58 protein-coding genes and 4 tRNA genes (2 of these 62 cut by a window edge) are annotated in these 56,114 nt (G+C 61.8%); 6 read left to right on the forward strand and 56 right to left on the reverse strand.

Annotated features, from left to right (window positions below; translation table 11 throughout):
- Window positions 1-1,180, reverse strand: partial view of a metalloprotease PmbA gene (gene pmbA / locus QMG46_RS20875; protein ID WP_281849821.1) — the 5' portion only. It extends 188 nt beyond the left edge of the window; only the first 1,180 of its 1,368 coding nucleotides appear in the window; its start codon is at window positions 1,178-1,180; its stop codon lies off the left edge, out of view.
- Window positions 1,181-1,276: 96 nt separating this feature from the next.
- On the opposite strand from pmbA, the gene QMG46_RS20880 reads away from it, so the two are divergent.
- On the forward strand, window positions 1,277-1,537 hold the full coding sequence (locus QMG46_RS20880; RefSeq protein ID WP_281849822.1) for a DUF1653 domain-containing protein: 261 nt from the start codon (window positions 1,277-1,279) through the stop codon (window positions 1,535-1,537).
- Window positions 1,534-2,097: a ribosome biogenesis factor YjgA gene (gene yjgA / locus QMG46_RS20885; protein WP_281849823.1), complete on the forward strand. Its 564-nt coding sequence runs from the start codon at window positions 1,534-1,536 to the stop codon at window positions 2,095-2,097. The genes QMG46_RS20880 and yjgA overlap by 4 nt, the downstream gene beginning before the upstream one ends.
- A 243-nt stretch (window positions 2,098-2,340) precedes the next feature.
- Here yjgA and QMG46_RS20890 read toward each other — a convergent pair whose 3' ends face one another.
- Complete coding sequence (locus QMG46_RS20890) at window positions 2,341-3,762, reverse strand: YeiH family protein (protein WP_281849824.1); 1,422 nt, start codon at window positions 3,760-3,762, stop codon at window positions 2,341-2,343.
- Between the two features lie 211 nt (window positions 3,763-3,973).
- Window positions 3,974-5,413 (reverse strand): metalloprotease TldD, encoded by a 1,440-nt coding sequence (gene tldD / locus QMG46_RS20895; RefSeq protein ID WP_281849825.1) that lies wholly within the window; start codon window positions 5,411-5,413, stop codon window positions 3,974-3,976.
- A 133-nt stretch (window positions 5,414-5,546) separates the two neighbouring features.
- Here tldD and QMG46_RS20900 point away from each other — a divergent pair, with 133 nt between their 5' ends.
- Window positions 5,547-6,749: a sterol desaturase family protein gene (locus QMG46_RS20900; RefSeq protein ID WP_281849826.1), complete on the forward strand. Its 1,203-nt coding sequence runs from the start codon at window positions 5,547-5,549 to the stop codon at window positions 6,747-6,749.
- 110 nt (window positions 6,750-6,859) lie between these two features.
- On the opposite strand, the gene QMG46_RS20905 is transcribed toward QMG46_RS20900, so the two are convergent.
- From QMG46_RS20905 to QMG46_RS20915, 3 genes are all read right to left on the reverse strand, one after another.
- Window positions 6,860-10,732, reverse strand: a complete 3,873-nt coding sequence (locus QMG46_RS20905; protein WP_281849827.1) for a YhdP family protein — start codon at window positions 10,730-10,732, stop codon at window positions 6,860-6,862.
- Between the two features lie 84 nt (window positions 10,733-10,816).
- Window positions 10,817-12,319: a ribonuclease G gene (gene rng, locus QMG46_RS20910; RefSeq protein ID WP_281849828.1), complete on the reverse strand. Its 1,503-nt coding sequence runs from the start codon at window positions 12,317-12,319 to the stop codon at window positions 10,817-10,819.
- A gap of 59 nt (window positions 12,320-12,378) precedes the next feature.
- On the reverse strand, window positions 12,379-13,521 hold the full coding sequence (locus QMG46_RS20915; protein WP_281849829.1) for a mechanosensitive ion channel family protein: 1,143 nt from the start codon (window positions 13,519-13,521) through the stop codon (window positions 12,379-12,381).
- Window positions 13,522-13,598: 77 nt separating this feature from the next.
- On the opposite strand from QMG46_RS20915, the gene QMG46_RS20920 reads away from it, so the two are divergent.
- A complete protein-coding gene (locus tag QMG46_RS20920) occupies window positions 13,599-14,117 on the forward strand; it encodes a mismatch-specific DNA-glycosylase (protein ID WP_281849830.1) in 519 nt (172 codons plus the stop codon).
- Here QMG46_RS20920 and QMG46_RS20925 read toward each other — a convergent pair whose 3' ends face one another.
- Together QMG46_RS20925 and QMG46_RS20930 are read right to left on the reverse strand one after the other, a co-directional pair.
- Window positions 14,118-15,407, reverse strand: a complete 1,290-nt coding sequence (locus QMG46_RS20925; RefSeq protein WP_281849831.1) for a cytochrome c — start codon at window positions 15,405-15,407, stop codon at window positions 14,118-14,120.
- Window positions 15,404-16,168: a c-type cytochrome gene (locus tag QMG46_RS20930; protein ID WP_281849832.1), complete on the reverse strand. Its 765-nt coding sequence runs from the start codon at window positions 16,166-16,168 to the stop codon at window positions 15,404-15,406. Before QMG46_RS20930 ends, QMG46_RS20925 begins: the two co-directional genes overlap by 4 nt.
- A gap of 210 nt (window positions 16,169-16,378) precedes the next feature.
- Between QMG46_RS20930 and QMG46_RS20935 the strand changes: the two genes are divergently transcribed.
- Entirely contained in the window at window positions 16,379-17,992 is a 1,614-nt protein-coding gene (locus QMG46_RS20935) for an amidase (protein ID WP_281849833.1), read from the forward strand.
- Between the two features lie 380 nt (window positions 17,993-18,372).
- The gene (bla, locus tag QMG46_RS20940) at window positions 18,373-19,272 is read left to right on the forward strand and encodes a subclass B3 metallo-beta-lactamase (RefSeq protein ID WP_281849834.1); all 900 of its coding nucleotides are present in this window, start codon (window positions 18,373-18,375) and stop codon (window positions 19,270-19,272) included.
- A gap of 17 nt (window positions 19,273-19,289) precedes the next feature.
- Here the strand turns inward: bla and QMG46_RS20945 are convergent, their stop codons facing one another.
- The 48 genes from QMG46_RS20945 to metE all read right to left on the reverse strand — a co-directional run.
- Window positions 19,290-20,657 (reverse strand): class II 3-deoxy-7-phosphoheptulonate synthase, encoded by a 1,368-nt coding sequence (locus QMG46_RS20945; protein WP_281849835.1) that lies wholly within the window; start codon window positions 20,655-20,657, stop codon window positions 19,290-19,292.
- Between the two features lie 25 nt (window positions 20,658-20,682).
- Window positions 20,683-21,183: a disulfide bond formation protein B gene (locus tag QMG46_RS20950; protein ID WP_281849836.1), complete on the reverse strand. Its 501-nt coding sequence runs from the start codon at window positions 21,181-21,183 to the stop codon at window positions 20,683-20,685.
- Window positions 21,184-21,596: 413 nt separating this feature from the next.
- Entirely contained in the window at window positions 21,597-21,980 is a 384-nt protein-coding gene (gene rplQ / locus QMG46_RS20955; protein ID WP_281849837.1) for a 50S ribosomal protein L17, read from the reverse strand.
- 192 nt (window positions 21,981-22,172) lie between these two features.
- Window positions 22,173-23,171 (reverse strand): DNA-directed RNA polymerase subunit alpha, encoded by a 999-nt coding sequence (rpoA, locus tag QMG46_RS20960; protein WP_281849838.1) that lies wholly within the window; start codon window positions 23,169-23,171, stop codon window positions 22,173-22,175.
- A gap of 16 nt (window positions 23,172-23,187) precedes the next feature.
- Window positions 23,188-23,814, reverse strand: a complete 627-nt coding sequence (gene rpsD / locus QMG46_RS20965) for a 30S ribosomal protein S4 (RefSeq protein WP_281849839.1) — start codon at window positions 23,812-23,814, stop codon at window positions 23,188-23,190.
- An 11-nt stretch (window positions 23,815-23,825) separates the two neighbouring features.
- Window positions 23,826-24,212, reverse strand: a complete 387-nt coding sequence (gene rpsK, locus QMG46_RS20970) for a 30S ribosomal protein S11 (protein ID WP_007513384.1) — start codon at window positions 24,210-24,212, stop codon at window positions 23,826-23,828.
- A gap of 12 nt (window positions 24,213-24,224) precedes the next feature.
- Complete coding sequence (gene rpsM / locus QMG46_RS20975; protein ID WP_281849842.1) at window positions 24,225-24,581, reverse strand: 30S ribosomal protein S13; 357 nt, start codon at window positions 24,579-24,581, stop codon at window positions 24,225-24,227.
- A 135-nt stretch (window positions 24,582-24,716) separates the two neighbouring features.
- Window positions 24,717-26,042, reverse strand: a complete 1,326-nt coding sequence (gene secY, locus QMG46_RS20980) for a preprotein translocase subunit SecY (protein ID WP_281849843.1) — start codon at window positions 26,040-26,042, stop codon at window positions 24,717-24,719.
- 4 nt (window positions 26,043-26,046) lie between these two features.
- Window positions 26,047-26,478 (reverse strand): 50S ribosomal protein L15, encoded by a 432-nt coding sequence (gene rplO / locus QMG46_RS20985; RefSeq protein ID WP_281849844.1) that lies wholly within the window; start codon window positions 26,476-26,478, stop codon window positions 26,047-26,049.
- 5 nt (window positions 26,479-26,483) lie between these two features.
- A complete protein-coding gene (rpmD, locus tag QMG46_RS20990) occupies window positions 26,484-26,672 on the reverse strand; it encodes a 50S ribosomal protein L30 (RefSeq protein WP_188799882.1) in 189 nt (62 codons plus the stop codon).
- The gene (gene rpsE, locus QMG46_RS20995; protein WP_115477099.1) at window positions 26,665-27,174 is read right to left on the reverse strand and encodes a 30S ribosomal protein S5; all 510 of its coding nucleotides are present in this window, start codon (window positions 27,172-27,174) and stop codon (window positions 26,665-26,667) included. The genes rpmD and rpsE overlap by 8 nt, the downstream gene beginning before the upstream one ends.
- A gap of 121 nt (window positions 27,175-27,295) precedes the next feature.
- Entirely contained in the window at window positions 27,296-27,649 is a 354-nt protein-coding gene (gene rplR / locus QMG46_RS21000) for a 50S ribosomal protein L18 (protein WP_281849845.1), read from the reverse strand.
- A gap of 43 nt (window positions 27,650-27,692) precedes the next feature.
- Complete coding sequence (gene rplF / locus QMG46_RS21005; RefSeq protein ID WP_281849846.1) at window positions 27,693-28,220, reverse strand: 50S ribosomal protein L6; 528 nt, start codon at window positions 28,218-28,220, stop codon at window positions 27,693-27,695.
- A gap of 10 nt (window positions 28,221-28,230) precedes the next feature.
- The gene (rpsH, locus tag QMG46_RS21010; protein WP_281849847.1) at window positions 28,231-28,626 is read right to left on the reverse strand and encodes a 30S ribosomal protein S8; all 396 of its coding nucleotides are present in this window, start codon (window positions 28,624-28,626) and stop codon (window positions 28,231-28,233) included.
- Window positions 28,627-28,838: 212 nt separating this feature from the next.
- The gene (gene rpsN, locus QMG46_RS21015; protein ID WP_281849848.1) at window positions 28,839-29,144 is read right to left on the reverse strand and encodes a 30S ribosomal protein S14; all 306 of its coding nucleotides are present in this window, start codon (window positions 29,142-29,144) and stop codon (window positions 28,839-28,841) included.
- A gap of 15 nt (window positions 29,145-29,159) precedes the next feature.
- Window positions 29,160-29,699: a 50S ribosomal protein L5 gene (gene rplE / locus QMG46_RS21020; protein ID WP_281849849.1), complete on the reverse strand. Its 540-nt coding sequence runs from the start codon at window positions 29,697-29,699 to the stop codon at window positions 29,160-29,162.
- A gap of 12 nt (window positions 29,700-29,711) precedes the next feature.
- Window positions 29,712-30,026, reverse strand: a complete 315-nt coding sequence (rplX, locus tag QMG46_RS21025; RefSeq protein ID WP_281849851.1) for a 50S ribosomal protein L24 — start codon at window positions 30,024-30,026, stop codon at window positions 29,712-29,714.
- Between the two features lie 13 nt (window positions 30,027-30,039).
- Window positions 30,040-30,408: a 50S ribosomal protein L14 gene (rplN, locus tag QMG46_RS21030; protein ID WP_114845475.1), complete on the reverse strand. Its 369-nt coding sequence runs from the start codon at window positions 30,406-30,408 to the stop codon at window positions 30,040-30,042.
- 14 nt (window positions 30,409-30,422) lie between these two features.
- On the reverse strand, window positions 30,423-30,683 hold the full coding sequence (gene rpsQ / locus QMG46_RS21035; protein ID WP_281849852.1) for a 30S ribosomal protein S17: 261 nt from the start codon (window positions 30,681-30,683) through the stop codon (window positions 30,423-30,425).
- Between the two features lie 11 nt (window positions 30,684-30,694).
- Complete coding sequence (rpmC, locus tag QMG46_RS21040; RefSeq protein WP_281849853.1) at window positions 30,695-30,880, reverse strand: 50S ribosomal protein L29; 186 nt, start codon at window positions 30,878-30,880, stop codon at window positions 30,695-30,697.
- A complete protein-coding gene (gene rplP, locus QMG46_RS21045; RefSeq protein WP_266169348.1) occupies window positions 30,880-31,293 on the reverse strand; it encodes a 50S ribosomal protein L16 in 414 nt (137 codons plus the stop codon). The genes rpmC and rplP overlap by 1 nt, the downstream gene beginning before the upstream one ends.
- An 11-nt stretch (window positions 31,294-31,304) precedes the next feature.
- A complete protein-coding gene (rpsC, locus tag QMG46_RS21050; RefSeq protein WP_281849854.1) occupies window positions 31,305-32,060 on the reverse strand; it encodes a 30S ribosomal protein S3 in 756 nt (251 codons plus the stop codon).
- Between the two features lie 12 nt (window positions 32,061-32,072).
- The gene (rplV, locus tag QMG46_RS21055) at window positions 32,073-32,408 is read right to left on the reverse strand and encodes a 50S ribosomal protein L22 (RefSeq protein ID WP_281849855.1); all 336 of its coding nucleotides are present in this window, start codon (window positions 32,406-32,408) and stop codon (window positions 32,073-32,075) included.
- Complete coding sequence (rpsS, locus tag QMG46_RS21060) at window positions 32,408-32,680, reverse strand: 30S ribosomal protein S19 (RefSeq protein ID WP_026635835.1); 273 nt, start codon at window positions 32,678-32,680, stop codon at window positions 32,408-32,410. Before rpsS ends, rplV begins: the two co-directional genes overlap by 1 nt.
- 12 nt (window positions 32,681-32,692) lie before the next feature.
- Window positions 32,693-33,514 (reverse strand): 50S ribosomal protein L2, encoded by an 822-nt coding sequence (gene rplB / locus QMG46_RS21065; protein ID WP_281849856.1) that lies wholly within the window; start codon window positions 33,512-33,514, stop codon window positions 32,693-32,695.
- Window positions 33,515-33,531: 17 nt separating this feature from the next.
- Window positions 33,532-33,825 carry a 50S ribosomal protein L23 gene (gene rplW, locus QMG46_RS21070; RefSeq protein WP_281849857.1) on the reverse strand — a complete coding sequence of 98 codons (294 nt, stop codon included), beginning with the start codon at window positions 33,823-33,825 and terminating at the stop codon, window positions 33,532-33,534.
- On the reverse strand, window positions 33,822-34,424 hold the full coding sequence (rplD, locus tag QMG46_RS21075; protein ID WP_281849858.1) for a 50S ribosomal protein L4: 603 nt from the start codon (window positions 34,422-34,424) through the stop codon (window positions 33,822-33,824). The genes rplW and rplD overlap by 4 nt, the downstream gene beginning before the upstream one ends.
- A gap of 11 nt (window positions 34,425-34,435) precedes the next feature.
- Entirely contained in the window at window positions 34,436-35,077 is a 642-nt protein-coding gene (rplC, locus tag QMG46_RS21080) for a 50S ribosomal protein L3 (protein ID WP_281849859.1), read from the reverse strand.
- A gap of 20 nt (window positions 35,078-35,097) precedes the next feature.
- A complete protein-coding gene (gene rpsJ / locus QMG46_RS21085; protein WP_014402136.1) occupies window positions 35,098-35,409 on the reverse strand; it encodes a 30S ribosomal protein S10 in 312 nt (103 codons plus the stop codon).
- Window positions 35,410-35,864: 455 nt separating this feature from the next.
- Window positions 35,865-37,055, reverse strand: coding sequence for an elongation factor Tu (gene tuf, locus QMG46_RS21090; RefSeq protein WP_281849861.1), 1,191 nt, complete (start codon window positions 37,053-37,055; stop codon window positions 35,865-35,867).
- A 51-nt stretch (window positions 37,056-37,106) separates the two neighbouring features.
- Entirely contained in the window at window positions 37,107-39,236 is a 2,130-nt protein-coding gene (gene fusA, locus QMG46_RS21095; protein ID WP_281849862.1) for an elongation factor G, read from the reverse strand.
- A 24-nt stretch (window positions 39,237-39,260) separates the two neighbouring features.
- A complete protein-coding gene (gene rpsG, locus QMG46_RS21100) occupies window positions 39,261-39,728 on the reverse strand; it encodes a 30S ribosomal protein S7 (RefSeq protein WP_281849863.1) in 468 nt (155 codons plus the stop codon).
- Between the two features lie 18 nt (window positions 39,729-39,746).
- A complete protein-coding gene (gene rpsL / locus QMG46_RS21105) occupies window positions 39,747-40,121 on the reverse strand; it encodes a 30S ribosomal protein S12 (protein WP_281849864.1) in 375 nt (124 codons plus the stop codon).
- Window positions 40,122-40,295: 174 nt separating this feature from the next.
- Complete coding sequence (rpoC, locus tag QMG46_RS21110; RefSeq protein WP_281849865.1) at window positions 40,296-44,507, reverse strand: DNA-directed RNA polymerase subunit beta'; 4,212 nt, start codon at window positions 44,505-44,507, stop codon at window positions 40,296-40,298.
- A gap of 25 nt (window positions 44,508-44,532) precedes the next feature.
- Window positions 44,533-48,693, reverse strand: coding sequence for a DNA-directed RNA polymerase subunit beta (gene rpoB / locus QMG46_RS21115; RefSeq protein WP_281849866.1), 4,161 nt, complete (start codon window positions 48,691-48,693; stop codon window positions 44,533-44,535).
- 309 nt (window positions 48,694-49,002) lie between these two features.
- Window positions 49,003-49,374 (reverse strand): 50S ribosomal protein L7/L12, encoded by a 372-nt coding sequence (gene rplL / locus QMG46_RS21120; protein WP_128899615.1) that lies wholly within the window; start codon window positions 49,372-49,374, stop codon window positions 49,003-49,005.
- A 46-nt stretch (window positions 49,375-49,420) separates the two neighbouring features.
- On the reverse strand, window positions 49,421-49,954 hold the full coding sequence (rplJ, locus tag QMG46_RS21125; protein ID WP_281849867.1) for a 50S ribosomal protein L10: 534 nt from the start codon (window positions 49,952-49,954) through the stop codon (window positions 49,421-49,423).
- Between the two features lie 338 nt (window positions 49,955-50,292).
- Window positions 50,293-51,000, reverse strand: a complete 708-nt coding sequence (gene rplA, locus QMG46_RS21130) for a 50S ribosomal protein L1 (RefSeq protein ID WP_281849868.1) — start codon at window positions 50,998-51,000, stop codon at window positions 50,293-50,295.
- 3 nt (window positions 51,001-51,003) lie between these two features.
- Window positions 51,004-51,432 (reverse strand): 50S ribosomal protein L11, encoded by a 429-nt coding sequence (rplK, locus tag QMG46_RS21135; RefSeq protein ID WP_281849869.1) that lies wholly within the window; start codon window positions 51,430-51,432, stop codon window positions 51,004-51,006.
- Between the two features lie 263 nt (window positions 51,433-51,695).
- Window positions 51,696-52,256, reverse strand: coding sequence for a transcription termination/antitermination protein NusG (gene nusG / locus QMG46_RS21140; RefSeq protein ID WP_281849870.1), 561 nt, complete (start codon window positions 52,254-52,256; stop codon window positions 51,696-51,698).
- A 10-nt stretch (window positions 52,257-52,266) separates the two neighbouring features.
- Complete coding sequence (secE, locus tag QMG46_RS21145; protein ID WP_281849871.1) at window positions 52,267-52,662, reverse strand: preprotein translocase subunit SecE; 396 nt, start codon at window positions 52,660-52,662, stop codon at window positions 52,267-52,269.
- Between the two features lie 74 nt (window positions 52,663-52,736).
- A tRNA-Trp gene (locus QMG46_RS21150) sits at window positions 52,737-52,812 on the reverse strand.
- A gap of 114 nt (window positions 52,813-52,926) precedes the next feature.
- Window positions 52,927-54,117: an elongation factor Tu gene (gene tuf, locus QMG46_RS21155; RefSeq protein ID WP_281849872.1), complete on the reverse strand. Its 1,191-nt coding sequence runs from the start codon at window positions 54,115-54,117 to the stop codon at window positions 52,927-52,929.
- Between the two features lie 72 nt (window positions 54,118-54,189).
- Window positions 54,190-54,265: transfer RNA gene (locus QMG46_RS21160), tRNA-Thr, on the reverse strand.
- A gap of 26 nt (window positions 54,266-54,291) precedes the next feature.
- Window positions 54,292-54,365 (reverse strand) — tRNA-Gly (locus tag QMG46_RS21165).
- Window positions 54,366-54,396: 31 nt separating this feature from the next.
- A tRNA-Tyr gene (locus QMG46_RS21170) sits at window positions 54,397-54,482 on the reverse strand.
- Window positions 54,483-54,586: 104 nt separating this feature from the next.
- Window positions 54,587-55,075 (reverse strand): acyl-CoA thioesterase, encoded by a 489-nt coding sequence (locus QMG46_RS21175; protein WP_281849873.1) that lies wholly within the window; start codon window positions 55,073-55,075, stop codon window positions 54,587-54,589.
- Between the two features lie 140 nt (window positions 55,076-55,215).
- Window positions 55,216-56,114: the final stretch of a 5-methyltetrahydropteroyltriglutamate--homocysteine S-methyltransferase gene (gene metE, locus QMG46_RS21180; protein ID WP_281849874.1), read on the reverse strand. 1,387 nt of this gene lie beyond the right edge of the window; only the last 899 of its 2,286 coding nucleotides appear in the window; its start codon lies off the right edge, out of view; it ends in the stop codon at window positions 55,216-55,218.

Here is a 56,114-nt window from a genome sequence, read left to right on the forward strand (position 1 = left end):
AATAATCGCCGGTAACGGTCGACACGCCCTGCCCCATCACTTCGGTGACCAGCAGGCCGGTGCCCAGACGCTTGAGCATCCCGGCAAAATCGTCGCCCGCACCGCCGGCATGACCCGGCTGCACGATCAGGTTGTGAATGCCGCCAGCATTGCCGGTCGAACTCAGGCCCAGCTTGCGCGCCGAATAGCTGCCCAGCACATAGCGCTGCAGCACGCCGTTCTCGATCAGGCTGCTATCGACGGTGGTCACGCCCTCGGCGTCGAAGGCCGCCGAGCCGTGGCCGCCGCGCAAATGGGGCCGCTCGACGATCGTCATCCAGGACGGCATCACCTGTTTGCCGGCGTGATCGAGCAGGAAGCTGGCCCGGCGATACAGCGAGCCGCCACTGATCGCCGCGATCAAATGACCGATCAGGCCACGCGCCACTTCCGGCGCAAACAGCACCGGGCATTGACGCGTCGACAAACGTTGCGCGTTGAGCCGAGCGAGCGTGCGCTCGGCGGCCATGTCGCCCAACGATTGCGCGCTGGCGAAATGCTTGGCCGAACGCTGAGTGTCGTACCAGTAGTCGCGTTGCATGCCGTCGTCGGTCCCTGCGATCAGGGCCACCGAGAGGGAATGGCGCGTGCCACGCTCGCGTCCGACAAAACCGTGTGAATTGGCGTAGACAGACAGGCTCTGGCCCATCTGCACGCTGGCACCGTCAGAGTTGGTGATGCCGGCATGCGCGCGGCCGGCTGCTTCGATCTCGATGCCTAAGGCAATCGCCTCGGGCGTATCCACGTCCCAGGGATGCCACAGATCCAGCTCGGGGAAGGCATGCGCCATGCGGGAAGCGTCCGCCAGCCCGGCGGCCGGATCTTCCTCGGTGTAGCGCGCGATCGCGCAGGCCTGGTCAAGTGTGGCCTGAATCGAATCCGGGTTCAGGTCGGCGGTGCTGGCCGAGCCTTTGCGCTGGCCGAAATACACGGTGAGGCCAAAACCCCGGTCGCGGGTATGCTCGACCGTCTCCACCTCGCCCAGGCGCACATTCACGCTCAGGCCCACGTCAATATTCGCGGCGACCTCCGCCTGGCTGGCACCGGCCGCCCGCGCCCGCCGGATCACGTCCTCGGCCAGTTCGGCCAGACGGTCCAGTTCCTGGGGGCTGCGGTCCTGCGGATGGGCAAGCTGGGTCACGTGCGGGTTCCTTGAGCGTAAACGGCTAGAATAGGCAACTTAAGCGCCGGTTGTCAGATATGGGGGCAGCCGGCTTCAAAGCAAAGAGCACATTCGATGGCACTCCATCCAGGGATCTACCGCCACTACAAAGGCCAGCACTATCGCGTGCTGGGCGTGGCCAGACATAGCGAAACCCAAGAGGAGCTGGTGGTTTACCAGGCGCTCTACGGCGAGTTCGGATTGTGGGTGCGCCCAGCAGCTATGTTCATCGAGCAGGTGGAAGTCGATGGCCGCAGCCTGCCGCGCTTTGCTTTCGAACGTGCCGAAGCGGCCCCGGCCGCAACGGCACATGACGATGTCCAGGAAACACCGTGAACCGCAATTACACTGAAGACCCCGATCACGATTACGGCCCGAGCCGCACGCAGCAGCGTCGCGATGCGCTGGCCGTGCTTGCGCTCGCCAATCAGCTGATGGAGCTGCCGCCCAGCAAGCTGGCCAGGCTCAACCTGCCCGATGACGTGATGCGCGAGATCGACAACACGCGCCGCATCACCGCGCACATCGCACGCAAACGCCAGTTGGCGTTTCTGGCCAAGGTGATGCGTCGCCATGATGACGAAGCGTTCGCCGATGCACGCGCTGCGCTGGGTGAAAACCGGGAGCGACAGCGGCAGGAAACCGCCGCGATGCATCGCCTCGAAGCCGCGCGCGAGCGTTTATTGAACGATGAGGGCGATACCGCGCTGGGTGAGTTGATCGCGCAGCATCCGAATGTGGATCGCCAGCATCTGCGTTCGTTGATTCGTCAGGCGCGCACCGAGCGTGATAGCAACAAGCCGCCGCGTGCGTTCCGGGAAATCTTTCAGTTGCTGAAGGATCTGGCGGCGCAGGAAGGCGAAGACGACGCACCAGATAACGACGTCGCTCCCTGATCTTGTAGGAGCGACTTCAGTCGCTCCTACAACGTATCGAACTGCCCACAAAAATCATCCGGCGACACCAGGCAATCATGGCGTCGACACAGCCGGCTTTCGCCGATACTCGCGCCAAATGCCGAACTCATGACCGCCAGCCCGGCCACGCTGCGCTCGATCGCTCGCCTGTCGTCCTCACGATATCGACAAGCAGCGCAGCGCGGCACGGGAACTGGCGCCGCGGTTACGACCCCAACCTCGTTACTGCCCCAAGCCATTCCAGTACCCGGCAAATACGTGAGCGGACAGCACATAGCCGATCACGATATTGATCGCGACGCCTGCCGTGAATGCGACAAACGGTTTCCAACCAGTGGCGCTCAGTGAACGCAACCGCGTCGTCAGGCCGATACTGAGGAAGCAGAAGATAAACGCCCAGGTGCGCAATGCGGTGATCGGCGCGACCAGATCCGGCGTGACGACCTTACGGTATTCGGCAAGCGAGTAATGGCTGGCGATCCAGGTGACGAGAGCCGAGGCGATCACGAAGCCGATCACGAATTTCGGGAAGCGCGCCCAGATATCGCGTACATCCGCCTTCGCCTTGACGCCGGTCTCGGCGGTGTCCCAACGCGTCGTCGCCACCCAGGCCAGCGCAAACGCCCAGATACCGATCCAGATATCGCGGCCCACGACTTTCATGAGGGTGAACGCTTGCACCGAAGCATCCGGTGCGCCGGCAATCGCCCCGCCGGCATGCTTGGCGACATCGCCATAGGCTTGTGCGGCGGCAATACCCGCAGCGTCGGCGAACTCCGAAGTGCCGATCCACGCACCCGCCACACCCGTCGATAATCCCAGCGAACGCGAGGCGAACGGCAACACGAAGATCATCACGATGGCCCAGAGGATCACCAGCGTGATCGCCACCGATGCCTGTTCGCGCTTTGCCCGCACCGCACCGGCAATCGCAATCGCGGCCGACACGCCGCACACGGCACCGCCGACGCCAAGCACTGCGGCGAAACGCTTATCGAGCCCCAGCGCCTTGGCGGTAAGAAAGATCGCGAAGAACGTCACCAACGACACGATCGTCGCCTGCCCCACCGCCACTGGGCCGGCCCAGACAAACAGCGTCAGCGGCAAGGTCGCGCCGAGCAGCACGATACCGACCTTGATGTAGAACTCCACGCGCAAGCCAGCCAGAAACCATTCGGGCAGACGCACCGTATTGGACACCACCAGGCCCAATACGAGGGCCACCAGCGGCGGCTCCAGATTGAAATGCGAGGCCTGTGCCCAGGCGCCGACTTCGAAGATCACCACCGCGGTGACAAAAAGAATCAGGAACGACGGCAGGAAATGCACAAGCCGCTGCCCCAACACGGCCAGCCCCGTACCGAACAACAAGGCGAACAGCGCAAACAGCGCAACATAGTTCGGCAGGTGTGCGACCACATCGCTGGCCGCCTGGCCGACCTCGGTCCATTTGGTCGGTGCGGCCGCCAGCCACTTGATGCTGCTGCCGGACGCGAACAACGCCCAGGCCACGATGATCAGCGCCAGGCCCAGCCAAACCGACCACCAGTCTTCGTTGGAGAACAAACCGCCGCGCTGACTGCGCGCCTTGTCCGCCTGCACGGAATGCACCGCCTCAGGCAGGGTTGAAGTCACTTCGCTCATGTCGACGCCTCTGCATGGATTAGCGTCGGCGTAACCATCTGTCCCCCTGACGGGCGGCACGCGGGCCGCCGATAACACGCCGACTCCATCCGACTCTCGGCCAAGCCCTGCGCAAAGCGAAATGACTTTGTGCTCTATCTTTATATCCCAGGCAGCAAAAGGCCCCGCCGATCGCTCGACGAGGCCTTCAGGTAGACGTCTGGACGTCCGTTCAGGACGCCGTGCCGCCCACCGTCATGCTGTCCACGCGAAGGGTCGGCTGGCCGACGCCGACCGGCACGCTCTGGCCGTCCTTGCCGCACACGCCCACGCCTTCGTCCAGTGCCAGATCGTTGCCGATCATCGACACGCGGGTCAGCACGTCCGGACCGCTGCCGACCAGCGTGGCGCCCTTGACCGGGCGGGTGATCTTGCCGTCTTCGATCAGGTAGGCCTCGGAGGCGGAGAACACGAACTTACCGTTGGTGATGTCGACCTGACCACCACCGAAGTTCACCGCATACAGACCCTTCTTGACCGAGCGGATGATTTCCTGCGGATCATGCTGGCCGGCCAACATGTAGGTGTTGGTCATGCGCGGCATCGGTAGCTGCGCGAACGACTCGCGGCGACCGTTGCCGGTAGGCGCCATGCCCATCAGTCGCGCGTTGAGCTTGTCCTGCATATAGCCCTTGAGGATGCCGTCCTCGATCAGCGTGGTGCACTCGGTCGGCGTACCTTCGTCGTCGATGCTGAGCGAGCCACGGCGACCCTGCAGGGTGCCATCGTCGACCACGGTGACGCCCGGCGCGGCGACGCGCTGGCCGATGCGCCCGGCGAAGGCCGAGCTGCCCTTGCGGTTGAAGTCGCCTTCCAGACCATGGCCGATCGCCTCGTGCAGCAGCACGCCCGGCCAACCGGGACCGAGCACGACCGGCATCGAGCCGGCAGGGGCATCGACCGCGTCGAGATTGACCAGGGCCTGGCGCACCGCCTCATCGGCAAAGGCCATGGCGCGGCCGTTCTCGATCAGCTCGCGATAGCCATAGCGCCCGCCGCCGCCGGAGTGACCCTGTTCGCGGCGACCGTTCTGTTCGGCGATCACCTGCACGTTCAGACGCACCAGGGGGCGCACATCGGCAGCCAGCGTGCCATCCGAACCGGCCACCAGGATCGTGTCCATCGATGCGGCGAGGCTGACGATAACCTGCTTGACGCGCGGGTCGCGCGAGCGGGCATAGGCGTCCACTTCGCGCAGCAAGGCGATCTTGTCCGGGTTGGGCAGGCTCTCGATCGGGTCGATCGCCGGATACAGCGCCTTGGCGCCGTGCAGCGCGAGCGGCCGGCCGGCGCCGTTGCCATCCTGCGCGATGGCACGCGCAGCGCGCGAGGCATCCAGGAGCTGCGGCAGCACGATCTCGTCCGAATAGGCAAAGCCGGTCTTTTCACCGCTGATGGCGCGCACGCCAACGCCCTGCTCGATCGAATGTGTGCCGTCCTTGACGATGCCCTCTTCCAGCAGCCACGACTCGTTGCGCGAATGCTGGAAATAAAGGTCCGCCGCGTCGATCGACGGCCCCATCAGCTGCGCGAACACGCGCTCGAGGTCGCCGGTGGCAAGGCCACCCGGGGTCAACAGTCGGCTTGTGGCCTGGGCAATGGGAGAATCCATGTGGCTTGCAGTCGCTCGTATAGGGTTTACGGAATATGGGGCACCGGGGGCCGGCTTTAAAGCCGCCCGGCCGTGCAGTATGCCAGGGCAGGAAACGGCTACCATGCGTGCACAAACCGTGAAGGAACACCGAATGAGCGATTCGTCGAAACGAGATTTCCTGCACCACGTGGTGGACCAGGCCAAGGCGCCGGTCGGGGAAGCTCGGGAACTGTTGAAAAAGGATGGCCACCTGCGTGGCAGCCAGACCGGGGTCAGCACGGTCATTGCGCTGTCGCTGGGTTTTCTGTGCCTGCTGGGCGTGCTGGCGTTTCATTACCCGCAGTACCTGACGACACCGGAACTGCGCCACAAGTATTCCGTCGACCTGCTGCGCCACCTGCTGTTTGGCGGCCTGTTGATCGCCGGCGGTATATCGCTGGGCAATGTGATCCTGAACCGTCGCCGCAATCTGAATCTGATCGCCTTCGCCATGGTGATCGTCGCCACCGCGATGGGCGGCTCGCGCGTGCCGGTGGAGAATTTCCCCGATCACACGCCGTATATCGGGCTGGACTGGTTCATCCTGGATCTGCTCGGTTCGACGCTGATCTTTGTCGCGATCGAGAAGCTGTTTCCGCTCTACAAAGGCCAGGCGGTCTTTCGCAAGGAATGGCAGACCGACCTGAAGCACTTTGCAGTCAATCATTTCATCGTCGGCCTGATCCTGCTGGTGGTCAACTTTCTGCTGCACCATTTGTTCGGCTGGCTGCAGAGCAGCAGCTTCCAGCAGTACGTGCAACATATTCAGTTCGTGCCGCAGTTGCTGCTATGCGTCCTGGTCGCCGACATGGCGCAGTACTGGACACATCGCGCGTATCACGAGGTGCCATTTCTGTGGCGCTTCCACGCAGTGCATCACAGCGTAAAGACGATGGACTGGCTGGCGGGCTCGCGCCAGCACATGCTCGAGCTGGTCTTTACCCGCGTATGCGTGCTGGCGCCGTTGTACATCCTTGGCTTCAGCGAAGCAGTGATGAATGCGTACATCATCGTGGTCGGCTTCCAGGCGGTGTTCAACCACGCCAATGTGCATCTGCCGTGGGGACCGCTGAAGTATGTGATCGTGACGCCGAATTTCCACCACTGGCATCACGCGTCGGACGACGAGGCGATCGACAAGAACTATGCAGCGCATTACGCGTTTCTGGATTACTTCTTCGGCACGGCGGTGAAGTCGACGAAGAAGTTTCCGGAGAAGTACGGCGTGGTCGGCGATTACATGCCCGACGGATTCGTGCGGCAACAGATGTTTCCGTTTAACGGGAGCACGAAGGCGGCGGAGCCTGAGGCTTGAGCTGGTAGCGGTTACGTGGCAATTGGTCGCGACTGAAGTCGCTCCCACAAACTAGCTGGGCAATAGCTAACCTGTAGGAGCGCCCTCAGTCGCGACCGTCCCCTCGCACATCACTGGGAAATGCTGCTCGCCGGCGCAGGCACCGGCGCCTTGTCATCCGCATTAGTCTTGTCCAGCGGCGCAATCACCGGCTTGTCCCAACTACCGCTGATGCGATAACGCTTGCTGGCCGCATGATTCAGGCCGTGGCCCAGAATCCCCTGCACGACGACACCGGCGGCCACGCCGATCGGGCCACCGACCACCGCGCCAACGACCGGCAAGCTGTTGCCGATATGCGGAATGACCAGCACTTGCTGGTCATAGTCCTTCGCGCGCAGACCGGTGCGACCGGTGACCGTGATGGCCGCCGCGGGGCTCAGGATTTTCAGGTTGTCCGTGGTGGCATTGCCATGCGCCAGCATGAAATCGCCGCTGATCGAGTCGAAACCCAAGCCTTTGCCGAACACATCGCCGAAATCGAGCGTGAGCCGGCGCGGCAATTCGAGTATGGACACCAGGCCGAACAAGCGACCGACACCAGGAGCGACCTCGGGAATGCGGCCGCTGCTGACATTGACGCTCAACTTGCCGTCCATGTTTGCCAGATCCATGCCCGAGGGCGAACCCGGCCAGGTCGCATCGAGCTGCGCACTGGTCTTGCCACCGGCGACCAGTCCCTGGTAACCGAACGCCCCCAACATCTCGCCGAGATTCTCGGCGGCGAAGTCGATGCGCAAATGGGTGTGGCTGTTGTTCGGCGTACCGTTCCAGTCGCCGCCCGCATTGATCTGCACGCTATGCGCCTGCGTGCGCAGCTGGTCGATATGCAGCCCCTTGTCGGTCGGCCAGGTTTCCAGGCGCGCCTCGCCGAGTTTCGCGTCGCCAAAACGCAGATCGCCGATCCACAGATGAAGCGGCGGCAAGGCCTTGGGATCGACACCGGTCACCTCGGGATGGGGCGTCGGCAGATTGGCATCGTCCGCTGCCGTGGACGATTCGGCCGGCTCGCCAGTGACATCCTTCTTTGCCGCCGCGGTATTGTCCTTGGGCCAGTACAGACGCTGCAGCCGCGCGGTAAGGCCGCGTCTGCGCAAATCATCGGTCGGCACGTCGAAGTGCCCGGCAAGGCCGGCGCTGTCCGCATCGATGCTCAATGCATTGGGCTGCACGGTCGTCTTGATGCGCATATTGGCAAATAGACGTCCAAATATCGCCGCCTCGTCCGTCGTCATGTCGATGCTTTCGAGGCCCGGGCCGTTGTTGCTGCTGCCAGCAACGCTGTTCTGCACCCAACCGCTGACATCGAGCTTGCTGGCAAAACCGCGCACGCGCATACCCTTATCAGGTAGCGCATCGGGCGTGCGCGTACCGAACATGATGCTCGCCGCAAGCGGCTTGGCCTCACCATCGGGCAGTCGAAAACGCGCACGCGCGACCTGCCCGAGCGACAGCTGCAAATCACCACCGTTGACCGGCAAACCTAGTGTCAGGTGCAACGGCAAGGTCGCATTGGCGTCTTTCTTCAGCGGCATCGGAAAGTTGAGCGCCGTGCCGAGCAGCGGCGAGTCGATGCTCAAGTTCTGTGACGATTCGCCTGCCTTGGCCACGGTGGAGATATCGAAGCCGATAGTGTAGTCGCTGCGACCGCTGGCAATATCGTTGAGCCATTGCAGCTGCAAATAACCCTGAATCAACTCGCCGACGCTGTAGCGCCCGTTCAAGCGCGCCGAAAATACGGTATCGGGTTGGCCGGTGGCACCGGCGATAGCCAGATCGAGCTTGGCCGGCTGGCCGTGAAACCCCGCATCGAGCGGGCCGGCATGAAAGCCATGGCCGTCGAAAGTCGCCGGACCGCTCACCTTGTCGAGCTTGAGATTCCAGTCCGCCGCATTGACGTCGATATCCTTGAGCTGCGCATTGCCATCGAGCGTGAAATCCTTGGCATCTTTCACCGGCAGGACGAGGTGAAAACCGAACGTGCCGCCGCCGGTCAGATTCAGCTTGGACAGCACATCGGCCTGCCGACTGCCGATCGGACTGTTGCGCACGAAGTCGATCATGTTCGGACCGCTGCCCGAACCGCTGACGGTCAGGTCCAACGTGGTATTGGCAAAGTCGGGAATCGACGCAACCGCCTTGTCGACTTTGTTGCCCAGCGATTGCCCTGCACTGGCTTCGACCGACATGCCGTTGTTGATGAAGTTGGCGACGGCCACAACGCCATCGGCGCGCGGCCAGTTCTTGCCATACTCGAACACCAGGTTGCTGATCTGCGCACGCGCCTCGAAGCGACCTTCGTTATGGCGGAACGGCCAGTCGCGCAGATCGCCGCGCACCAGCACCGCTCCGGTATCCACCTGACCGTCGACCAGCGCGCGATCGAGCCATTCGACTGCCGCCGGCGACATCGAGTCGATCGGCCAGAACAACTTGGCCGCCTCGACACTCGCATGGTTCACCGAAGCGTAAAGATCGAGGAAGGGGCGCCCGCCGGCATCGGGCAAGGCCGCCTGGCCCCGCGCCTGGCCGCTGAATCCCTGACCTTCGAAATCGAGCTGCTCGGTGCCGATATGGAAGGCATCGTCTTCATGCCAGAACGCGATCTCACCGGCCAGATTGGCCATCACGAAGGGCTTGCGAAACGTGTGCGGGAAATTGATCGTGCTGGCCTGGGCGGGCAGGGTCAGCGACATGGCCTCTTCGTCGCCACGGAATTCGCCGGACAGCGTGCTCAAGCCGGGCAGCTTGCCGACCGGGTCGATCCCCAGGCCGTCGAAGCGTACGTCCAGATAGGTCAGCCCCTGGCTGCGGCTGAAGCGCATGCCGGCGCTGACCACCGTGCCACGCGGCTTGCCTTGCCCCAGCCATTGGGCGAGTGCCGGCGAGGTATGCGGCTTGAGCGCCAGCCAGGGCAGCAGCGGGGCCAGTTGCAGATTGCTGGCGGCAGCATCGATGCGTGCCTGGTCGGTATCGATCTGATGGGTTTGCAGCGCCAGCGCACCACCGTCATCGCTCAGCCAGCGCACGTCGAAACCGTCCTCAATGCGTTTGAGCTCGACCAGCCCATGCAGGGCCGCCGCGCTGGCCTGGCCGCCATCGGGCGACGTGACGCCGAGACTATCCAGATCGAAGCGGGTCAGGTTGCGCACTATCCGCCCGCGGCTCCAGTCCAGCCAGCTGGCAAAGGTCCCATGACCGTCATTGACCTGATAGCCGCCCAGATCGATGCCGGACAACATGTCGTGCAGATTGATATTGACCCCGGTCAGCCACAGCCTGCCCTGCGCGCCGTCCTCGCGAAAATTGCCCGCACCGCGCAACTGCCCCGTCGTGCCTTCACGATGCAACAGCAAGCCAATCCGGATGCGTCCGCTCTGGCGGGTCAGGCGCACCTGATCGGCGATCAGTGCGTAATGCTTGCCCATGCGGTTGTCGGTGATATCCAGACGCAGATCGTCCAGCCACAAGCCCACCGACAAGCGCCCCAGCGACAGGCTCTGACGATCCTGGCCGCCGCTGACACCCACGCCGTTGAAGTGCCAGGTTCCGTCCGGATCGCAGGCCAGGTCCAGTTGCAGACCGCGCGCGCGCAGGTTGACCAGATGCCGCGAAGGCAACAGCCAGCCGCCAAAATCCAGCTTCAGTTCGGTCTCCGGAATATGCAGCGGCATGCCACCGCCCTCGCCCGGCCCGATAGTGACATCGCGCATCAGGAAAGACGGGCCCGACCCCTGCCAGTGCCCATCCATCGAGGCGAAACTGACCGGGCGATGCAGTTGCGCGCTCAGCTGCGCAGCCACCCATTGGGGGTTTCTTGCCAACAGGGGCAGCAGCAATTGCGTCAAGGCGACGATCACCGCAAGGGTGATCACCGCGATACCGGCGATCCAGCCGAGTGCACGCGCAGCGCGGTGCAGTCCCTTTTGCAACGAGCGCTTCATGCGGCCGGAGCGAGGAACGGGTAACGGGGGCGCAAGGGCGAACTCGCGCCGATCGCGCGAAAACCACGTCCGGCCGGACGGGGGTTACAACAAGACCACATCGAACTGTTCCTGGGAATAATGCTCTTCGGCCTGAAAGCGTATGCTTTTTGAGATGAACTCTTCCAATTCGGCCACCGCGGCGGACTCCTCCTCCAGGATCCGGCCGACGACCTTGGGACTGGCCATCACCAGCAGCTTTTCCGCATTGAACTGGCGCACCGCCCGCGTGATTTCGCGAAAAATTTCGTAGATCACCGTTTCGGCGGTTTTTACGGTGCCACGCCCGCCGCAGGCCGGGCACGGCTCGCACAACTGACGCTCCAGGCTTTCGGTCGTGCGCTTGCGGGTCATCTCGACCAGGCCCAATGCCGACATCGGATAGACGGTGGTCTTGGCGTGGTCGCGGGCCAGGCCCTTTTCCAGCATGCGCAGCACCTGGCGGCGATGCTCCTCATCGGTCATATCGATAAAGTCGATGATGATGATGCCGCCGAGATTACGCAGCCGCAGCTGGCGCGACGCCGCCTGCGCCGCCTCCAGGTTGGTGCGATAGACCGTCTCCTCCAGGTTGCGGGTGCCCAGGTACCCGCCGGTGTTGACGTCGATCGTGGTCATCGCCTCGGTCTGGTCGACGATCAGGTAGCCGCCGGATTTGAGCGGCACCTCTTTCTTCATGGCGCGCTGGATTTCGTCCTCGACACCGTACAGGTCGAAGATCGGCCGTTCGCCAGCATAGTGTTCGATGCGGTCGTCCAGGCTCGGCATGAACTTGTGCACGAACTTGACCACCTTCTCGTAGGTTTCGCGCGAGTCGACGCGCACCTTTTCGATATCGTCGGTAAGCATGTCACGCAGACTGCGCAGCGGCAGCGAAAGTTCTTCGTAGACGCGCTCGCCCACCTTGGCCTTGGCGATGTTTTCCTGCACCACACGCCAGACCTTGCCAAGGTAAGTCACGTCGAAAGCCAGCGACTCGGCCGACTGGCCTTCGGCATTGGTGCGCACGATGTAACCGAGCGGGTTTTCGCCGGTCAGCGAGGTCATCACTTCTTTCAGGCGCTGACGCTCGGGCTCGTCCTCAATGCGGGTAGAGATGCCCATCGTGCGCGCGTGCGGCAGCAGCACCAGATAGCGTGACGGGATCGACAGGTGCGTGGACAGCCGCGCACCCTTGCTGCCGATCGGGTCCTTGACCACCTGCACGACGATTTCCTGCCCTTCGTGGACCAGCTCGCTGATCGACGGGACATGCCCGTTACCGTTGCCGTTGCCATTACCGTTCACCAGCGGCTCGGCACCTTCGGCCGCGGGCAGTGGCGGGCGCACGATATCCGAGGCGTGCAGGAACGCCGCGCGCTCCAGCCCGATCTCCACGAATACCGCCTGCATGCCGGGCATCACCCGCTGCACGCGGCCCTTATAGACATTCCCCACGTAGCCACGCTTGGACGCGCGCTCGACATGCACTTCCTGCAGCATGCCGTTCTCGACGACTCCCACGCGCGTCTCGCGCGGCGTCACGTTAATCAGGATTTCTTCGCTCACCGCATCCTCCCATGAGCAGCCTTTATAGCGGTTGCGCAATCGGGCTGTCGATGCAGGCGTCAAAGCCCGCCAGTCGCACCAGACGCCCCGGCGTCCGACCCGGATGGGGTTGCCCCGGAACCGCCCGGAGCGGCCTCAGCATGCACGTCATGCAGGCTGGCACGCAGGTGCGGCAAGTAATCGGGAAAGCCGTTCTGGACGTAGGCCACCAGGCCCTCGCGAATACGACAGCGCAGATCCCAGGCTCTCCCGGAATCGGCCGCACTGACCAGGGCGCGTAGCTGAACTGCGCGGTCGGAGGCATCGACCAGTTGCAGCATGCATACCCGCCGATCCCATTCGGGCGCGGCTTCGCACAAACGGCGCAATTCGGTGCGCAGAGGATCGAGCGGCATGCGGTAGTCCACCCATAGAAATACTGTACCGGTCAGTCGAGCAGTAGTGCGGGTCCAGTTCTCGAAAGGATTTTCGATGAAGTAGTTCAGCGGCACCACGAGGCGACGTTCGTCCCAGATGCGTACCACGACATAGGTCCCGCTGATCTCCTCGATCCGCCCCCACTCGTTCTGGATGATCACCACGTCGTCGAGACGAATGGGCTGAGTCAGGGCGATCTGCACGCCGGCGATCAGATTGCTTAATACCGGCTTGGCCGCAAAGCCGATCGCGATGCCGGCGACGCCTGCCGAAGCCAACAAGCCGGCACCGAACTGACGCACCATCGGGATGGTCATGAAAATCGCCGCCAGGCCGATCAACACAACCATGGCGACAGCGATCCGCCCCAGCACGCGGACCTGGGTCACCACCCGTCGCGCGCGCAGGTTGTCTTCCTGATCGACGGGATAAAGCCGCATCGCCGCCAGCTGAGCCGCACCAATGCAACGCACCGCCAACCAGGTAAGTACTGCGATCAACAAGACCAGCAACAGATGATTGATTGCATCGAGCCAGCGAAACTGATCGATGTCGGGCGTCACGCGCAAGGCGGTGGTCAACATCAACAATGGCATCAACCATTCCATCGGAGGATTGGCATGACCCACCAGGTCGGCGGTGAATGGGCGATGCTTGGCCAACCGATGCAGGAAGACGAACGCCAGGCTGCGCAGCACGAACGCCACAAACAGCGCAGCGGCGACGGTCAGACCCAACCGCCCCCAGGGATGGCTATTCCAGAATGCGATGAAATCAGTATTCATGCCGCCCAGGTATCGCCCAAACCGGCCATCACCCTGCCGCACGCCATGTTCATGCGATGTGGGCAGAATATGAACGCATGCCCATACCCTCTACCCAACCCACGCTTTCACACGTTCTTCCGGATGTGTTGCAGGAAGGACTTTCGCTTGTGTTCTGTGGCACCGCCGCGGGGAAACGGTCGGCCGAGGAAAAGGCGTACTACGCGCATCCAGGCAATCGTTTCTGGCCCACCCTGCATGAGATCGGCTTGACGCCACGACGGCTGCAACCGGGCGAATTTCCGCTGCTACTGACCTTCGGTATCGGATTGACCGATGTCGCCAAGCTGCATTTCGGCAACGACAACGAGCTGCCGCGCGATGCTTTCGATGTCGCCGGCCTGGTCGAAAAAATCGAGCGCTGGCAACCGCGCATGCTGGCGTTCACCAGCAAGGCCGCCGCACGTGCAGCGCTTGGCCATGGCCCCGGCTATGGACTGTGCGAACAGCGCATCGGTGACACGCGGCTCTTTGTGTTGCCTTCGCCCTCGGGACAGGCTCGCGGGCACTGGGATATCGGGCCTTGGCGCGAGCTTGCGAAACTGCAATGGTCCTGATCAATCGATCGGCGTATGCCGGAACGTGCTTACATCGCGTTCCCGCACCGGCAACGCACGGTTCGACCACGACGTGCGGATATAGGTCACCACAGCGGCCACATCCGCATCATTGAGCTGTTGCGCAAACGGCGGCATCGAATACGGTCGCGGGTTGCCTTGCGTGGCCGGCGGGAAACCACCCAGCAGCACGACGCGCGTCGCATTGATGCCGGTCGGTTCGTTCACGGATGAATTGCCATCGAGCGGCGGATACACGCCATCCACGCCCTTGCCGTCCTTGCCGTGGCAATCGGCGCATTGTTTCTCGTAGACACCCTTGCCTCGATCGGCCAGCGCCTTGGTGTCGTACGGCAGCTCGACCGGTTTCATCGTCGGCCGCGGCGGCAACGAACGCAGATACTCGGCGATCGAACGCAGGTCATCGTCCTGCATGTGTTGCGTGCTTCGCGCGACCACTTCGGCCATCGGTCCGAACGCCGTGCCACGCGATGACTTGCCGGTCTTGAGCAGGTCGACGATGTCCTGCTCGCTCCATCCCTGCAAGCCACCGTTGGCCTGCGTGCTCAAGTCGGGCGCGTACCAGTTCTGCTCGGGAATCTGGCCACCCGAAAGTGCTGCGTCGTCGCGTGCACCGCCCAGCGAATCGCGCGCGATATGGCATTCGTTGCAATGTCCCAGGCCCTGCACCAGATACGCACCGCGATTCCACGACGCAGGCTTCGACGGCTCGACCTGATACTCGCCTTCCTTGAAATACAACGCGCGCCAAGCTTTCAGACTGTTGCGCACGTTGTACGGAAAACTCAGGCCCAACGGGCTCGCCGGATTGTTCGTTGCCGGCAGTGACTGGAGATAAGCAAAGATTGCCAGCGCATCGTCGCGATGCACCTTCGTATACGAGGTATAGGAAAACACCGGGTACAGCAGCTCGCCGTGACGGCCCTTGCCGCTATGCAGAGCCTGCCAGAAATCCTCGAAGCTCCAGTCGCCAAGACCGGTGGCGCGATCGGGCGTGATATTGGGCGCAGTGATGCTGCCAAAGGGTGTCGCCAGCACGCGCCCGCCCGCATAGGCGATGCCGCCTTGCGTCGTGTGGCAGGCCGCGCAATCGCCGACAGTCGCCAGGTACTGGCCCTTGGCAATCAAGGCAGGATCCTTCAGCGTGGTCGCATCGATCTTGCTTGCTTCACGCGGCACGGACTGCGAATTGCCGTGGAAAAGCACCCAGCCCGCGGCGAGCACGACCAGCACCACGACCGACAGGATGATGCGTGCAATGATTTTCATGCGCCACTCCCATGGGCTTCGAGCACACCGCAACGCAAAGGCGGCTTGATCGAACCGGGCGCTTGCGCGTGCATATCCGCCGGCAACTCACGCGTCGCCAGATACGCGGACACCGCGCTGATATCGGCGTCGCTCAATCGATTGGCGATCTCGGCCATGCAATCGGGCGCCGCCATCGCGCGCGTCTTTGTGCGCCAGGAGCCGAGCTGTGAACTGAGGTAGTCGTACGGCAGGCCAACCAGTCCCGGGATATCCGGCTGCACGCCGGTAAGCTGGCTGCCATGGCACGCGCTGCATGCGGGTACCTGACGCGCGGGATCACCCTGCGTCACCAACGTCTCGCCACGCTTCATGACATCGGCCGATACGCGCGGCACCGGCGACGGACTATAGGGCACCTGCTGCGCGGCAAAGTACTGCGCGATTTCCTGCATGTACTCGGGGCTCAGGAAACGGGTGGTGTATTCCATCGGTGCGTACTTGCGCAGCCCGTCCTTGAAATCCTGCAATTGCCGCGCGAGATAACCCGCCGGCTTGCCTGCCAGCCGCGGAAAAAAACCGGTATCAGGCGAGCCTTCGCCATGCACGCCATGGCAGGCGGTGCACGCGGCGATGCGCTGCTGCAAGGTATCGGGTATCGCGGGAGCCGCATCGTCGGCTGCGCGTAGCGACGCACCTGAGCCACCCAACCAGAGAGCCATGACGGCCAGGATGGCCAGCCCATGGGCGAATCGCGGATGCCGAGCAGCTGTCGTGATCATGCGGCGGATTATAGGCTCGGTCGCAAGCCAATCCGTGGCTGCGGCGGCATGTCGCTTGTCGCGACTGTCTGGCATGTCGGCAGTGGAGCGGTTGAACCGAACCCTCCGTATCAAGCACTTACTCTGTGCTGCAGGCCAGCAAGGCCGCTCTTGCCCGCCTGCTAAGCTCCGTCGTCGCGACATCGTGCCGCATATTAGGGGAGACTTTCAGTGATTCGTTCGTCGCTAGTCCTTGGCCTGTTGGCCGCCGGCTGCTTGAGCACCGGTAGTGTATTGGCCGCCGAAACAGCCGCGCCCGCGGACGTCTGGGCATCCATCGATCAACTGCAGCAACGCATGGACAGCGGCGCACTCACCAGCCAGGCCCTGGTGCAGCAATTCAAGGAACGTGTGGCGCGCATCGATCAATCCGGACCGTTGCTGCGCTCGATCATCGAGCTCAATCCCGACGCCGCGAAACAGGCCGCGCAACTCGACAAGAAACGCGCCGGCAACAAGAAGCGTGGCCCGCTCTACGGCATCCCTGTGTTGCTCAAGGACAATATCGACACGGCCGGTCCGATGCTGACGACCGCCGGTTCGTTGGCGCTAGCCGATCATCCCGCCAAGCGTGACGCCGGTCTGGTCGAGCGCCTGCACAAGCAGGGTGCGCTGGTGTTCGGCAAGGCCAATCTCAGCGAGTGGGCGAACATGCGCTCCAACCACGCCAGCAGCGGCTGGAGCGCGCGCGGTGGTCAGGCACGCAATCCGTACGTACTGGACCGCAACCCTTGTGGCTCCAGTGCGGGGTCCGCGGCCGCGGTTGCCGCCGGTCTGGTGACCGTTGCCGTGGGTAGCGAGACCGATGGTTCGATCATCTGCCCCGCTGCCAGCAATGGTCTGGTCGGCCTCAAGCCGACGCTGGGGCTGGTCAGCCGCAGTGGCATCATCCCGATCAGTCACAACCAGGACACCGCCGGCCCGATCGCCCGCACTGTCGCCGATGCCGCCGCCCTGCTCTCGGTGATTGCCGGTAGCGACAAGCGCGATCCGGCCACGGCCGAAGCGGACAAGCACGCGACCGACTACACCAAATATCTCGACCCGAATGGCCTCAAGGGCAAGCGTATCGGCGTGGTGCGCGCACTGGCCGGCGCCGAGCCCAATGCCGATCGCGCGCTGGAGCAGGCGATCGCCTTGATGAAAGCACAGGGTGCGATCATCGTCGATCCGGTCGAGCTACCGCATTTGAAGGAACTGGGCGAGCCGGAAATGACCGTGCTGCTGTATGACCTCAAGCACGACATGAACGCCTATCTCGCCACGCGTTCGAACCTGAAGATGAAGACGCTGGCTGACCTGATCGCGTTCAACAAGCGCGAAGCCGATCGCGAAATGCCCTATTTCGGCCAGGAGCTGTTCGAACAGGCGCAGGCGAAAGGACCACTCACCGATGCGGCCTATATAGATGCGCTTGCGAAGGCCAAGCGGCTTTCCGGTCCCGAAGGTATCGACGCCGCGCTGAAAGCCAATCAATTGGACGCGCTGCTGTCGCCGTCCTGGGGGCCAGCCTTCGTTACCGATCCGGTGCTGGGTGACCACATCGTCAGTGGTGACCCGACTGTCGGTGGCGCATCGCAGCCGGCGGCGGTAGCGGGCTATCCGTCGATTACCGTGCCGGGCAACTATGCCCACGACCTGCCGGTCGGCATCGTGTTTTTCGGTGCGAAATGGAGCGAGCCGACCTTGATCTCGATCGCCTATGGCTTCGAGCAGCACAATATGCCGTTCCAGCAGCCGAAGTTTCTCGATACGGTGGGTGGTAAGCCGCAGGTGAACGACTAACGGTCTTCAATCTTTGTAGGAGCGACTTCAGTCGCGACAAGCCATGACGTAACGGTGGCGTTGCGACTGAAAGGGCCCTCGAATAACTTCTCCTACTCGTCATTCCGGCGCAGGCCGGAACCCAGTGACCTTGCGATCGGTTGTCGCGAGGGTCTGCAAAAATCAGCTCTATCGCGAAAACCGAAAACTGATGCCACTGGGTCCCGGCCTGCGCCGGGATGACGATCATTGGAACTGAGGTTTTTCGAGGTACCCTGAGGTCGCTCCTACAAAATTTAGGCGGCCTTTCGTATAGATATGCCCGGAAATTGCCCCAAATGGGACGAGTCAGCGCCACCTCGGTGCTGGCACACTCGTCGCACTCTCTACTGGGGAACGCTATGAACGCTCGAATCGCCTTGGGCATCGCGGCCCTGTTTACGTGCGCGACGGTGCAAGCGTCCAAGCCCGCCAAACCGGACATCTATAACCAAAGCGCATGGTCACAGCCGCAAAAGCCCTTCCGCATTTACGGCAACACCTACTACGTCGGAACCAAAGGGCTCAGCGCCATCCTGATCACTTCAACGGAGGGCGCGATTCTGATCGACGGCACGCTGCCGAAGAATGCGCCGATGATCGAAGCAAACATCCGCACATTGGGATTCAAGCTCAAGGACATCAAGCTGATTCTCAACTCGCATGCGCACCCCGACCATGCAGGAGCGATCGCGGCGATCGCACGCGATAGCGGCGCACAGGTGGCTGCCAGCGCGAAAGGCGCCAAGGCTCTCATGCTTGGCGGTGACGACCCGGACGATCCGCAACATGGCGAGGCGGCACCGTATCCCAAGGTCGCGAACGTGCGAAGCGTGGGGGACAATGAAATCGTGCACATCGGCCCGCTCGCCGTGCAGGCGCATTACACGCCGGGACATACGCCGGGCAGTACGACATGGACATGGTCGTCCTGCGAGAACAAGCGCTGCCTGTCGATCGTCTTCGCGGACAGCATCAGCTTGTTGAGCAATGACACCTATCGCTACAACGATCCGGCGCATCCGGAACGACTGGACGATTACCGCGAAGGTCTGAAGACGATCGCTTCGCTGCCATGCGACATCCTGGTCGTTCCGCATCCCGATGCCATCGACTTTCTATCGCGTGCCGCGCAGCGCAAACCGGGGCAAAACGACGATCCGCTGATCGATGCGCAGGCGTGCAAGGCGTATGCGGCCAAGGGCCAGGATAATCTGGAAAAGCGTATCGCCAAGGAAGCTGCGGAAAAGCCTGCGCACTAACGTGCGCAGGCAACAGGTCAACCCATGCCGCCCGATTTGCGCACGATGAGCATCGCCAATTCCAGCGACTGCTCGTAATTGAGACGCGGATCGACCATCGACTTGTAAGCGCGATCGAGATCCGTCTCGGACAGATCGCGCGCACCGCCCATGCACTCGGTGACATCCTCGCCGGTCAGCTCCAGATGCACACCACCCAGGCGTGTGCCGGCAGCGGCATGAATATCGAACGCCTGATCGAGCTCGCCACGGATATTGTCGAAGCGACGTGTCTTGTAGCCATTGGAGGTGCTTTCGGTATTGCCGTGCATGGGATCGGCAACCCAAAGCACACGGCGACCGGCACGCTTCACCGCCTCAAGCAGCGACGGTAAGGCCTGGGCGATCTGTGCATTGCCCATGCGGTGGATCAGGGTCAGCCTGCCCGCCTCGTCTTCTGGATTGAGTACGTCGATCAAACGCAGCAGATCGTCCGGCTTGACCGACGGACCGACCTTGACGGCAATCGGGTTGCGAATGCCACGGAAGTATTCGGTGTGCGCGCCATCGAGCGCGGCGGTACGCATGCCGATCCAGGGGAAGTGGGTCGACAGATTGAACCAGCCGGTATGCCGCGGTACCTGGCGCGTCAATGCCTGCTCGTAGTGCAACAGCAATGCTTCGTGCGAGGTGAAGAAATCCACGCGACTGAAACCAGCGATCGGGCCGGCCAAGGTTTCCATGAAGCGTAGCGAGTCGCCAATGCCGGCGACCATGCGGCGGTATTCGGCAGCGAGCGGCGAATGCTCGACCCAGGCCAGATCCCAGTACTCCGGGTGATGCAGATCGGCGAAACCGCCATCAATGAGTGCGCGAACGAAATTCATCGTCAGCGCCGAATGCGCATGCGCCTGGATCAGACGCTGCGGATCGGCGCGGCGCGCTTCGGCGGTGAATTCCGGCGCATTGACCAGATCGCCGCGAAAACTCGGCAAGGTCACACCATCGCGCGTTTCCATATCCGTCGAGCGCGGCTTGGCATATTGCCCCGCAAAGCGTCCGACGCGCAGTACCGGCTTCTTCAAGCCGTGCACCAGCACCAGGCTCATCTGCAGCAGCACTTTCAGACGATTGGAAATGATCGGGCTGGTGCAGTCAGCGAAACTTTCCGCGCAATCACCACCCTGCAAGAGGAAACGACTCCCTTCCTGCGCCTCGGCCAAGGCCTGCTTCAAGGCCAGCACTTCCCACGATGTCACCAGCGGCGGCAAAGTCGCAAGCTGCCCCGTGCATTGCGCCAATTCCAACGCATCCTCGTAAAGCGGCTGCTGCAAGGCGACACGCTGTTGCCAGCTATCGGGCGCCCAGTTGGCGGCTTCATGATGGGAAATGGGGAGCGTATTCATAGCGCGAACCATGGGATTTCTTCCTTCAAACACGTCGTTTACGCAACGTCGCGACCACAATCAGGACGATCAAAACGACATACCACAGCGTGGTCCATGCCGGCATGGGCAGCCCGAGAATCGGCTCGATTTTCGCGCACTCGCCCGAGCCCGTGAACACCATATCGAGCACTTTGTGAAAGGGGAACGTGCTCATCATGTAGGCCAGATTAGGGCCGCAGGAGGGGATCTCGTCTGCAGGCAATGTCTGCAACCACAAATGCCGCCCTGCCACCGCCAAACCCGCCAGGCCACCGATGATGGCGCCCGTCGTGAACACCCAACGCGCACCGCCGCGCGGCGCAAAAATACCGCCCAGCAGGAAAAACACCGCCATCACCATGAAGCCGATGCGCTGGAAGATGCACAGCGGGCACGGCTCCATATGCAACACATGCTCCGCGTACAGCGCAAAACTCAGCAAGGCGACGCAAATCAGGAGCCCGACAAAGCAGACAGTGCGGTACGACCAGCGAAATGGGTTCATGGGTGAGGACCAGGAAAGATGATGTTGCGAGGCAGCAACCTTAGCTTTTTTGGGCTGTGGTGGCTATGTGAATGCTCCGAATATGGAACGCTGGTTCGACGCTGAGTTCCGTGAGGAAGCAACGTTTGCTATCCGATGCTTATGTCTCGCCGGCATGGCGGATTCAAGGATCCCGCGAGCACCCAGCCCCCTCACCCCAACCCTCTCCCCCGGCGCAGCCAGGGGAGTGGGGGCAGGCTGCGCAACTGCTAAACACTGAGGTTGCCTCAGTCGGCTCCGTCTCCCCTGGCTGCGCCGGGGGAGAGGGTTGGGGTGAGGGGGCGCTTTAAGCCCTCAACGTATTGCTCGACAAGCACACAAACAAAAACCCCGGCCAAAGCCGGGGTTTTCATCAAATCAGATGCAACTAACGCTTACTCAGCGTCAACTGCCTCGACCTGCGGGCGATCAACCAGTTCGACGTAGGCCATCGGCGCATTGTCGCCAGCGCGGAAGCCGCACTTGAGGATGCGCAGGTAGCCGCCGGGACGCTCGCGGTAACGCGGGCCCAGCTCGACGAACAACTTGCCCACAGCCTGCTTGTCGCGCAGACGCGAGAAAGCGAGACGGCGGTTGGCAACACCATCGGTCTTGGCGAGCGTGATGAGCGGCTCGGCGACGCGACGAAGTTCTTTCGCCTTCGGGAGGGTGGTGCGGATAAGCTCGTGCTTGATCAGCGACGAAGCCATATTCTTGAACATGGCTTCGCGATGGCTGCTCGTGCGATTGAGCTTGCGACCGGATTTCTGGTGGCGCATGGCGATTACTCTCTAGTCTGTTGTTATGAAAAGCCGGTCACTATGAGCCGACTTCCCGCGGTTACCCGCTATTCAAGGCTCTAAAAACGCCTTGTTATAAGAGCACGGCCTCTATGAGCCGTGTTGATCATCTGGCACCAAGGCCAGTCGTGCAAAGTCGAGGGCGACCGCATCCGGTCGCCCTCGAATTCATCAGCCCAGCTGCATACCGTGCGACAAGCCCGGCGGCGGCCAGTTTTCAAGCTTCATGCCGAGTGCGAGACCACGCCCGCCCAGGACATCCTTGATTTCGGTCAGCGACTTCTTACCCAGGTTCGGGGTCTTCAGCAGCTCAACTTCGGTCTTCTGCACCAGGTCGCCGATGTAGTAGATGCTCTCGGCCTTGAGGCAGTTGGCCGAACGCACCGTCAGCTCCAGGTCGTCGATCGGGCGGAGCAGCAGCGGATCGAACCCGCCCTTCTCTGCCTTATCGGTCGCGCTTTCGCGACGCGAGAAGTCGCCGAACACCGACAGCTGGTCGTTGAGGATTTCGGCGGCCTTGCGAACCGCGTCTTCCGCACCGATGGTGCCGTTGGTTTCGATATCGAGCACCAGCTTATCGAGGTTGGTGCGCTGCTCGACACGAGCCGCGTCCACTTCGTAAGCCACACGCAACACCGGCGCGAACGACGCGTCGAGCTGCAGGCGACCGATCGGGCGAGCCTCTTCATCCGGATGCTGGCGCGTGCTGGCCGGCTGATAGCCGACGCCGCGACGCACCTTCAAGCGCATGTTGAGGGCGATATCCTTGGTCAGGTGACAGATCACATGCTCAGGATTGATGATTTCTACCGAGTGATCGACCGCGATGTCGCCAGCGGTGACCACACCCTTGCCCTTCTTGGCCAAGGTCAGGGTGACTTCGTCACCCGTATGCTGACGAATCGCCACGTCCTTGAGGTTCAGCAGGACTTCGATCACGTCCTCCTGCAAACCTTCCAGAGTGGTGTACTCGTGCAGCACGCCATCGATTTCTACCTCGACGATGGCAGAGCCAGGGATCGAGGAAAGCAGCACGCGACGCAACGCATTGCCCAGAGTGTGGCCGAAGCCACGTTCGAGAGGCTCGACCACCACTTTGGCGCGGTTGGATCCGAGCTGCTCGACACTGAGGCCACGCGGCCGCAGCACGCTAGTTGACGAAACTGCCATGCAGAGCTCCGGTTGATTACTTCGAGTAAAGCTCGACGATCAGGCTTTCGTTGATGTCGGACGGCAGATCACCGCGATCCGGCGTCGACTTGAAGGTGCCTTCGAACTTCTTGGAGTCGACTTCGACCCACTGCGGACGCAGGTCCATGGTGTCGAAGACGGTTGCCGCTTCCTGCACGCGCAGCTGAGTGCGAGCGCGCTCGGTCAAGGCAATCGCATCGCCCGGACGAACCTGGTACGACGGAATGTTCACCTTCTTGCCGTTCACCAGCACAGCCTTGTGGCTGACCAGCTGACGAGCCTGGGCGCGGGTTACCGCGAAGCCCATGCGATAGACGACATTGTCAAGGCGGCTCTCAAGCAGGCGCAGCAGGTTCTCACCCGTGTTGCCCTTGAGGTTGGACGCCTTGGTGTAGTAGTTGCTGAACTGACGCTCGAGCACACCGTAGATACGCTTGACCTTCTGCTTTTCACGCAGCTGGTTGGCGTAGTCGGACATGCGCATGCGCTTGTTGGCGCCATGCTGACCGGGCTTGTTTTCCAGTTTGCACTTGGAGTCGATGGCGCGAGCCGGACTCTTCAGGCTGAGATCTGCACCCTCACGACGGGCGAGTTTGCAGGTAGCTCCACGATAACGGGCCATGGGTATGCTCCTTAGACTCGACGCTTCTTGGGGGGACGGCAGCCGTTATGCGGAATCGGCGTGACGTCGATGATGTTGAGCACCTTGTAGCCCAGTGCATTCAAAGAACGCACAGCGGACTCACGACCCGGACCCGGGCCCTTGATGCGCACTTCGACCGTCTTCACACCGTAATCGCCTGCAGCGCGGCCAGCCTTTTCGGCGGCAACCTGGGCAGCGAACGGGGTGGACTTGCGCGAACCGCGGAAACCCGCGCCGCCTGCAGTAGCCCACGACAGAGCGTTGCCCTGACGATCGGTGATGGTGACGATGGTGTTGTTGAAGGAGGCCTGCACGTGAGCCACGGCATCCGTGACAACGCGCTTGATCTTCTTCTTGGTCTTAACCGGCTTAGCCATGTTTGGAATCCGTTACTTCTTGATCGCGCGACGGGGACCCTTGCGGGTACGTGCGTTGGTACGCGTGCGCTGGCCGCGCACCGGCAGGCCACGGCGGTGGCGCAGACCGCGGTAGCAACCCAGATCCATCAGACGCTTGATGGCGATACCCACCTCGCGGCGCAGATCGCCTTCAACGACGTACTTGCCGATTTCGGCACGAAGCTTTTCAACTTCGCCTTCACTGAGGGACTTGATGGCCGTGGTGGGAACCACGCCAGCGTCCGCACAAACCTTCTTGGCCCGGCTGCGACCGATACCATAAATGCTTTGCAGGCCAACCCAGACATGCTTCTGGACCGGCAAATTGACACCCGCGATGCGCGCCATGATGTACTTTCTCCGATGCGTTTCGTGCGCGGTAAACGCGCAATTCTAACCTGAATTAACCCTATAGGAAAGCCCTGCGGCACCCTGTGCCGCCGCTCCCCGGTTCCAGCCCTTACTCCACCGCCCCAGCAGCCATCAGTTGCGGCGGAGATTGGCCTTCTTGAGCAGACTTTCGTATTGGTGACTGACCAAGTGCGCCTGCACCTGAGCAGTGAAGTCCATCACCACAACCACCACGATCAGCAGAGAGGTGCCGCCGAAGTAGAAAGGAACATGCCAAAGATTCTGCATAAACGTCGGGACCAAGCAGACCAGCACCAGATAGATCGCTCCGATACCGGTAAGCCGGGTCATCACGCCATCGATGTAGTTAGCCGTCGCATGACCCGGGCGGATACCCGGAATCAATGCACCCGAACGCTTCAAATTGTCCGCCGTTTCCTGGGAGTTGAACACGATTGCCGTATAGAAGAAGGCAAACGTGATCACCAGCACCGCGAACAAGATGTCGTGCAAAGGCTCGCCCGGGGCCAAGGCCTGGACCAGATCCTGCAACCAGCGCGCCTGATGACCCTGACCGAACCACGTTGCTGCGGTAGTCGGGAACATCAACAGGCTCGACGCGAAGATCGGCGGAATGACGCCCGCCATATTGATCTTCAGCGGCAGGTGCGAGGTCTGGTTCATGTAGGCCCGCTGCCCGCCGGATCGCCGCGCGTAGTTCACGGTAATGCGCCGTTGGGCGCGCTCCATGAACACCACGAAGGCGGTTACCGCGAGAATCAACGCGATCACCATGATCAGGCGCAGCACCGAGAGTTCGCCGTTATTGGCCATGGTCAGCGTGTGCGCAACCGCACCCGGCAGACCCGCCACGATACCGGCGAAGATCAGCAGCGAAATACCGTTACCGATACCCCGCTCGGTGATCTGCTCACCCAGCCACATCAGGAACATCGTGCCGGCGGTAAGACCGACGATCGACGCCATGATGAAACCGAAACCCGGCGTGTAGACCACCGGCGCTCCGCCCTGGGCGACCTGCTTCTGCAGGGCAACCGCAATGCCGAACGCCTGGAAGGCCGCCAAGCCCACCGTGCCGAAGCGTGTGTACATGGTCATCTTTCGACGACCCGACTCACCCTCTTTACGCAGTGCCTGCAGGCTCGGGATCACCGAACCCATCATCTGCACCACGATCGACGCCGAAATGTATGGCACGACGCCCAGTGCGAACACCGAGAAACGTGCCAGCGAACCGCCCGAGAACATGTTGAACATGTTCAGCAGGCCGCCGCCCTGTTCGATCAGGTTCGTCATGGCTTCGGGGTTGACGCCCGGAACCGGAATGAACGAACCGAGACGGAAGACGATCAGCGCACCAAGCACAAAGAAGATGCGCTGACGCAGTTCCGTCAGCTTACCGAGCGATCCGAGCGATGAGCCCTGGGCAGCCGCCACGTGATTACTCCACGCTGCCGCCGGCAGCTTCAATAGCTGCCTTGGCGCCGACCGTTGCCAGAATGCCGATCAACTTCACCGCGCGGCCGATCTCGCCCTTGGCGACGACCTTGACCTTCTTGGCGCGGCTGTCGATCAGACCTGCCTGGTGCAGAACGACCGGATTGATCTCGTCCACCTTCAGGTTGGCCAGCTGATACAGGAAAACTTCCTGGCTCTCGGCCTTCTTCAGCGAACGGAAACCGACCTTCGGCAGGCGGCGCTGCAGCGGCATCTGACCGCCTTCGAAACCGTACTTATGGGTACCGCCCGCGCGAGCGTGCTGACCCTTGTGACCGCGACCGGCGGTCTTGCCCAGGCCCGAACCGATACCGCGACCGACGCGCAGACGCGTCTTGCGGGAACCGGCGGCCGGCTTGATGTCGTTAAGACGCATGATGCTTACTCCTCAACCCGCACGAGGTAATAGACCGTGTTGATGAGGCCACGCACCTGCGGGCTGTCCTTCAACTCACGGACGTCGTTGAGCTTGTTCAGGCCGAGCGCCTTCACGCTCAGGCGATGACGGCTCTGCACACCGCGCAGGCCCTTGACCAGGCGAACGCGAACGGTCTTGTCATTGTTAGCCATTGCCCAGCACCTCTTCCACGGTCTTGCCACGCTTGGCAGCGATCTGCTTCGGCGAGGCGACGGCCTGGAGGCCCTTGATGGTGGCGCGAACCAGATTGATCGGGTTGCGCGAACCGACGGCCTTGGCCAAAACGTTCTTGACGCCGACCACTTCCAGCACAGCGCGCATCGCGCCGCCGGCGATGACGCCGGTACCTTCGGAAGCCGGCTGCATGAACACGCGAGCAGCGCCGTGGTTGGCCTTGATGGCGTACCACAGGGTGCCGTTGTTCAGGTCGATGCTCACCATGTTGCGGCGAGCGCGTTCCATGGCCTTGGAGATGGCGACCGGCACTTCGCGCGCCTTGCCATAGCCGAAGCCAACCTTGCCCTCGCCGTCGCCGACGACGGTCAGCGCGGTAAAGCTCATCTGGCGGCCACCCTTGACGGTCTTGGCCACGCGGTTAACGGCAATCAGCTTCTCGAGCAGGCCGTCTGAATTTTCGCGATCGGTAGAAGACATGAATTCTTTTCCGTATGCCCGGACTATCCGGGACTTTTCTTGCGGCTGAGCCGCTTGGAGTTGTTAGGTATTGCGTATGGAGTCGGGCGCCGGTTACATCAACGCCCGAATCCAAAAGTTTTTAGAACTTCAGGCCCGCTTCGCGCGCCGCATCGGCCAGAGCCTTGATGCGACCGTGATAACGAAAGCCCGAGCGATCGAATGCCACAGACTCGATACCGGCAGCCATGGCACGCTCGGCCACCGCCTTGCCCACGGCCGCGGCCGCTTCGAGGTTCTTGGTGCCCTTCAGGCCTTCGGCGACCGACTTCTGCACGGTGGACGCTGCAGCGACGACGTTCTTGCCCGAAGCGTCGAACACCTGTGCGTACAGGTGCTGCCCGGTGCGATGCACCGACAGACGAGCCACGGCCAGCTTGCGGATATGCGAGCGGGTCGACTTGGCGCGACGCAGGCGGGATTCATTCTTGTTCATAGGTTCTCTCCAGAAAGCGGATAGGCGAGCGCTTTGCAGCGCATTAAGCCTTCTTAGCTTCCTTCAGGGTGATCTTCTCGCCGGAATAACGCACGCCCTTGCCCTTGTAGGGTTCCGGCGGACGATAACCACGGATCTTGGCAGCGACTTCGCCCACCAGCTGCTTGTCCGAACCCTTGATCAGGATTTCGGTCTGCGACGGGGTTTCGAGGCTGATGCCTTCCGGCGCCTTGAACACCACCGGGTGCGAAAAGCCCAGGCTGAGGTTCAGGTCCTTGCCGGCCATGGCAGCGCGGTAACCGACGCCGACCAGCTCGAGCTTGCGCTCGTAACCGTCGGACACGCCCTTGACCATGTTGGCCAACAGCGCACGCGCCGTACCGCCAAACTTGTCCTCGGCGCCTTCGGCAACCTGGATATTGACCGTGCCGTTATCGACGGCAACCGTGACGCCCGGCAGATGATGCGTGGACAGGGTGCCCTTGGGACCCTTCACCGAGATGCTGTTCTCGGCGACGTTCAGTTCCACGCCCTTCGGCAGCGAAATCGGCTTTTTGGCAACTCGAGACATCGGAAACTCCTTAAGCGACCATGCCGATGACTTCGCCGCCCAAGCCCTTGGCGCGAGCTTGCGCGTCGGTCAGCAGGCCTGCCGAAGTCGAGATAATGGAAATGCCCAGGCCGCCCAGGATCTTCGGCAATTCAGTCTTGCCGCGATACACGCGAAGGCCGGAACGGCTGATGCGCTCGATGCGCTCGATGGCCGGACGGCCTTCGAAATACTTCAGCTTGAGCTCGAGCACCGGCTTGCCCTCCTGAGTGGAGGTCTTGGCGTCGAGGATATAGCCCTCATTCTTCAGAAGGTTGGCCAGGGCCACCTTCATCTTTGACGACGGCATGCTTACGGCCTGCTTGCCCGTGAGCTGGGCATTGCGGATGCGCGTAAACAGATCGGCGATGGGATCAGTCATGCTCATGAAAACATCCTTCAGAGTGCACCGATATCCGATAAAACCGGAAATCAATATTCGATTGTGAGCCGTAGAGACGGCGTTCTGCGTAACACAGACCGTCGACTATAGCAGCTTTTCCAGCTTTTGCGAATAGCGGGGCAAAAGTCGCGTCAACGGGGGCATGTCACCATGCCCCCGCCGGTTAGGCGGGCCCGAAGGCCCTGCCCTCTTTGGTCTTACCAGCTGGCCTTACGCAGGCCAGGAACGTCGCCACGCATGGTGGCTTCGCGAAGCTTGTTACGGCCGAGGCCGAACTTCTGGTACACAGCGCGCGGGCGGCCGGTCAGCGCACAGCGCGTACGCTGGCGGCTCGGGCTCGCATCACGCGGCAGTTTCTGCAGCTTGGTCTGAGCGTCCATCTTCTCCTCGTAGGAGGACTTGGGGCTCAGCACGATCGCCTTCAGTTCGGCGCGCTTGGCGGCGTACTTCTTGACGAGCTTGGTCCGCTTGAGGTCGCGGTTCACCATGGAGGTCTTGGCCATATTCTCGCGACTCTCTTAGTTGCGGAACGGGAAGCTGAAAGCTTCCAGCAGCGCTTTGGCTTCTTCGTCGGTCTTGGCGGTGGTGGTGATGGAAATATCCATACCGCGCATCGCGTCGACAGCGTCGAAATCGATTTCCGGGAAGATGATCTGTTCCTTGATACCGAAGTTGTAGTTACCACGGCCATCGAAGGCGCGACCCGACACGCCGCGGAAGTCGCGGGTACGGGGCAGCGAGATGTTGATCAGGCGATCCAGGAATTCCCACATCTGGGCGCGACGCAAGGTGACCTTGCAGCCGATCGGCCAGCCATCGCGGATCTTGAACGAGGCAACGGACACGCGCGCCTTGGTCTGGATCGGCTTCTGGCCGGAGATCTTGGCCATGTCGGCCACGGCGTTCTCGAGCACTTTCTTGTTGCCCGCAGCTTCGCCCACGCCCATGTTCAGCGTGATCTTGGTGATGCGGGGAACCTGCATCACGTTCTGGTAACCAAAACGCTCGGTGAGCTTCTGGATGACCTGGTCTTTATAAAAAGTTTCAAGGCGCGTCATGACTTGTGTTCCTTACGCGTCCACGACCTCGCCAGACGAACGGAACACGCGGACTTTGCGCTCATCTTCGAGCACCTTGAAGCCGACGCGTTCACCCTTGTTCGTGGCGGGGTTGAACAGCTGCACATTAGAGATATGGATCGAAGCTTCACGCTCGACGATGCCGCCGGCCTGGTTGGCTTGCGGATTCGGCTTGGTGTGGCGCTTGACCAGGTTCACGTTGGAGACGAACACGCGATCGCCGTCAACGCGCAGCACGTCGCCGCGCTGGCCCTTGTTTTTGCCGGTGATCACGATGACCTGATCACCCTTGCGGATACGGTTCATGGGTCTTCTCCGCTCAGAGCACTTCGGGTGCGAGCGAGACGATCTTCATGAACTTCTCGCTGCGCAGCTCACGAGTCACCGGCCCAAAGATACGGGTGCCGATCGGCTCGAGCTTGTTGTTGAGGAGCACCGCTGCATTGCCGTCGAAACGGATCAGCGAGCCATCGGGACGGCGCACACCCTTGGCGGTACGAACCACCACGGCGTTGTACACCTCGCCCTTCTTTACCTTACCGCGCGGGATCGCATCCTTCACGGTGACCTTGATGACATCGCCGATGCCCGCGTAGCGACGCTTGGAGCCGCCGAGCACCTTGATGCACATCAGTTCTTTCGCGCCGCTGTTATCTGCTGCGGAAAGCGTGCTTTGCATCTGAATCATGTCTGCACCCTCCCTTAGACGCTGGCGCGCGTGACGATTTCGACCACGCGGTGATGCTTGGTCTTGGACAGCGGGCGGCACTCCGCGATACGCACCACGTCGCCTTCGTTCGCACCCAGCTCATCTTGCGCATGCAGCTTGGTCGAACGACGGACGATCTTGCCGAGCAGCGGATGCTGCACCTGGCGCTCGATCAGGACGGTAACCGTCTTGTCCATCTTGTTACTGACGACACGACCCTCGAGGGTACGTGCCTGCTTTTGGTTGTCGCTCATATCCGCCGTCCTTACTTCTTAGCGCCGAGCACGAACTTCGTGCGGGCGATGTCGCGCCGAACTCGGCGCAGCTGGTGCGGCTGATTGAGCTGGCCGGTGCCCTTTTGCATGCGCAGGTTGAACTGCTCCTTGCGCAGGTCCAGCAGGTGCTGCTTCAGCTCGTCGGCCGATTTCGTGTTCAAGTCTTTCATGGCCATCACATCACCGCCCGCGATACGAACTGGGTCTGCACCGACAGCTTGGCGGCGGCCAGGCGGAATGCCTCGCGTGCCGTTGCCTCGTCGACGCCCTCGATTTCATAGAGCATGCGGCCGGGCTGGATCGGAGCGACCCAGAATTCCACGCCGCCCTTACCGGCGCCCATTCGGACCTCGATCGGCTTCTTGGTGATCGGCTTGTCCGGGAACACGCGGATCCACAATTTGCCGCCGCGCTTCACGAAACGGGTGATGCAACGACGTGCCGCTTCGATCTGGCGCGCGGTCAGCGCGCCGTGAGTGGTGGCCTTGAGGCCGTACTCACCGAAGCTCACGAGGTTGGAGCTGAAAGCCAGGCCGTCGTTACGGCCCTTGAACTGCTTACGGTATTTGGTTCGCTTGGGTTGCAACATGGCAACTCTCCTTACTTCGCTGCACGGTCGCGACGGCCTTCGCCATCACGACGCGATTCACGATCACGACGGCCCTCGCCACCTTCGCGGCGCGGCTGCTGCGACTGCTCTTCCTTCGACTCCTGGCCGATCTGGGAAAGGTCGAAGATTTCGCCCTTGTAGACCCACACCTTGATGCCAATGATGCCGTAGGTGGTCTTCGCTTCCGCGAAGCCGTAGTCGATGTCCGCACGCAGCGTATGAAGCGGCACGCGGCCCTCGCGGCTCCACTCGGAGCGAGCGATTTCGGCGCCGTTCAAACGACCGGACACGTTGATCTTGATACCGAGGGCGCCCAGGCGCATCGCGTTGCCGACCGAGCGCTTCATGGCGCGGCGGAACATGATGCGACGCTCGAGCTGCTGCGCGATCGACTCGGCGACCAGCTGAGCGTCGAGCTCCGGCTTGCGCACCTCGTTGACGTTGATGTGCGCCGGAACGCCCATCAGCTGGCTGACTTCCTTACGCAGCTTCTCGATATCCTCGCCCTTCTTGCCGATCACCACGCCCGGACGGGCGGTGTGGATCGTCACGCGTGCGGTCTTGGCCGGACGCTCGATCTGGATCTTCGAGATGCCGGCGGCTGCCAGCTTCTTGCGCAGCATCTCGCGGACCTTAAGGTCGGCAGCGAGGTACTTGGCGTAATCGCCCTTATTGGCGTACCACTTCGAGTTCCAGTCCTTGGCGATACCGAGGCGGATACCGATTGGATTAACTTTGTGACCCATCGTCTATATCCCTCAGTTACCAACGACCACAGTGATGTGGCTGGTGCGCTTCAAGATGCGCGAACCGCGGCCTTTGGCGCGGGCATACATACGCTTCATCGCCGGACCTTCGTCCACGAAGATGCTCGAGACCTTCAGCTCGTCCACATCAGCGCCGAGGTTGTTCTCGGCGTTGGCGACGGCCGACAGCAGCACCTTGCGAACGAGGTGTGCGGCCTTCTTGTTGGTGAACTGGAGCACGTCGCTGGCACGGCCCACGGGCAAACCGCGGACCAGGTCAGCTACCAGGCGTGCCTTCTGCGCTGAGATGCGAGCGCTGCGCAGGATCGCTTTGGCTTCGGTGCTCATCACTTGCCCTTCTTATCGCCGCCATGGCCCTTGAAAGTGCGGGTCACCGCGAACTCGCCGAGCTTATGCCCGACCATGTTCTCGTTGACGAGCACCGGCACGTGCTGGCGACCGTTGTGGATGGCGATGGTCAATCCCACCATTTCCGGCAGGATCATGGAGCGGCGCGACCAGGTCTTGATCGGACGCTTGTTGTTAGTGGAAACCGCAGCTTCCACCTTCTTCACGAGGTGAAGGTCGACGAACGGACCTTTCTTCAATGAACGCGGCATGACGGTTTCCTATTACTTGCGACGACGCACGATGAACTGCTGTGTGCGCTTGTTGTTACGGGTCTTGTAGCCCTTGGCCGGCGTGCCCCACGGGCTGACCGGATGACGGCCGCCGGAGGTCTTGCCTTCACCACCGCCATGCGGATGGTCGACCGGGTTCATGACTACACCGCGGACGGTCGGGCGAATACCCTGCCAGCGCTTCTTACCGGCCTTGCCCAGCTTCTTCAGGCTGTGCTCGCCGTTGCCGACTTCGCCGATGGTGGCGCGGCAGTCGACCGGCACGCGGCGCATTTCGCCGGAGCGCAGACGCAGCGTGGCATAACCGGATTCACGAGCGACCAGCTGAACCGAGGCACCAGCGGAGCGTGCGATCTGCGCACCCTTGCCCGGCTTCATCTCGATGCAGTGGATCGTGCTACCGACCGGGATATTGCGCAGCGGCAGGCTGTTGCCGGCCTTGATCGGCGCATCGGTACCCGACACCAGGCGGTCGCCCACCTGCACGCCCTTGGGCGCGATGATGTAGCGGCGCTCGCCATCGGCGTAGCACAGCAGCGCGATGTGCGCAGTGCGGTTCGGATCGTACTCGATACGCTCGACCTTGGCGGCAATGCTTTCCTTGTCGCGCTTGAAGTCGATGATGCGGTAGGCCTGCTTGTGACCGCCGCCGCGATGACGAATGGTGATGCGACCATAGTGGTTACGGCCACCCGTCTTGGACTGCGATTCGGTCAACGGCGCGTACGGCGCGCCCTTGTGCAGGCCCGGGGTGTGCACACTTACCGAGTCGCGACGACCGGGAGAAGTGGGCTTGTGGTTAATTAATGCCATCTCACAAAACTCCTGGCTCAGGCCTTGGCGGACACGTCGATGGTGTGACCATCGGCGAGACGCACATAGGCCTTGCGCTTGCCCTGACGGTTGCCGGCGCGGAAACGGAAGGACTTGACCTTGCCCTTGGCGTTGACGAGGTTCACCTGCTCGACCTTGACGTCGAACATGGCTTCCACCGCTGCGCGGACATCAGCCTTCGTTGCCTCGGGGGCCACCACGAAAACGTATTGATTGCTCTCGGCCAGACGAGCAGCCTTTTCGGAGATGTGCGGCGCGCGCAGCGTGTTGAGAATGCGTTCGTTGCTCATGCCAGCCACTCCTCGACCTTCTTCACCGCCTCGACCGTCATGACGATGTGATCGGAACCGACCAGGCTAACCGGGTTCAGCGCCAACACGTCGACGACATGGAGGTAGGGGATGTTACGGGCGGCCAGGTAGAGCGCTTCGTTGGCATCTTCCGACACCAGCAACACGCGACCGGACACCTCGAGCTCAGCCATCTTGGCGATCATCGTCTTGGTCTTGGGAGCGTCGATGCCGAAGCTTTCGACGACCTTCAAACGACCCTGACGATTCAGCTCCGCGAGAATGGAGCGGATCGCGACGCGATAGGCCTTGCGGTTGACTTTCTGTTCGAAGCTGCGCGGCTTGGCGGCAAAGGTGACACCACCGCCGATAAAGATCGGAGCGCGATAGTCGCCGTGACGAGCGCCGCCGCCCTTCTGCTTCTTGAACTTCTTGGTGGTACCCGACATCTCACCGCGCGACAGCTGCGCCTTGGTACCGGCGCGACCGCCGGCCTGGTAAGCGACGACTACCTGATGGATCAGGGCCTTCTTGAGCTCTGCGCCGAACACTTCGTCCGACACGCTGAGCGGCTTGGCACCAATGACATTCAATTCCATGGTGTCTCTCCTCAACCCTTGGTCGTCGGACGGATGACGACGTCGCCGCCGGTAGCACCCGGCACGGCGCCCTTCACCGCGATCAAATGACGCTCGGCGTCCACCTTGACCACTTCCAGGCCCTGCTGCGTGCGATTGACCGCACCCATGTGACCGGCCATCTTCTTGCCCGGGAACACGCGGCCTGGGGTCTGACGCTGACCGATAGAACCCGGCGCGCGATGCGACAGCGAGTTACCGTGGGTGGCGTCACCCATGCTGAAGTTGTGGCGCTTGATGGCACCCTGGAAGCCCTTGCCCTTCGACACGCCGGCGACGTCAACGATCTGACCCACCTGGAACACGTCGTCGGCCTTGATCTCGGCGCCCACGCTGTACTTGCCGAGATCGTCGGCAGACACGCGGAACTCCCACAGACCACGACCTGGCTCAACCTTCGCCTTGGCGTAGTGACCCTTCAGCGGCGCGGTCAGCAGATTGGCGCGCTTGGCACCCACTGCAACCTGCACGGCGCTGTAACCATCGTTATCTTCCGTCTTCAGCTGCGTAACGCGATTCGGGGTGGCTTCAATCAGCGTCACCGGAATCGAGCGTCCATCTTCAGTGAAGAGTCGGCTCATGCCGCACTTGCGGCCAACTAGTCCGATACTCATGTTCGTATCCTGTCTATCGCTCAACCGAGCTTGATCTGAACGTCTACGCCAGCGGCGAGATCAAGCTTCATGAGCGCGTCCACGGTCTTGTCGTTGGGGTCAACGATATCGAGCACTCGCTTGTGCGTACGGGTTTCGTACTGGTCGCGAGCATCTTTGTCGACGTGCGGCGACACCAGAATGGTGTAGCGCTCGATCTTGGTCGGAAGCGGGATCGGGCCGAGAACCGTAGCGCCAGTGCGCTTGGCCGTCTCGACGATCTCGCTGGCCGAACGGTCGATCAGACGATGATCGAACGCTTTGAGCCGAATGCGAATCTTTTGGTTCGCCATAAACCGTGTCCTGTTATCAAAAGAACGTTATGTGATCCGAGGTGGCTTCTCACCGCCTCGCACAACCCAGTACTGCATTTACTGCAAAGAGCCCCCTGTAAAACCACATCAGGAAGACCCCAAAACGCCGGGCAGGCCGTTAACCGGCCTGCCCAGACGGGAAACATTCGCGAAAACACACAGATCGTCAGAGACTTAGCTCGAGACCGGGTATCCCCGCAACAATCCATGTAAGCGAACTCGAAGCGCCATCCTTGGGCCTCATTTCGCGGTGTGCCGGGTAGCTTTGAAGGCTATCTGGCTAGGTAACTTTGCAACTATAGCGTAACTTTTCGGGCGCCGCAAGCAGTCGCTAAGGAAAGATGCCCTACACGCCAATCGGGGATCGTCGCCCTACCCTTTGAAAAAAGAAGCCGCCCACTAGGGCGGCCTCTCCATAGCCTGAGCTACGAAACTTACTTGACGATCTTGGCAACCACGCCGGCGCCGACGGTGCGGCCGCCTTCGCGGATCGCGAAACGCAGGCCTTCACTCATCGCGATCGGGTGGATCAGGCTCACCGTGATCTTCACGTTGTCGCCCGGCATCACCATCTCCGTGCCTTCCGGCAACTTGATCGCACCGGTCACGTCCGTCGTACGGAAGTAGAACTGCGGGCGGTAGTTGCTGAAGAACGGGGTATGGCGACCGCCTTCGTCCTTCGACAGCACGTAGATCTCGGCCTCGAAGTCCGTGTGCGGGGTGATCGAACCCGGCTTGGCCAACACCTGGCCACGCTCGACGTCGTCACGCTTCAGACCACGCAACAGCAGACCGGCGTTGTCGCCTGCCTGGCCCTGGTCCAGCAGCTTGCGGAACATTTCGATACCGGTCACCGTGGTCTTCTGGGTCGGACGAATACCGACCACTTCCACTTCGTCACCGACCTTGATGATGCCCGTCTCGATACGACCGGTCACCACCGTGCCGCGACCCGAGATCGAGAACACGTCTTCCACCGGCATCACGAACGACTTGTCCAGCGCACGCACCGGCTCCGGAATGTAGCTGTCCAGTGCGTCCACCAGCTTGATGATCGCCGGCACGCCCATGTCCGACTGGTCACCTTCCAGCGCCTTACGCGCCGAACCGGTCACGATCGGGGTGTCGTCGCCCGGGAACTCGTACTTCGACAGCAGCTCGCGCACTTCCATCTCGACCAGCTCGAGCAGCTCGGCGTCGTCCACCAGGTCCGCCTTGTTCAGGAAGACCACGATGTACGGCACGCCCACCTGGCGCGACAGCAGAATGTGCTCGCGCGTCTGCGGCATCGGGCCGTCCGCGGCCGAGCACACCAGGATCGCGCCGTCCATCTGCGCCGCACCCGTGATCATGTTCTTCACATAGTCAGCGTGGCCGGGGCAATCGACGTGGGCGTAGTGGCGGATCGGCGATTCGTATTCGACGTGTGCGGTCGAAATCGTGATGCCGCGCGCCTTCTCTTCCGGCGCCGCGTCAATCGCGTCATATGCCTTGAATTCACCACCGAAACGCTCTGCACCGACCTTCGTCAGCGCTGCCGTCAGCGTCGTCTTGCCGTGGTCGACGTGGCCAATCGTGCCTACGTTAACGTGCGGCTTGCTGCGCTCGAATTTACCCTTTGCCATGACTCAAAACCTCTAAAAAAGAACTGTTATAAGGGGAAAAGAAAAGCCCTATCAGGCCTTCTTCATGACCTGCTCGGCGATATTGTTCGGGGCCGGCTCGTAATGGTCGAATTCCATCGTGAACGTGGCACGACCCTGGGTTTGCGAGCGCAGCGAGGTGGCGTAACCGAACATTTCACCCAGCGGGATCATCGCATTGATGGTCTTGCCCGACGGCGTATCGTCCGAACCCTGCAGCACACCGCGACGACGACTGACGTCGCCCATCACGTCACCGAGATAGTCCTCAGGTGTCACGATTTCAACCTTCATGATCGGCTCGAGCAGGATCGGCCGCGAATGCTTCGCGCCCTCACCCTTGAACGTTTCACGGAACGCGCCATGGGCAGCGATCTTGAACGCCATTTCCGACGAATCGACGTCGTGGTACGAACCGAACACGAGTTTGGCCTTCACGCCCACCACCGGGAAGCCGGCCAGATGGCCGCTGGTGATGGATTCGCGCAGACCCTTTTCGACCGACGGGATGTATTCCTTCGGAATCACACCGCCCGTAATGTCATTGACGAACAGGAAGTCGTCCTTGGTGTTCGGATCCTTGCGCTCCTCGTCGGTCATCGGTGCAAACTCGATGACGACATGGCCGTACTGACCCTTACCACCGGACTGCTTGGCGTGCTTGAAGTCCGCCTTGTAGCTCCCCTGCAGCGTCTCGCGGTAAGCCACCTGCGGCTTGCCCACGTTGGCCTCGACGTTGAACTCGCGCTTCATGCGGTCCACCAGGATGTCCAGGTGAAGCTCGCCCATGCCCGAGATGATCGTCTGGCCGGATTCTTCGTCCGTGCGAACGCGGAACGACGGATCTTCCGCGGCCAGACGGCCGAGGGCGATACCCATCTTTTCCTGGTCCGACTTGGTCTTCGGCTCGACCGCCATCGAGATCACCGGCTCCGGAAACGTCATGCGCTCCAGAGTGATGACGTGATCCTGCGCGCACAGCGTGTCACCGGTCGTCACGTCCTTCAGACCCACTGCCGCGGCGATATCGCCCGCACAGACGGCCTTGAGCTCGTGACGCTCGTTCGCGTGCATCTGCAGGATGCGACCGATACGCTCCTTCTTCGACTTCACCGGGTTGTAGACGGCATCGCCCGAATTGAGCATGCCCGAGTACACGCGGAAGAAAGTCAGCGAACCGACGAACGGATCGGTCATGATCTTGAACGCCAGCGCCGAGAACGGCGCCTTGTCGTCCGCGACGCGACTGTCTTCCTTGTCGTTCTCGTCGATACCCTTGACCGGCGGACGATCGGCTGGCGACGGCAGCAACTGGATCACTGCGTCGAGCATGGCCTGCACGCCCTTGTTCTTGAAGGCCGTACCGCAGAACACTGGAATCAGCGTGTTTGCCAGTGTACCGGCGCGAAGACCTGCAAGAATTTCGTCCTCGGAGAGGTCGCCCTCTTCCAGGTACTTGTTCATCAGTTCTTCGGACGTTTCGGCCGCCGACTCCACCATGAAGCTACGCGCCTCGACGGCATCGTCCTTCAGGTTGGCCGGGATGTCCTGGTATTCGAACTTCATGCCCTGGGACTCCATGTCCCAGATGATCGCCTTCATCTTGATGAGGTCGATCACACCTTCGAAGTTGTCTTCGGCACCGATCGGCACCTGCATCGGCACCGGATTGGCACCCAGGCGCGACTTCAGCTGCTCGACCACCTTGGTGAAGTTAGCACCGGTGCGGTCCATCTTGTTGACGAACGCCAGGCGCGGCACGCCATACTTGTTCGCCTGACGCCACACCGTTTCCGACTGCGGCTGCACACCACCGACGGCGCAAAGCACAAACACCGCACCGTCCAGCACACGCAGCGACCGCTCCACCTCGATGGTGAAGTCGACGTGCCCTGGGGTGTCGATGATGTTGAAGCGATGCTCGGGCAAGGAACGATCCATACCCTTCCAGAACGCCGTCGTTGCCGCCGACGTAATGGTGATGCCGCGCTCCTGCTCCTGCTCCATCCAGTCCATCGTCGCCGCACCGTCATGCACCTCGCCAATCTTGTGACTGACGCCGGTGTAGAACAGGATGCGCTCCGTGGTCGTAGTCTTACCTGCATCGATGTGAGCCATGATGCCGAAGTTACGATAGCGCTCGATGGGAGTGGTGCGTGCCACGGTCCTAAACCTCTACTTTGTTACTTACCAACGGTAATGCGAGAACGCCTTGTTGGCTTCGGCCATGCGATGCGTTTCTTCACGCTTCTTGATGGCACCACCACGGTTTTCCGAGGCTTCCAGCAGTTCGGCAGCAAGCTTACGCGGCATCGAGGTCTCGCCACGCTTACGGGCGGCATCGATGACCCAACGCATGGCCAGAGCCATACGACGGCCCGGACGCACTTCGACGGGCACCTGGTAGGTGGCACCACCGACGCGGCGGGACTTGACCTCGACGGCCGGAGCGACGTTGCCCAGGGCCTTCTCGACCAGGGAAACCGGCTCGGCGTTCTTTTCGCCCAGATGGGTCAGCGCGCCGTAGACGATGCTTTCGGCGACCGACTTCTTGCCGCTCTTCATCACCATGTTGATGAAGCGAGCGATCAGCTGGCTGCCGTGCTTGGGATCGGGCAGAACCAGACGGGCGGGATGTGAACCTTTACGCGACATGTTGGGTGTCCTTTGCTCTTAGCTCTTCGGGCGCTTGGCGCCGTACTTGGAGCGGGCCTGGCGACGCTTGGCGACGCCGGCGCAGTCGAGACTGCCGCGCACCGTGTGATAACGCACACCCGGGAGATCCTTGACGCGACCGCCGCGGATCAGGACCACCGAGTGCTCCTGCAGGTTGTGACCTTCACCACCGATGTAGCTGATGACTTCGTAGCCGTTGGTCAGGCGCACTTTGGCAACCTTACGCAGCGCCGAGTTCGGCTTCTTGGGGGTGGTCGTATAGACGCGCGTGCAGACACCGCGACGCTGCGGGCTGTTCTGCAGGGCCGGAGAATCGCTCTTGTAGCTCTTCGGGCTGCGGGATTTGCGCACCAACTGGTTAATGGTTGCCATGCGAAACTTTTCCTGGGAAACATAAAGGCAGACCGAATCAGCTCGGCCTGCCAAGAAGCGGGAATTTAACATGCGTGGCTTGCACCAGGCAAGCTAACGCCCTGCCATCCCTGACTCGAACACGAGGTGCTTCCTTGCACCTCATTTCGTTTGTTTTAAGCCCTATATCGGGGCTTATTCAACATCACTACCGGCAGCTGCTTCCGCAAAGGAAGCCGAAGCGGAGGAACCGGAGAGAGTCTCCAGCTCCAAGGCGGTCAAACCGCCGCCCTGGCGACGACGCTGTGCGTGATACGCCAGACCCGTACCTGCTGGTATTAGCCGGCCGACAGTAACATTTTCTTTCAGGCCACGCAAGGTATCGCGCGTGCCACGAACCGCCGCCTCGGTAAGAACGCGGGTGGTTTCCTGGAACGAGGCCGCCGAGATGAACGACTCGGTGGCCAGCGAGGCCTTGGTGATACCCAGCAGCACCGACTGGAACTCGGCCGGACGCTCGCCACGAGCGACCGCACGGTCGTTCTCGGCGTTGATCCGTACGCGCTCCACCTGCTCGCCACGCAGGTAATGGCTTTCGCCCGGCTCGGAGATCTCGACCTTGCGCAGCATCTGGCGAATGATCGCTTCGATGTGCTTGTCGTTGATCTTCACGCCCTGGAGGCGGTAGACGTCCTGGATTTCCTTGACCAGGTAGGCAGCCAACGGCTCGACACCCAGCAGACGCAGGATGTCATGCGGATTGGGCTCGCCGTCCACGACCGTTTCGCCCTTCTCCACGTGCTCGCCTTCGAACACGATGACCTGACGCCACTTGGGAATCAGCTCCTCGTGCTCGTTGCCGTCCACGTCCTTGATGATCAGGCGCTGCTTGCCCTTGGTGTCCTTGCCAAAGCTGATCACACCCGAACGCTCGGCCAGGATCGCCGGCTCCTTCGGCTTGCGCGCCTCGAACAAATCGGCCACGCGCGGCAGACCACCGGTGATGTCGCGGGTCTTGGAGGTTTCCTGCGGGATACGGGCAACCACGTCACCCGGACCCACTTCGGCGCCGTTCTGGATCGACACGATCGCACCGGCCGGCAGGAAGTACTGTGCCGGCACGTCGGTACCCGGCAGCTTGAGCTCACGGCCCTTGCTGTCTTCCAGGCGGACGATCGGGCGCAGATCCTTGGCCTGCGTACCGCGGCGCTTCGGATCGGTCACCACCGCCGACTCCAGGCCGGTCAGTTCGTCGGTCTGGCTCTGCACCGTGATGCCATCGATGAAATCGATGAAGCGCACGGTACCAGCCACTTCCGAGACGATCGGATGGGTATGCGGATCCCAGTTGGCGACGGTCTGGCCAGCCTTGACCGGCGCACCATCCTTGACCGTGATGGTGGCACCGTAGGGCACCTTGTAGCGCTCGCGCTCGCGGCCGTTGGTGTCGATGATCGACACTTCGCCCGAACGCGACACCGCCACCAGATGGCCCTGGCCGTGCTGTACGGTCTTCAGGTTGTTGAACTTCAGCGTGCCGGTGGTCTTCACCGTCACGTTATCAACTGCAGCCGCACGCGACGCCGCACCACCGATGTGGAACGTACGCATGGTCAGCTGGGTACCCGGCTCACCGATCGACTGCGCGGCGACCACACCCACGGCCTCGCCCATGTTGACCAGGTGGCCACGGGCCAGATCGCGGCCATAGCACAGCGCGCAAACGCCATGCGAGGACTGACAGGTAATCGGCGAACGGACCTTGATGGTCTGCACGCTGGCCTTGTCGAGCTTCTCGACCAGCGATTCGTCCAGCACGGTGTTGCGGGTAACGATCGGCTGATCGTCATCGCCCGGGGCGTAGACGTCTTCGCAGACCACGCGACCGAGCACGCGCTCGCGCAACGGCTCGACCACATCGCCGCCTTCGACGATCGGCTGCATGATCAGGCCGTCTTCGGTACCGCAGTCGTCAAGCGTGATGACCACGTCCTGCGCCACGTCGACGAGACGACGGGTCAGGTAACCGGAGTTGGCGGTCTTCAACGCGGTATCGGCCAGGCCCTTACGAGCACCGTGGGTCGAGTTGAAGTACTGCAGCACGTTCAGGCCTTCGCGGAAGTTGGCCTTGATCGGGGTCTCGATGATCGAGCCGTCCGGGCGAGCCATCAAACCACGCATACCGGCCAGCTGACGAATCTGCGCGACCGAACCACGGGCGCCGGAGTCGGCCATGATGTACAGCGAGTTCATCGACTTCTGGTTGACCGTCTTGCCTTCGGCATTGGTGACCTTCTCGGTACCGATGCCGTCGATCATCGCCTTGGCGACCAGTTCGTTGGTGCGCGACCAGATGTCGACCACCTTGTTGTAGCGCTCGCCGGCGGTGACCAGACCCGACTGATACTGCTCCTGGATCTCGACCACTTCCTTCTCGGCCTCTTCCAGGATCGGCTTCTTCTCGTCGGGGATGATCATGTCATCGATGCCGATCGAGATGCCCGCACGCGTCGCGAAGCGGAAACCGGTGTACATCAGCTTGTCGGCGAACACGACCGTGTCCTTCAGGCCAAGCAGACGGTAGCTGGAGTTGATCAGGCGCGAGATGGCCTTCTTGGTCAGCTCGGTGTTGGCCAGCACGAACGGCAGGCCGTCCGGCAGGATCTCGGCCAGCAGCGCGCGACCGACGGTGGTCTCGACCAGCGACACTGCCGTGGTACGAACACCCTCTTCGTCGATATGCGTCTGCTTCAGGCGCACGCGGATCTTGGCGTGCAACTCGACGGCGCGGTTGTCGTACGCACGACGCACTTCGCTGATGCCCGAGAACACCATGCCGGTGCCCTTGGCGTTCACCAGTTCGCGGGTCATGTAGTACAGGCCCAGCACCACGTCCTGGGTCGGCACGATGATCGGCTCACCGTTGGCCGGCGACAGGATGTTGTTCGACGACATCATCAGGGCGCGAGCTTCGAGCTGCGCCTCGATCGACAGCGGCACGTGCACGGCCATCTGGTCACCGTCGAAGTCGGCGTTGAACGCCGTACAGACCAACGGATGCAGCTGGATTGCCTTGCCTTCGATCAGCACCGGCTCGAACGCCTGGATACCCAGACGATGCAGGGTCGGCGCGCGGTTCAGCAGCACCGGATGCTCGCGGATGACGTCTTCCAGGATGTCCCACACCTGGCCTTCCTCGCGCTCGACGAGCTTCTTGGCGGCCTTGATGGTGGTGGCTTCACCGCGAGCCTGCAGCTTGGCGAAGATGAAGGGCTTGAACAGCTCCAGCGCCATCTTCTTGGGCAGGCCGCACTGGTGCAGGCGCAGGGTCGGACCGACCACGATCACCGAACGACCGGAGTAGTCCACGCGCTTGCCGAGCAGGTTCTGGCGGAAGCGGCCCTGCTTGCCCTTGATCATGTCGGCCAGCGACTTCAGCGCGCGCTTGTTCGTGCCGGTGATGGCACGACCGCGACGGCCGTTGTCGAGCAACGCGTCGACCGATTCCTGCAGCATGCGCTTTTCGTTGCGCACGATGATGTCCGGCGCGCTCAGCTCAAGCAGGCGCTTCAGACGGTTGTTGCGGTTGATCACGCGGCGGTACAGGTCGTTCAGATCCGACGTCGCGAAGCGGCCGCCATCGAGCGGCACCAGCGGACGCAGATCCGGCGGCAGCACCGGCAGCACGGTCAGCACCATCCATTCCGGACGGTTGCCCGATTCCAGGAACGCCTCGATCAGCTTGACGCGCTTGGTGAGGCGCTTGAGCTTGGTCTCGGAGTTGGTGGAGCCGATTTCTTCCTTCAGGCGCACGACTTCGCCCGGCAGGTCGAGCGACTTCAGCAGCTCGTACACCGCCTCGGCGCCCATGCGCGCGTCGAACTCGTCGCCGTGTTCTTCGACGGCTTCGAGGTACTGGTCTTCGCTGAGCAGCTGGCCGCGCTCAAGCGAGGTCATGCCCGGATCGATCACCACGAAGGCTTCGAAGTACAGGATGCGCTCGATGTCACGCAGGGTCATGTCCAGCATCAGGCCGATGCGCGACGGCAGCGACTTGAGGAACCAGATATGCGCGGTCGGGCTGGCCAGCTCGATGTGACCCATGCGCTCGCGACGGACCTTGGCCAGGGTGACCTCGGTGCCGCACTTTTCGCAGACCACGCCGCGGTGCTTCATGCGCTTGTACTTGCCGCACAGGCACTCGTAGTCCTTCACCGGGCCAAAGATGGCGGCGCAGAACAGGCCGTCACGCTCCGGCTTGAAGGTGCGGTAGTTGATCGTTTCCGGCTTCTTTACTTCGCCGTAGGACCAGGAACGGATCAGTTCCGGCGACGCCAGCGCGATCTTGATCGAGTCAAAATCGGGCGTAGCGCGCTGCTGGTTGAATAGATTGAGCAAATCTTTCATTGCATAAGCTCCTGTAACCCGCGGGTTACTTGATCTCTTCCAGGTCGAAGTCGATGCCGAGCGAACGGATTTCCTTCATCAACACATTGAAGGATTCCGGCATGCCGGCAGCCATCTCGTGGTTGCCATCGACGATGTTCTTGTACATCTGGTTGCGGCCCTGCACGTCGTCGGACTTCACCGTCAGCATTTCCTGCAGGGTGTAGGCCGCGCCGTAGGCTTCCAGCGCCCAGACTTCCATTTCGCCGAAGCGCTGACCGCCGAACTGCGCCTTGCCACCCAGCGGCTGCTGGGTCACGAGCGAGTACGGACCGGTGGAACGCGCATGCATCTTGTCGTCGACCAGGTGGTTCAGTTTCAGGTAGTGCATGTAGCCGACGGTGACCGGGCGATCGAACGCTTCGCCGGTACGACCGTCGAACAGCGTGGTCTGGCCCGACTCGGGCAGATCCGCCAACCGCAGCATCGCCTTGATTTCAGTTTCTTCCGCACCGTCGAACACCGGAGTGGCCATCGGCACGCCTTCCTGCAGGTTCGTCGCCAGGGCGATGATTTCCTGATCGGTCAGCGACTTCAGGTCGACGTGCTGTACGGCGCCGGCAACGTGGTGGTTGTAGATCTGGTCGAGGAACTCGCGGATCTGCGCCACCTTGGCCTGCGCCTCCATCATCTTCTGGATCTTGTGGCCCAGGCCCTTGGCGGCCCAGCCCAGATGCACTTCCAGAATCTGACCGATGTTCATACGCGAAGGCACGCCCAGCGGGTTCAGCACGATGTCGACCGGCATGCCATTGGCGGAGAACGGCATGTCCTCGACCGGCACCACGTTGGACACCACACCCTTGTTACCGTGGCGACCAGCCATCTTGTCGCCCGGCTGGATGCGGCGCTTCACGGCCAAGAACACCTTGACCATCTTGAGCATGCCCGGCGCGAGGTCGTCGCCCTGGGTGATCTTGGCCTGCTTTTCCTTGAAGCGCTTGTCGAATTCTTCCTTGTGGCGCTTGACCTGGTCGGAGGCGCGCTCGAGGAACTCGGTGACTTCCTCGTCCTTGACGTTGACCTTGAACCAGTCGTCCTTCTTCAGGCTATCGAGGTACTCGCCGGTGATTTCCACGCCGCGCTTCAGGCCACCCGGACCGCTCATCGCGACCTTGCCGAGCAGCTGCACGCGCATACGGTTGTAGATGGCGCCTTCGAGGATGCGGAACTGGTCGTCGAAGTCCTTGCGGATACGCTTGAGCTCGACTTCCTCGATCTGCTTGGCGCGCTTGTCCTTCTCGATACCGTCGCGGGTGAAGACCTGCACGTCGATGACGGTGCCGTCCATGCCCGGCGGCACGCGCAGCGAGCTGTCCTTCACGTCGGACGCCTTCTCGCCGAAGATCGCGCGCAGCAGCTTCTCTTCCGGCGTCAGCTGGCTTTCGCCCTTGGGCGTGACCTTGCCGACGAGGATGTCGCCTGCCTTCACTTCCGCACCGATGTACACGATGCCGGACTCGTCCAGACGCGCCAGCGCCTGCTCGCCCACGTTCGGGATATCGGCGGTGATTTCCTCGGCACCCAGCTTGGTGTCGCGTGCTGGGCAGGACAGCTCCTCGATATGAATCGAGGTGTAGCGGTCTTCCTGCACGACGCGCTCGGAGAGCAGGATCGAGTCTTCGAAGTTGTAGCCGTTCCACGGCATGAAGGCGATCAGCATGTTCTGGCCGAGCGCGAGCTCGCCCAGGTCGGTCGACGAACCGTCGGCCAACGTGTCGCCCTTCGCCACGATGTCACCGACGTTCACCAGCGGACGCTGGTTGAGGTTGGTGTTCTGGTTCGAACGGGTGTACTTGGTCAGCGTGTAGATATCGACGCCGGCATCGTTCTCGCCGACTTCTTCTTCGTGCACGCGCACCACGATACGGCCGGCGTCGACCTGGTCGATCACGCCACCGCGCTTGGCGCTGACGATAACGCCCGAGTCACGCGCCACGGCGCGCTCGATGCCGGTACCGACCAGCGGGGTCTGCGAACGCAGGGTCGGCACGGCCTGACGCTGCATGTTCGCGCCCATCAGCGCGCGGTTCGCGTCATCGTGCTCCAGGAACGGCACCAAGGCTGCCGCGACCGACACCGTCTGCATGGGCGAAACGTCCATGTAGTCGACCTCGGACGCCGGACGCAGCTCGGACTCGCCGCGGAAACGGCAGGACACGAAGTCTTCGATGAACGCGCCGTTCTTATCGAGCGGCGAGTTCGCCTGCGCGATCACGTGGTCGCCCTCTTCGATCGCCGACAGGTAATCGACCTTGTCGGTGACCTTGCCACCCGCGACCTTGCGGTACGGCGTCTCGAGGAAGCCATACGAGTTGGTGCGGGCGTAGACGGCCAGCGAGTTGATCAGACCGATGTTCGGGCCTTCAGGCGTTTCGATGGTGCAGACGCGGCCGTAATGGGTCGGATGCACGTCGCGCACCTCAAAGCCGGCGCGTTCGCGGGTCAGACCGCCCGGCCCAAGGGCCGAAACGCGGCGCTTGTGCGTCACTTCCGACAGCGGGTTGTTCTGGTCCATGAACTGCGAGAGCTGCGACGAACCGAAGAACTCCTTCACCGCTGCCGCGACCGGCTTGGCGTTGATCAGTTCCTGCGGGGTCAGGCCTTCGGATTCAGCCAGCGACAGACGCTCACGCACGGCGCGCTCGACGCGCACCAGGCCGATGCGGAAGGTGTTCTCGGCCATTTCGCCGACCGAACGCACGCGACGGTTGCCCAGGTGATCGATGTCGTCCACGGTGCCGTGGCCGTTCTTGATCTCGATCAGCACCTTGAGCACGTCGAGGATGTCGGAGGTGACACCCTGCTGCTGCACCAGGTTCTGCGCTTCTTCTTCCTTGCGCTCGCTGAAGTACTTGTGGTCGTACAGCACGCCCGGACCGAGAATGTCCTGGCGACCGACGCGACGGTTGAACTTCATGCGGCCCACGGCCGAGAGGTCGTAGCGGTCGAAGGTGAAGAACAGGTTGTAGAACAGGTTCTGCGCGGCGTCCTTGGTCGGCGGCTCGCCCGGACGCATCATGCGATAGATTTCCACCAGCGCTTCGAGCTGCGTCTTGGTGTTGTCGATGCGCAGGGTGTGCGACACGTAGGCACCGCGGTCGAGGTCGTTCACGTACAGGGTCGGCAGCGTCTCGATGCCGGCCTTGCGGAAGTTCTCCAACTGCTCGGCCGTGATTTCGTCGTTGGCCTGGGCCAGCAACTCGCCGGTCTTGCTGTCGACGATATCGGTCGCGAGGATGCGGCCGATCGGGTAGTCGTCCGGCACTTCCAGCGCGGTGATGTTTTCGGCGGCAAGCTGACGCACGTGACGCGCAGTGATGCGCTTGCCGGCTTCCACCAGCACCTTGTCACCGATCGTCAGGTCGAAGCTCAGCGTTTCACCGCGCAGACGCTCGGCGACGAGCTCAAGCGTGGTGCCACCCTTCTTGCCCAGGTGGAACACGTTGTGCTCGAAGAAGATGTCCAGCATCTCGACGTTGTTGTAGCCGAGCGCGCGCAGCAGCACGGTCACCGGGAGCTTGCGGCGACGGTCGATACGGGTGAACAGCGCATCCTTCGGGTCGAACTCGAAGTCGAGCCACGAACCACGGTAAGGAATGACGCGAGCCGAGAACAGCAGCTTGCCCGAGCTATGGGTCTTGCCGCGATCGTGATCGAAGAACACGCCCGGCGAACGATGCAGCTGCGAGACGATGACGCGCTCGGTGCCGTTGATGATGAAGGTGCCGGTGTCGGTCATGAGCGGAATCTCGCCCATGTAGACCTCCTGCTCCTTCACGTACTTGACGGCTTTCTTCGAGGCCGGGCTGTCCTTGTCATAGATGACCAGGCGCACGGTCACGCGCAGCGGCGCACCGAACGTCATGCCGCGGTTGCGGCATTCGCGCTCGTCGAACGCCGGTTCGCCGAGGCGATAGTCGACGTATTCCAGCGCTGCATTGCCGGAGTAGCTGACAATCGGAAAAACCGACTTCAGCGCGGCGTGCAGACCCTTTTCGTCACGCTGCTTTGGCGCGACATGCTCTTGGAGGAACTCGCGATAGGAGTCAGTCTGGATGGTCAGCAGGTTCGGCACGCCCAAAACAGGCGGACGCTTGCCGAAATCCTTGCGGATGCGCTTCTTCTCGGTAAACGAGTAGGTCATGGTAGGTGACGCCTCGGTTCGCAGTGGCGCCGGTGGTGCACACACCGGCTGAATTGAAAAACTGGATCTGCATACCGTCCGACCGGGTGTGCTGCCCTACGAACGGTGCATCAAAAGACATGAGTCAAAGGCCGATCCAAAGCCTTTCAGTGCTGCCTTTTGCTGCGTTGCTACGGTGATGCGTGATTCACTTTCTGTCCCGGTGACGCCAGGCCCCATAGACGGCCTTTCGTAACAGGGAAAGCCCGGGGGCTTACGCCCCCAGGCTCAGCTTGCGCTAGAACGAACTGCCGGCGCGCAAAGCGCCAATTACTTCAGTTCGACGGTAGCGCCAGCGGCTTCGAGGTCCTTCTTGAACTTCGCAGCGTCTTCCTTCGAAGCGGCTTCCTTCACGACGCCACCGGCCTCGGTCAGGTCCTTCGCTTCCTTCAGGCCCAGGCCCGTGATGGCGCGGACGGCCTTGATCACGTCGACCTTCTTGTCGCCGGCGCTCTTCAGGATCACGTCGAACTCGGTCTGCTCTTCAGCAGCCGGGCCAGCAGCGGCCGGACCGGCAGCCACGGCAACGGGGGCAGCGGCGGACACGCCAAACTTCTCTTCGATGGCCTTGACCAGCTCCATCACTTCCATCAGCGACTTGGCGGCGACGGCTTCAACGATCTGTTCGTTGGAAAGGGACATTTTTAATACCTCTGGAAATAGATTCGGTTAGAAACAGCGTCGAGACTTAGGCGGGCTCGGCTTCAGCCGGGGCTTCGGCGGCAACTTCGCCACCACCCTGCTGGTCGGCCACAGCCTTGATGGCGCGGGCGAGCATGGTGGCCGGTTCGGCCAACACACGTGCCAGCATGGTCAGCGCCTGTTCGCGGGTCGGCAGCGATGCCAACACTTCGACGTGCGCGGCCGGCAACAACTTGCCTTCCACCGAAACGACTTTCGCCTTGAGCTTTTCGTTGGTCTTGGCGAATTCCTTGATCAGACGACCGGCAGCGCCGGGTTCTTCGGTCGAGAACGCATAAAGCAACGGACCGGTCAGGGCGTCTTTGACGACCTCGAACTCGGTACCGACGACGGCACGCGATGCCAACGTGTTCTTGACAACTTTCAAGAAAACGCCGGTTTCGCGAGCCTTCTTACGCATCGCGGTCATCTGTGCGACCGTGGTGCCTGCGTACTCGGCAGCGACCAAGGAGTGTGCCTTCGCAGCGACTTCTGCCAGCTCGGCGACTACTTCTTGCTTCTGAGACAGATTAAGAGCCATTGTCACTCCTCTTATGAACTCCGCTTACGGCTCCTGCCGCTTGCGGTCCTGAGCGACGCCATCCGTGACGTCGGGGACACGAAGTGCCCCGGGTGGTGGCCTTTCCAGAAATAGTTTCCAGAAGGGGCAGCACCATCTGCGCAGGCCAGGTCAAACGACCCGATTAAGCGATCTCCAGCGGACGGCGACGGCGGTTCCCTGCCAACCATGAGCTCCATGCTCGTCATCGACGTGCTTTTGATCTCGCCTGCGGTCTTTGACGGCGGCTCCGGCTTATCGCCAGGGCTGCCCTCAAAAACATGCCTGTACCGGCAACCGCCGATACAGGACTTGATTGCTTACTTGGCGTTGGTGGCCAGGGTCGAGGTATCGACCGGCACACCCACACCCATCGTGCTCGACAGGGCGACCTTCTGCAGGTACTGGCCCTTCGCCGTCGACGGCTTGGCCTTGAGCAGGTCGGCGATCAGCGTGTTCAGGTTGTCAGCGAGCTGAGCCGCGTCGAAGCTGGCCTTGCCGATCGTGGCGTGGATGATGCCCGCCTTGTCGTTACGGAACTTGACCTGACCCGCCTTGGCGTTCTTGACCGCGGTGGCGACGTCGGCCGTGACCGAGCCGTCCTTCGGGTTCGGCATCAGGCCACGCGGGCCGAGCAGCTGACCGAGCTTACCGACCACGCGCATCGCGTCCGGCGTAGCGATCACGCGACCGAAGTCGAGATCGCCAGCCTGCATGCGCTCGGCCAGGTCGTCCATACCGACGGCGTCGGCACCGGCGGCCTTGGCGGCCTCGGCCTTTTCACCGGCCGGCACGAACACGGCGACCTTGACGGTCTTGCCGGTGCCGTGCGGCAGCAGCGAGGAGCCACGCACACCCTGGTCGGACTTCTTCGCGTCGATACCCAGGCGCACGGCCACGTCGACGGATTCAGCGAACTTCGCCTTGGCGTTGTTCTTGACGATGTTCAGGGCTTCTTCCAGGCCATAGAACTTGCCCGGCTGCACTGCGGCCGTAGCCGCCTTCATACGCTTCGTGAGCTTTGCCATGTCTTAACCCTCCACCACCAAGCCCATGCTGCGCGCGCTACCGGCAATGGTGCGCACCGCAGCGTCCAGATCAGCCGCCGTCAGATCCGGCTCTTTCTGCTTCGCAACGTCTTCGAGCTGCTTGCGGGTGATCTTGCCGACCTTATCGGTGTTCGGCTTGGACGAACCCTTGGCGACACCGGTGGCCTTCTTGATCAGCACGGTGGCGGGCGGGGTCTTGGTGATAAAGGTGAAGCTACGGTCCGAATAGGCAGTGATGATCACCGGAATCGGGAGACCCGGCTCCAGCTTCTGCGTGGCGGCATTGAACGCCTTGCAGAATTCCATGATATTCAGGCCGCGCTGACCGAGGGCCGGGCCCACGGGCGGCGACGGGTTGGCCTGACCGGCCTTGACCTGCAGCTTGATATAACCGACAACTTTCTTTGCCATTGCATTTTCCTCGCGAGTTCAAGCGCCTTGCGGCTCCTCGCCGTACGACCTTTTCCATGGATGGGAGGGGAATCCGCGTCCTGCAGATTCCGAAAACACGGACACGCCGCGTCGAGAGACGGCGGCGTGAACCGAATAGTTTAAAGATTGATCAGCTTTTAAGCAAGCCCCGTGCCCAGACGGGCCAGAAGTGAGTGAAGAGAGGCTCGCATCGAGGGGAAAACCCTCTAACCGCTTACTTCTCTTTACTATTTTTCTTGCACTTAGGCCTTTTCGACCTGACCGAACTCCAACTCAACTGGGGTCGAACGGCCGAAGATCAACACCGCCACGCGCAGGCGGCTCTTTTCGTAGTTGACTTCCTCGACCACGCCGTTGAAGTCGTTGAACGGACCATCGGTGACACGAACCATCTCGCCCGGCTCGAACAGCACCTTCGGCTTGGGCTTTTCCACGCCTTCGCGGACGCGGCTGAGAATGGCATCGGCCTCACTGTCGCGGATCGGCATGGGACGGTCGGCAGTACCACCGATGAAACCCATGACCTTCGGCGTTTCCTTGACCAGATGCCAGCATTCGTCGTCGATACGAATGGCCTTGCCTTCGGTATCGGTCTCGATCTGCACCAGCACATAACCGGGGAAGAACTTGCGCTCGCTGCGGCGCTTCTGCCCGCTGCGCATTTCGATCACTTCTTCTGTCGGCACCAGCACTTCGCCGAACTTCTCTTCCATTCCGGCGCGACGGATGCGCTCGTCGAGCGAACGCTTGACCGCGTTCTCGAAACCGGAATAGGCATGCACCACATACCAACGCTTGCTCATGCTCTTTTCCTCACGAACCCAGCTTGAGCAGCCAGTCCAGCACGACCGTCTTGAGAATCAGGTCGATAAGGCCCAGCAGCAGCGAAAGAACGATAACAACCACGATGATGATACCCGTGGTCTTGAGCGTTTCATCGCGCGTCGGCCATACGACCTTGCGCATTTCGAACTGCGACTCGGCTAAGAAACCCCGAACCCGACGACCCGGCCCCGTGAAGGCACCGATCGCCAGCGCAACCAGCAGTGCAACCACTACGCCGAGGAAACGCACGGCCTGCGGCACACCGCCATCGTTACCGAACCAGGAATACGCAAAGATACCGCCAGCCAGCACCAGCACCGCCAGCACCAGCTTGCCGATATCGGCGGCATTCACGCCTTTGGACTGTTCTGCCTTGGTATTCATGCGGTAAGGATCAGGCCTGACTGCGCAGATTCAAGTATCTGCAAGCAACCCAACCCGCCTTCGGTCCTCGATAGTGGCACGCCAGGAGGGACTCGAACCCCCAACCTGCGGTTTTGGAGACCGCTGCTCTGCCAATTGAGCTACTGGCGTATGGAAACTTGCGGGACCCGGAACCCGGGACCCGGGACTCGGAAAAGCCGTTGCGTCGCCGCATTTCGAGCTTTACCGAGTCCCGGGTCCCGAGCCCCGAGTCCCGCCATGATGTTACTTGACGATCTTGGCAACCACGCCGGCGCCGACGGTGCGGCCGCCTTCGCGGATCGCGAAACGCAGGCCTTCACTCATCGCGATCGGGTGGATCAGGCTCACCGTGATCTTCACGTTGTCGCCCGGCATCACCATCTCCGTGCCTTCCGGCAACTTGATCGCACCGGTCACGTCCGTCGTACGGAAGTAGAACTGCGGGCGGTAGTTGCTGAAGAACGGGGTATGACGGCCGCCTTCGTCCTTCGACAGCACATAGATCTCGGCTTCGAAGTCCGTGTGCGGGGTGATCGTGCCCGGCTTGGCCAGCACCTGGCCACGCTCCACGTCGTCACGCTTCAGACCACGCAGCAGCAGACCGGCGTTGTCGCCTGCCTGACCCTGGTCCAGCAGCTTGCGGAACATTTCGATACCGGTCACCGTGGTCTTCTGGGTCGGACGGATACCGACCACTTCCACTTCGTCACCGACCTTGATCACGCCCGTTTCGATACGGCCAGTCACCACCGTGCCGCGACCCGAGATCGAGAACACGTCTTCCACCGGCATCACGAAGGACTTGTCCACTTCGCGCTGCGGCTCCGGAATGTAGCTGTCCAGTGCGTCCACCAGCTTGATGATCGCCGGCACGCCCATGTCCGACTGGTCACCTTCCAGCGCCTTACGCGCCGAACCGGTCACGATCGGGGTGTCGTCGCCCGGGAACTCGTACTTCGACAGCAACTCGCGCACTTCCATCTCGACCAGCTCGAGCAGCTCGGCGTCGTCCACCAGGTCCGCCTTATTCAGGAAGACCACGATGTACGGCACGCCCACCTGGCGCGACAGCAGAATGTGCTCGCGCGTCTGCGGCATCGGGCCGTCCGCGGCCGAGCACACCAGGATCGCGCCGTCCATCTGCGCCGCACCCGTGATCATGTTCTTCACATAGTCAGCGTGGCCCGGGCAATCGACGTGGGCGTAGTGGCGGGTCGGCGATTCGTATTCGACGTGTGCGGTCGAAATCGTGATGCCGCGCGCCTTCTCTTCCGGCGCCGCGTCAATCGCGTCATATGCCTTGAATTCACCACCGAAACGCTCTGCACCGACCTTCGTCAGCGCTGCCGTCAGCGTCGTCTTGCCGTGGTCGACGTGGCCAATCGTGCCTACGTTGACGTGCGGCTTGGTGCGCTCGAATTTACCCTTTGCCATACGTGCCAAACCCCGATGGAGTCAAAAAATTGAGGAACAAAAAAAGTCGATACCCGCTGTCGACCGAGGAGGTGGTGCTCATAACAGGAATCGAACCTGTGACCTCTTCCTTACCAAGGAAGTGCTCTACCGACTGAGCTACATGAGCACAAAACACACTCGAGACGAGATCAATGGAGCGGGAGACGGGAATCGAACCCGCACCATCAGCTTGGAAGGCTGAGGTTCTACCATTGAACTACTCCCGCCTGATCTAGATCAGCAAACGCGGAACTCGTCTGGTGGAGGGAGGTGGATTCGAACCACCGAAGGCGTAAGCCAGCAGATTTACAGTCTGCCCCCGTTGGCCGCTTGGGTATCCCTCCAACAAAGAACGGCTATTGTGTGGATGACGGCCGAAACTGTCAACACCTTCACGCGAGAAAAACGCGACTTCTGGCGAATTTCTTGCAGTGTACCGTGGTTGACATCAGGTCAGCGTATCGGCCCGCGCGTCAACCAATTGCTCCATCTCCTTGGACAGCTCCAGCAGGCGCCGCGCCTGCTCCTGCAGCCTTAATTCCGCGTCATTGTGCGGTTCCCAGGCAGGTACCGGAGTGGGCTTGCCGTCCGGGCTGTCCAGCGCCACGAACACCATGACGCAGCTGGTCGCCAGGCGCTGCTCGCCCTTGCGCAAGTCCTGCGCCAGCACATCGACCGCCATGTGCATGCTGGAGCGGCCGGTATAGATCAGGCGCGCCTTCACGGTCACCAGATCGCCGATCAGGATCGGCGCCACGAACTGGATGCCGCTGATGGACGCGGTGACGCAATAAGCCCCGCTCCAGGCAACCGCGCAGGCATAGCCGGCCTGATCGATCCACTTCATCACCATGCCGCCGTGCACCTTGCCGCCGAAATTGACGTCGGTGGGCTGGGCTAAAAAGCGGAAATTCACTTCGTGTTGCTGACCTGGCATGAGGGCTCCGGCTGGGCTTGAATCGAACGCGGCGCATGATCCGCCCCGCCCTCGCCTGCCGCAAGTTATTTCTCGGTGGTTACCGACCGTGGCGGCAAGCATGCGCGCCCGCCTGGACGGGCGCGCATGGCATTACCGGCTTAGGCGGCAATCGCCTGACGCATCGCACGTGCCGCTTTCACCATCGCCATCAGGGCCGAGCGAGTCTCCGGCCACCCGCGCGTCTTCAGGCCGCAGTCGGGATTGACCCAGAGCTGTTCCGACTTCAGCACCGCGCCCGCCTTTTCCAGCAGCGAGATCATTTCCTCCGTATCGGGTATGCGCGGCGAGTGGATATCGTAGACGCCCGGGCCAATCTCGTTCGGATAGCGGAATTTGACGAACGCATCGAGCAATTCCATTCGCGAACGCGAGGTTTCGATCGAGATCACATCGGCGTCCATGGCGGCCACCGCATCGATGATGTCGTTGAATTCCGAGTAACACATATGCGTGTGAATCTGTGTCCGGTCGGCCACGCTCGAGGCCGTGATGCGAAAGCATTCGACCGCCCAGTCCAGATAACCCTGCCAGTCGGCCCGACGCAACGGCAACCCCTCGCGCAAAGCGGGCTCATCAATCTGGATCACGCCGATTCCCGCGCTTTCCAGATCGAGCACCTCGTCGCGCAAGGCCAGTGCGATCTGGCGACACGTCGCTGCGCGCGGCTGATCGTCACGCACGAACGACCACTGCAGCACGGTCACCGGACCGGTCAACATGCCCTTCATCGGCCTGGACGTCAGCGATTGCGCATAACTGGACCACTTCACCGTCATCGCGCGCGGGCGATGCACGTCGCCGAAAATAATCGGCGGCTTGACGCAACGTGAGCCGTAGCTCTGCACCCAGCCCAACTTGGTGAAGGCGAAGCCATCCAGTTGCTCGCCAAAGTACTCCACCATGTCGTTGCGTTCGAACTCGCCATGCACGAGTACGTCGATGCCGATCTCTTCCTGGAAACGCACGCATTTTTCGGTTTCAGCGGCAATGAACGCAT

The sequence above is a fragment of the Dyella sp. GSA-30 genome, assembly GCF_027924605.1.
In the GTDB taxonomy this organism is placed as follows: domain Bacteria; phylum Pseudomonadota; class Gammaproteobacteria; order Xanthomonadales; family Rhodanobacteraceae; genus GSA-30.

Excerpts from the sequence above, each read along its gene's own strand:
- QMG46_RS20880 (WP_281849822.1), top strand. The coding sequence starts at position 1,277 with ATGGCACTCCATCCAGGGATCTACCGCCACTACAAAGGCCAGCACTAT.
- QMG46_RS20890 (WP_281849824.1), bottom strand. The coding sequence starts at position 3,762 with ATGAGCGAAGTGACTTCAACCCTGCCTGAGGCGGTGCATTCCGTGCAG.
- tldD (WP_281849825.1), bottom strand. The coding sequence starts at position 5,413 with ATGGATTCTCCCATTGCCCAGGCCACAAGCCGACTGTTGACCCCGGGT.
- QMG46_RS20900 (WP_281849826.1), top strand. The coding sequence starts at position 5,547 with ATGAGCGATTCGTCGAAACGAGATTTCCTGCACCACGTGGTGGACCAG.
- QMG46_RS20905 (WP_281849827.1), bottom strand. The coding sequence starts at position 10,732 with ATGAAGCGCTCGTTGCAAAAGGGACTGCACCGCGCTGCGCGTGCACTC.
- QMG46_RS20915 (WP_281849829.1), bottom strand. The coding sequence starts at position 13,521 with ATGAATACTGATTTCATCGCATTCTGGAATAGCCATCCCTGGGGGCGG.
- QMG46_RS20920 (WP_281849830.1), top strand. The coding sequence starts at position 13,599 with ATGCCCATACCCTCTACCCAACCCACGCTTTCACACGTTCTTCCGGAT.
- QMG46_RS20925 (WP_281849831.1), bottom strand. The coding sequence starts at position 15,407 with ATGAAAATCATTGCACGCATCATCCTGTCGGTCGTGGTGCTGGTCGTG.
- QMG46_RS20930 (WP_281849832.1), bottom strand. The coding sequence starts at position 16,168 with ATGATCACGACAGCTGCTCGGCATCCGCGATTCGCCCATGGGCTGGCC.
- bla (WP_281849834.1), top strand. The coding sequence starts at position 18,373 with ATGAACGCTCGAATCGCCTTGGGCATCGCGGCCCTGTTTACGTGCGCG.
- QMG46_RS20945 (WP_281849835.1), bottom strand. The coding sequence starts at position 20,657 with ATGAATACGCTCCCCATTTCCCATCATGAAGCCGCCAACTGGGCGCCC.
- QMG46_RS20950 (WP_281849836.1), bottom strand. The coding sequence starts at position 21,183 with ATGAACCCATTTCGCTGGTCGTACCGCACTGTCTGCTTTGTCGGGCTC.
- rplQ (WP_281849837.1), bottom strand. The coding sequence starts at position 21,980 with ATGCGCCACCAGAAATCCGGTCGCAAGCTCAATCGCACGAGCAGCCAT.
- rpoA (WP_281849838.1), bottom strand. The coding sequence starts at position 23,171 with ATGGCAGTTTCGTCAACTAGCGTGCTGCGGCCGCGTGGCCTCAGTGTC.
- rpsD (WP_281849839.1), bottom strand. The coding sequence starts at position 23,814 with ATGGCCCGTTATCGTGGAGCTACCTGCAAACTCGCCCGTCGTGAGGGT.
- rpsK (WP_007513384.1), bottom strand. The coding sequence starts at position 24,212 with ATGGCTAAGCCGGTTAAGACCAAGAAGAAGATCAAGCGCGTTGTCACG.
- rpsM (WP_281849842.1), bottom strand. The coding sequence starts at position 24,581 with ATGGCGCGCATCGCGGGTGTCAATTTGCCGGTCCAGAAGCATGTCTGG.
- rplO (WP_281849844.1), bottom strand. The coding sequence starts at position 26,478 with ATGCGTCTTAACGACATCAAGCCGGCCGCCGGTTCCCGCAAGACGCGT.
- rpmD (WP_188799882.1), bottom strand. The coding sequence starts at position 26,672 with ATGGCTAACAATGACAAGACCGTTCGCGTTCGCCTGGTCAAGGGCCTG.
- rpsE (WP_115477099.1), bottom strand. The coding sequence starts at position 27,174 with ATGTCTTCTACCGATCGCGAAAATTCAGACGGCCTGCTCGAGAAGCTG.
- rplR (WP_281849845.1), bottom strand. The coding sequence starts at position 27,649 with ATGAACAAGAATGAATCCCGCCTGCGTCGCGCCAAGTCGACCCGCTCG.
- rplF (WP_281849846.1), bottom strand. The coding sequence starts at position 28,220 with ATGTCTCGAGTTGCCAAAAAGCCGATTTCGCTGCCGAAGGGCGTGGAA.
- rpsH (WP_281849847.1), bottom strand. The coding sequence starts at position 28,626 with ATGAGCATGACTGATCCCATCGCCGATCTGTTTACGCGCATCCGCAAT.
- rpsN (WP_281849848.1), bottom strand. The coding sequence starts at position 29,144 with ATGGCCAAGACCTCCATGGTGAACCGCGACCTCAAGCGGACCAAGCTC.
- rplE (WP_281849849.1), bottom strand. The coding sequence starts at position 29,699 with ATGACGCGCCTTGAAACTTTTTATAAAGACCAGGTCATCCAGAAGCTC.
- rplX (WP_281849851.1), bottom strand. The coding sequence starts at position 30,026 with ATGAACCGTATCCGCAAGGGTGATCAGGTCATCGTGATCACCGGCAAA.
- rplN (WP_114845475.1), bottom strand. The coding sequence starts at position 30,408 with ATGATTCAGATGCAAAGCACGCTTTCCGCAGCAGATAACAGCGGCGCG.
- rpsQ (WP_281849852.1), bottom strand. The coding sequence starts at position 30,683 with ATGAGCGACAACCAAAAGCAGGCACGTACCCTCGAGGGTCGTGTCGTC.
- rpmC (WP_281849853.1), bottom strand. The coding sequence starts at position 30,880 with ATGGCCATGAAAGACTTGAACACGAAATCGGCCGACGAGCTGAAGCAG.
- rplP (WP_266169348.1), bottom strand. The coding sequence starts at position 31,293 with ATGTTGCAACCCAAGCGAACCAAATACCGTAAGCAGTTCAAGGGCCGT.
- rpsC (WP_281849854.1), bottom strand. The coding sequence starts at position 32,060 with ATGGGTCACAAAGTTAATCCAATCGGTATCCGCCTCGGTATCGCCAAG.
- rplV (WP_281849855.1), bottom strand. The coding sequence starts at position 32,408 with ATGAGCACCGAAGCCAAAGCGATCCTGCGCAGCGCTCGCATCTCAGCG.
- rpsS (WP_026635835.1), bottom strand. The coding sequence starts at position 32,680 with ATGCCGCGTTCATTGAAGAAAGGTCCGTTCGTCGACCTTCACCTCGTG.
- rplB (WP_281849856.1), bottom strand. The coding sequence starts at position 33,514 with ATGGCATTAATTAACCACAAGCCCACTTCTCCCGGTCGTCGCGACTCG.
- rplW (WP_281849857.1), bottom strand. The coding sequence starts at position 33,825 with ATGAGCAACGAACGCATTCTCAACACGCTGCGCGCGCCGCACATCTCC.
- rplD (WP_281849858.1), bottom strand. The coding sequence starts at position 34,424 with ATGGAATTGAATGTCATTGGTGCCAAGCCGCTCAGCGTGTCGGACGAA.
- rplC (WP_281849859.1), bottom strand. The coding sequence starts at position 35,077 with ATGAGTATCGGACTAGTTGGCCGCAAGTGCGGCATGAGCCGACTCTTC.
- rpsJ (WP_014402136.1), bottom strand. The coding sequence starts at position 35,409 with ATGGCGAACCAAAAGATTCGCATTCGGCTCAAAGCGTTCGATCATCGT.
- tuf (WP_281849861.1), bottom strand. The coding sequence starts at position 37,055 with ATGGCAAAGGGTAAATTCGAGCGCAGCAAGCCGCACGTTAACGTAGGC.
- rpsG (WP_281849863.1), bottom strand. The coding sequence starts at position 39,728 with ATGTCGCGTAAAGGTTCACATCCCGCCCGTCTGGTTCTGCCCGATCCC.
- rpsL (WP_281849864.1), bottom strand. The coding sequence starts at position 40,121 with ATGGCAACCATTAACCAGTTGGTGCGCAAATCCCGCAGCCCGAAGAGC.
- rpoC (WP_281849865.1), bottom strand. The coding sequence starts at position 44,507 with ATGAAAGATTTGCTCAATCTATTCAACCAGCAGCGCGCTACGCCCGAT.
- rpoB (WP_281849866.1), bottom strand. The coding sequence starts at position 48,693 with ATGACCTACTCGTTTACCGAGAAGAAGCGCATCCGCAAGGATTTCGGC.
- rplL (WP_128899615.1), bottom strand. The coding sequence starts at position 49,374 with ATGTCCCTTTCCAACGAACAGATCGTTGAAGCCGTCGCCGCCAAGTCG.
- rplJ (WP_281849867.1), bottom strand. The coding sequence starts at position 49,954 with ATGGCTCTTAATCTGTCTCAGAAGCAAGAAGTAGTCGCCGAGCTGGCA.
- rplA (WP_281849868.1), bottom strand. The coding sequence starts at position 51,000 with ATGGCAAAGCTCACGAAGCGTATGAAGGCGGCTACGGCCGCAGTGCAG.
- rplK (WP_281849869.1), bottom strand. The coding sequence starts at position 51,432 with ATGGCAAAGAAAGTTGTCGGTTATATCAAGCTGCAGGTCAAGGCCGGT.
- nusG (WP_281849870.1), bottom strand. The coding sequence starts at position 52,256 with ATGAGCAAGCGTTGGTATGTGGTGCATGCCTATTCCGGTTTCGAGAAC.
- secE (WP_281849871.1), bottom strand. The coding sequence starts at position 52,662 with ATGAATACCAAGGCAGAACAGTCCAAAGGCGTGAATGCCGCCGATATC.
- tuf (WP_281849872.1), bottom strand. The coding sequence starts at position 54,117 with ATGGCAAAGGGTAAATTCGAGCGCACCAAGCCGCACGTCAACGTAGGC.
- QMG46_RS21175 (WP_281849873.1), bottom strand. The coding sequence starts at position 55,075 with ATGCCAGGTCAGCAACACGAAGTGAATTTCCGCTTTTTAGCCCAGCCC.